64 protein-coding genes and 6 pseudogenes (1 of these 70 cut by a window edge) are annotated in these 52,942 nt (G+C 60.5%); 25 read left to right on the plus strand and 45 right to left on the minus strand.

The window, feature by feature from the left end:
* Positions 1-261: pseudogene (locus P9254_RS24755) on the plus strand (integrase core domain-containing protein); the annotation flags it as partial.
* Positions 262-1,652: 1,391 nt separating this feature from the next.
* On the opposite strand, the gene P9254_RS24760 reads toward P9254_RS24755, so the two are convergent.
* Positions 1,653-1,976 (minus strand): hypothetical protein, encoded by a 324-nt coding sequence (locus P9254_RS24760; RefSeq protein ID WP_278055425.1) that lies wholly within the window; start codon positions 1,974-1,976, stop codon positions 1,653-1,655.
* 20 nt (positions 1,977-1,996) lie between these two features.
* Positions 1,997-2,161 carry a hypothetical protein gene (locus tag P9254_RS24765; RefSeq protein ID WP_278055426.1) on the minus strand — a complete coding sequence of 55 codons (165 nt, stop codon included), beginning with the start codon at positions 2,159-2,161 and terminating at the stop codon, positions 1,997-1,999.
* Positions 2,162-2,238: 77 nt separating this feature from the next.
* Here P9254_RS24765 and P9254_RS24770 point away from each other — a divergent pair, with 77 nt between their 5' ends.
* Both P9254_RS24770 and P9254_RS24775 read left to right on the plus strand, forming a co-directional pair.
* Positions 2,239-3,807 carry a hypothetical protein gene (locus P9254_RS24770; RefSeq protein WP_278055427.1) on the plus strand — a complete coding sequence of 523 codons (1,569 nt, stop codon included), beginning with the start codon at positions 2,239-2,241 and terminating at the stop codon, positions 3,805-3,807.
* A gap of 627 nt (positions 3,808-4,434) precedes the next feature.
* Positions 4,435-4,686, plus strand: a complete 252-nt coding sequence (locus tag P9254_RS24775) for a hypothetical protein (protein ID WP_127239571.1) — start codon at positions 4,435-4,437, stop codon at positions 4,684-4,686.
* 210 nt (positions 4,687-4,896) lie between these two features.
* On the opposite strand, the gene P9254_RS24780 is transcribed toward P9254_RS24775, so the two are convergent.
* From P9254_RS24780 to P9254_RS24795, 4 genes are all read right to left on the minus strand, one after another.
* Positions 4,897-5,082, minus strand: a complete 186-nt coding sequence (locus P9254_RS24780; RefSeq protein WP_278055428.1) for a hypothetical protein — start codon at positions 5,080-5,082, stop codon at positions 4,897-4,899.
* Positions 5,083-5,508: 426 nt separating this feature from the next.
* Entirely contained in the window at positions 5,509-5,913 is a 405-nt protein-coding gene (locus P9254_RS24785) for an Hsp20/alpha crystallin family protein (RefSeq protein ID WP_095802941.1), read from the minus strand.
* Positions 5,914-5,925: 12 nt separating this feature from the next.
* Complete coding sequence (locus tag P9254_RS24790; RefSeq protein ID WP_176477801.1) at positions 5,926-6,360, minus strand: Hsp20/alpha crystallin family protein; 435 nt, start codon at positions 6,358-6,360, stop codon at positions 5,926-5,928.
* 624 nt (positions 6,361-6,984) lie between these two features.
* On the minus strand, positions 6,985-7,203 hold the full coding sequence (locus P9254_RS24795; protein ID WP_127215396.1) for a hypothetical protein: 219 nt from the start codon (positions 7,201-7,203) through the stop codon (positions 6,985-6,987).
* 470 nt (positions 7,204-7,673) lie between these two features.
* Here P9254_RS24795 and P9254_RS24800 point away from each other — a divergent pair, with 470 nt between their 5' ends.
* The 5 genes and pseudogenes from P9254_RS24800 (at position 7,674) to P9254_RS24815 (ending at position 10,563) form a co-directional block, all read left to right on the plus strand.
* Complete coding sequence (locus P9254_RS24800) at positions 7,674-9,005, plus strand: PQQ-dependent sugar dehydrogenase (protein ID WP_278055430.1); 1,332 nt, start codon at positions 7,674-7,676, stop codon at positions 9,003-9,005.
* Between the two features lie 34 nt (positions 9,006-9,039).
* A pseudogene (locus P9254_RS24805) lies at positions 9,040-9,262 on the plus strand (aldehyde dehydrogenase family protein); the annotation flags it as partial.
* Between the two features lie 114 nt (positions 9,263-9,376).
* On the plus strand, positions 9,377-9,577 hold the full coding sequence (locus tag P9254_RS29010) for a hypothetical protein (protein WP_336619670.1): 201 nt from the start codon (positions 9,377-9,379) through the stop codon (positions 9,575-9,577).
* Positions 9,577-10,122 (plus strand): alpha/beta hydrolase, encoded by a 546-nt coding sequence (locus P9254_RS29015; RefSeq protein WP_336619671.1) that lies wholly within the window; start codon positions 9,577-9,579, stop codon positions 10,120-10,122. Before P9254_RS29010 ends, P9254_RS29015 begins: the two co-directional genes overlap by 1 nt.
* A 198-nt stretch (positions 10,123-10,320) precedes the next feature.
* Entirely contained in the window at positions 10,321-10,563 is a 243-nt protein-coding gene (locus tag P9254_RS24815) for a hypothetical protein (protein ID WP_278055432.1), read from the plus strand.
* A gap of 304 nt (positions 10,564-10,867) precedes the next feature.
* Here P9254_RS24815 and P9254_RS24820 read toward each other — a convergent pair whose 3' ends face one another.
* The gene (locus P9254_RS24820; protein ID WP_278055433.1) at positions 10,868-11,161 is read right to left on the minus strand and encodes a DUF6894 family protein; all 294 of its coding nucleotides are present in this window, start codon (positions 11,159-11,161) and stop codon (positions 10,868-10,870) included.
* Between the two features lie 732 nt (positions 11,162-11,893).
* Between P9254_RS24820 and P9254_RS24825 the strand changes: the two genes are divergently transcribed.
* Together P9254_RS24825 and P9254_RS24830 are read left to right on the plus strand one after the other, a co-directional pair.
* Positions 11,894-12,121: a polymerase gene (locus P9254_RS24825; protein ID WP_095802947.1), complete on the plus strand. Its 228-nt coding sequence runs from the start codon at positions 11,894-11,896 to the stop codon at positions 12,119-12,121.
* Between the two features lie 280 nt (positions 12,122-12,401).
* On the plus strand, positions 12,402-12,596 hold the full coding sequence (locus P9254_RS24830; protein ID WP_095802948.1) for a hypothetical protein: 195 nt from the start codon (positions 12,402-12,404) through the stop codon (positions 12,594-12,596).
* A gap of 538 nt (positions 12,597-13,134) precedes the next feature.
* Here the strand turns inward: P9254_RS24830 and P9254_RS24835 are convergent.
* Positions 13,135-13,536 (minus strand): hypothetical protein, encoded by a 402-nt coding sequence (locus P9254_RS24835; protein ID WP_278055436.1) that lies wholly within the window; start codon positions 13,534-13,536, stop codon positions 13,135-13,137.
* On the minus strand, positions 13,533-13,934 hold the full coding sequence (locus tag P9254_RS24840; protein ID WP_278055437.1) for a hypothetical protein: 402 nt from the start codon (positions 13,932-13,934) through the stop codon (positions 13,533-13,535). The genes P9254_RS24835 and P9254_RS24840 overlap by 4 nt, the downstream gene beginning before the upstream one ends.
* Positions 13,935-14,174: 240 nt before the next feature.
* On the opposite strand from P9254_RS24840, the gene P9254_RS24845 reads away from it, so the two are divergent.
* Complete coding sequence (locus P9254_RS24845; protein WP_164747403.1) at positions 14,175-14,333, plus strand: hypothetical protein; 159 nt, start codon at positions 14,175-14,177, stop codon at positions 14,331-14,333.
* Between the two features lie 385 nt (positions 14,334-14,718).
* On the opposite strand, the gene P9254_RS24850 is transcribed toward P9254_RS24845, so the two are convergent.
* From P9254_RS24850 to P9254_RS24870, 5 genes and pseudogenes are all read right to left on the minus strand, one after another.
* A complete protein-coding gene (locus P9254_RS24850) occupies positions 14,719-14,949 on the minus strand; it encodes a DUF6894 family protein (protein ID WP_095802951.1) in 231 nt (76 codons plus the stop codon).
* A 276-nt stretch (positions 14,950-15,225) separates the two neighbouring features.
* Positions 15,226-15,444, minus strand: coding sequence for a DUF768 domain-containing protein (locus tag P9254_RS24855; protein WP_127213878.1), 219 nt, complete (start codon positions 15,442-15,444; stop codon positions 15,226-15,228).
* A gap of 94 nt (positions 15,445-15,538) precedes the next feature.
* Complete coding sequence (locus P9254_RS24860; protein ID WP_095802953.1) at positions 15,539-16,048, minus strand: ferritin-like domain-containing protein; 510 nt, start codon at positions 16,046-16,048, stop codon at positions 15,539-15,541.
* A gap of 771 nt (positions 16,049-16,819) precedes the next feature.
* A pseudogene (locus tag P9254_RS24865) lies at positions 16,820-17,390 on the minus strand (SOS response-associated peptidase).
* A 927-nt stretch (positions 17,391-18,317) separates the two neighbouring features.
* Positions 18,318-18,929, minus strand: coding sequence for an ATP-dependent Clp protease proteolytic subunit (locus P9254_RS24870; RefSeq protein ID WP_127334679.1), 612 nt, complete (start codon positions 18,927-18,929; stop codon positions 18,318-18,320).
* A gap of 208 nt (positions 18,930-19,137) precedes the next feature.
* On the opposite strand from P9254_RS24870, the pseudogene P9254_RS24875 reads away from it, so the two are divergent.
* Positions 19,138-20,320: pseudogene (locus P9254_RS24875) on the plus strand (NADH-quinone oxidoreductase subunit D).
* A 149-nt stretch (positions 20,321-20,469) separates the two neighbouring features.
* Here P9254_RS24875 and P9254_RS24880 read toward each other — a convergent pair.
* Positions 20,470-21,222 (minus strand): Crp/Fnr family transcriptional regulator, encoded by a 753-nt coding sequence (locus tag P9254_RS24880; protein WP_164746644.1) that lies wholly within the window; start codon positions 21,220-21,222, stop codon positions 20,470-20,472.
* Positions 21,223-21,694: 472 nt separating this feature from the next.
* On the opposite strand from P9254_RS24880, the gene P9254_RS24885 reads away from it, so the two are divergent.
* Complete coding sequence (locus P9254_RS24885) at positions 21,695-21,898, plus strand: hypothetical protein (RefSeq protein WP_245322467.1); 204 nt, start codon at positions 21,695-21,697, stop codon at positions 21,896-21,898.
* A gap of 146 nt (positions 21,899-22,044) precedes the next feature.
* Here the strand turns inward: P9254_RS24885 and P9254_RS24890 are convergent.
* The 4 genes and pseudogenes from P9254_RS24890 to ctaD all read right to left on the minus strand — a co-directional run.
* Positions 22,045-22,677, minus strand: a pseudogene (locus tag P9254_RS24890) (MBL fold metallo-hydrolase); the annotation flags it as partial.
* A gap of 135 nt (positions 22,678-22,812) precedes the next feature.
* Complete coding sequence (locus P9254_RS24895) at positions 22,813-23,478, minus strand: manganese catalase family protein (protein ID WP_278055719.1); 666 nt, start codon at positions 23,476-23,478, stop codon at positions 22,813-22,815.
* A 10-nt stretch (positions 23,479-23,488) separates the two neighbouring features.
* Complete coding sequence (locus P9254_RS24900) at positions 23,489-23,776, minus strand: manganese catalase family protein (RefSeq protein WP_278055443.1); 288 nt, start codon at positions 23,774-23,776, stop codon at positions 23,489-23,491.
* Between the two features lie 266 nt (positions 23,777-24,042).
* Positions 24,043-25,701 (minus strand): annotated as a pseudogene (gene ctaD, locus P9254_RS24905) (cytochrome c oxidase subunit I).
* Positions 25,702-26,035: 334 nt separating this feature from the next.
* Here ctaD and P9254_RS24910 point away from each other — a divergent pair.
* Positions 26,036-26,818 (plus strand): DUF2243 domain-containing protein, encoded by a 783-nt coding sequence (locus P9254_RS24910; RefSeq protein ID WP_127325730.1) that lies wholly within the window; start codon positions 26,036-26,038, stop codon positions 26,816-26,818.
* Between the two features lie 833 nt (positions 26,819-27,651).
* Here the strand turns inward: P9254_RS24910 and P9254_RS24915 are convergent.
* From P9254_RS24915 to P9254_RS24935, 5 genes are all read right to left on the minus strand, one after another.
* Positions 27,652-29,019 (minus strand): DegQ family serine endoprotease, encoded by a 1,368-nt coding sequence (locus tag P9254_RS24915; RefSeq protein WP_127239601.1) that lies wholly within the window; start codon positions 29,017-29,019, stop codon positions 27,652-27,654.
* A gap of 106 nt (positions 29,020-29,125) precedes the next feature.
* A complete protein-coding gene (locus P9254_RS24920) occupies positions 29,126-29,866 on the minus strand; it encodes an ETC complex I subunit (protein ID WP_127213883.1) in 741 nt (246 codons plus the stop codon).
* 72 nt (positions 29,867-29,938) lie between these two features.
* On the minus strand, positions 29,939-30,445 hold the full coding sequence (locus P9254_RS24925; protein WP_127213884.1) for an Hsp20/alpha crystallin family protein: 507 nt from the start codon (positions 30,443-30,445) through the stop codon (positions 29,939-29,941).
* Between the two features lie 91 nt (positions 30,446-30,536).
* Positions 30,537-31,016: an Hsp20 family protein gene (locus tag P9254_RS24930; protein WP_278055447.1), complete on the minus strand. Its 480-nt coding sequence runs from the start codon at positions 31,014-31,016 to the stop codon at positions 30,537-30,539.
* A gap of 748 nt (positions 31,017-31,764) precedes the next feature.
* Positions 31,765-31,986, minus strand: a complete 222-nt coding sequence (locus P9254_RS24935; RefSeq protein WP_095801819.1) for a hypothetical protein — start codon at positions 31,984-31,986, stop codon at positions 31,765-31,767.
* Between the two features lie 276 nt (positions 31,987-32,262).
* On the opposite strand from P9254_RS24935, the gene P9254_RS24940 reads away from it, so the two are divergent.
* The 3 genes from P9254_RS24940 (at position 32,263) to P9254_RS24950 (ending at position 34,211) form a co-directional block, all read left to right on the plus strand.
* Complete coding sequence (locus P9254_RS24940; protein ID WP_095801591.1) at positions 32,263-32,610, plus strand: hypothetical protein; 348 nt, start codon at positions 32,263-32,265, stop codon at positions 32,608-32,610.
* 235 nt (positions 32,611-32,845) lie between these two features.
* The gene (locus P9254_RS24945; protein WP_127213886.1) at positions 32,846-33,103 is read left to right on the plus strand and encodes a hypothetical protein; all 258 of its coding nucleotides are present in this window, start codon (positions 32,846-32,848) and stop codon (positions 33,101-33,103) included.
* A gap of 880 nt (positions 33,104-33,983) precedes the next feature.
* On the plus strand, positions 33,984-34,211 hold the full coding sequence (locus P9254_RS24950; protein ID WP_095801592.1) for a polymerase: 228 nt from the start codon (positions 33,984-33,986) through the stop codon (positions 34,209-34,211).
* Between the two features lie 108 nt (positions 34,212-34,319).
* Here the strand turns inward: P9254_RS24950 and msuE are convergent, their stop codons facing one another.
* The 5 genes from msuE to P9254_RS24975 form a co-directional block, all read right to left on the minus strand.
* Positions 34,320-34,880: an FMN reductase gene (msuE, locus tag P9254_RS24955; RefSeq protein ID WP_278055449.1), complete on the minus strand. Its 561-nt coding sequence runs from the start codon at positions 34,878-34,880 to the stop codon at positions 34,320-34,322.
* Positions 34,881-34,969: 89 nt separating this feature from the next.
* Positions 34,970-36,130, minus strand: a complete 1,161-nt coding sequence (ssuD, locus tag P9254_RS24960) for an FMNH2-dependent alkanesulfonate monooxygenase (RefSeq protein WP_095825924.1) — start codon at positions 36,128-36,130, stop codon at positions 34,970-34,972.
* 44 nt (positions 36,131-36,174) lie between these two features.
* Complete coding sequence (locus P9254_RS24965) at positions 36,175-37,023, minus strand: ABC transporter permease subunit (RefSeq protein WP_095825923.1); 849 nt, start codon at positions 37,021-37,023, stop codon at positions 36,175-36,177.
* The gene (locus P9254_RS24970) at positions 37,020-37,814 is read right to left on the minus strand and encodes a taurine ABC transporter ATP-binding protein (RefSeq protein ID WP_095825922.1); all 795 of its coding nucleotides are present in this window, start codon (positions 37,812-37,814) and stop codon (positions 37,020-37,022) included. Before P9254_RS24970 ends, P9254_RS24965 begins: the two co-directional genes overlap by 4 nt.
* Positions 37,815-37,874: 60 nt before the next feature.
* The gene (locus P9254_RS24975; RefSeq protein ID WP_127213887.1) at positions 37,875-38,882 is read right to left on the minus strand and encodes a taurine ABC transporter substrate-binding protein; all 1,008 of its coding nucleotides are present in this window, start codon (positions 38,880-38,882) and stop codon (positions 37,875-37,877) included.
* A 180-nt stretch (positions 38,883-39,062) separates the two neighbouring features.
* Here P9254_RS24975 and P9254_RS24980 point away from each other — a divergent pair, with 180 nt between their 5' ends.
* Together P9254_RS24980 and P9254_RS24985 are read left to right on the plus strand one after the other, a co-directional pair.
* On the plus strand, positions 39,063-39,338 hold the full coding sequence (locus P9254_RS24980; protein ID WP_127248618.1) for a PilZ domain-containing protein: 276 nt from the start codon (positions 39,063-39,065) through the stop codon (positions 39,336-39,338).
* A 535-nt stretch (positions 39,339-39,873) separates the two neighbouring features.
* The gene (locus P9254_RS24985; RefSeq protein WP_127248617.1) at positions 39,874-40,185 is read left to right on the plus strand and encodes a hypothetical protein; all 312 of its coding nucleotides are present in this window, start codon (positions 39,874-39,876) and stop codon (positions 40,183-40,185) included.
* Positions 40,186-40,409: 224 nt separating this feature from the next.
* Here P9254_RS24985 and P9254_RS24990 read toward each other — a convergent pair whose 3' ends face one another.
* Positions 40,410-40,655: a hypothetical protein gene (locus tag P9254_RS24990; RefSeq protein WP_245458904.1), complete on the minus strand. Its 246-nt coding sequence runs from the start codon at positions 40,653-40,655 to the stop codon at positions 40,410-40,412.
* 21 nt (positions 40,656-40,676) lie between these two features.
* On the opposite strand from P9254_RS24990, the gene P9254_RS24995 reads away from it, so the two are divergent.
* A complete protein-coding gene (locus P9254_RS24995) occupies positions 40,677-41,459 on the plus strand; it encodes a DUF7305 domain-containing protein (RefSeq protein WP_245458903.1) in 783 nt (260 codons plus the stop codon).
* 1,143 nt (positions 41,460-42,602) lie between these two features.
* On the opposite strand, the gene P9254_RS25000 is transcribed toward P9254_RS24995, so the two are convergent.
* Positions 42,603-42,812 carry a cold-shock protein gene (locus tag P9254_RS25000; RefSeq protein ID WP_095825918.1) on the minus strand — a complete coding sequence of 70 codons (210 nt, stop codon included), beginning with the start codon at positions 42,810-42,812 and terminating at the stop codon, positions 42,603-42,605.
* Positions 42,813-43,357: 545 nt separating this feature from the next.
* On the opposite strand from P9254_RS25000, the gene P9254_RS25005 reads away from it, so the two are divergent.
* Entirely contained in the window at positions 43,358-43,810 is a 453-nt protein-coding gene (locus P9254_RS25005; RefSeq protein WP_245322461.1) for a DUF982 domain-containing protein, read from the plus strand.
* A 127-nt stretch (positions 43,811-43,937) separates the two neighbouring features.
* Positions 43,938-44,195 (plus strand): hypothetical protein, encoded by a 258-nt coding sequence (locus P9254_RS25010; protein ID WP_066995590.1) that lies wholly within the window; start codon positions 43,938-43,940, stop codon positions 44,193-44,195.
* A gap of 41 nt (positions 44,196-44,236) precedes the next feature.
* On the opposite strand, the gene P9254_RS25015 is transcribed toward P9254_RS25010, so the two are convergent.
* The 7 genes from P9254_RS25015 to P9254_RS25045 form a co-directional block, all read right to left on the minus strand.
* Positions 44,237-44,989: an NYN domain-containing protein gene (locus tag P9254_RS25015; RefSeq protein ID WP_066999207.1), complete on the minus strand. Its 753-nt coding sequence runs from the start codon at positions 44,987-44,989 to the stop codon at positions 44,237-44,239.
* Between the two features lie 195 nt (positions 44,990-45,184).
* Entirely contained in the window at positions 45,185-45,340 is a 156-nt protein-coding gene (locus P9254_RS25020; RefSeq protein WP_164747239.1) for a hypothetical protein, read from the minus strand.
* Positions 45,267-45,623, minus strand: a complete 357-nt coding sequence (locus tag P9254_RS25025; protein ID WP_336619672.1) for a DUF982 domain-containing protein — start codon at positions 45,621-45,623, stop codon at positions 45,267-45,269. The genes P9254_RS25020 and P9254_RS25025 overlap by 74 nt, the downstream gene beginning before the upstream one ends.
* A gap of 58 nt (positions 45,624-45,681) precedes the next feature.
* Positions 45,682-45,957, minus strand: a complete 276-nt coding sequence (locus tag P9254_RS25030; protein ID WP_095825916.1) for a DUF1488 domain-containing protein — start codon at positions 45,955-45,957, stop codon at positions 45,682-45,684.
* The gene (locus tag P9254_RS25035; RefSeq protein ID WP_179293666.1) at positions 45,954-46,280 is read right to left on the minus strand and encodes a hypothetical protein; all 327 of its coding nucleotides are present in this window, start codon (positions 46,278-46,280) and stop codon (positions 45,954-45,956) included. The genes P9254_RS25030 and P9254_RS25035 overlap by 4 nt, the downstream gene beginning before the upstream one ends.
* The gene (locus P9254_RS25040; RefSeq protein ID WP_095825915.1) at positions 46,277-46,519 is read right to left on the minus strand and encodes a hypothetical protein; all 243 of its coding nucleotides are present in this window, start codon (positions 46,517-46,519) and stop codon (positions 46,277-46,279) included. The genes P9254_RS25035 and P9254_RS25040 overlap by 4 nt, the downstream gene beginning before the upstream one ends.
* 101 nt (positions 46,520-46,620) lie before the next feature.
* Complete coding sequence (locus P9254_RS25045) at positions 46,621-46,971, minus strand: hypothetical protein (RefSeq protein ID WP_278055457.1); 351 nt, start codon at positions 46,969-46,971, stop codon at positions 46,621-46,623.
* 947 nt (positions 46,972-47,918) lie between these two features.
* On the opposite strand from P9254_RS25045, the gene P9254_RS25050 reads away from it, so the two are divergent.
* The 3 genes from P9254_RS25050 to P9254_RS25060 all read left to right on the plus strand — a co-directional run bounded on the left by P9254_RS25050 (position 47,919) and on the right by P9254_RS25060 (position 48,731).
* A complete protein-coding gene (locus P9254_RS25050) occupies positions 47,919-48,110 on the plus strand; it encodes a hypothetical protein (RefSeq protein WP_067003253.1) in 192 nt (63 codons plus the stop codon).
* Between the two features lie 102 nt (positions 48,111-48,212).
* A complete protein-coding gene (locus P9254_RS25055; RefSeq protein WP_095825914.1) occupies positions 48,213-48,395 on the plus strand; it encodes a hypothetical protein in 183 nt (60 codons plus the stop codon).
* Positions 48,396-48,512: 117 nt separating this feature from the next.
* Positions 48,513-48,731 carry a hypothetical protein gene (locus tag P9254_RS25060; RefSeq protein ID WP_095825913.1) on the plus strand — a complete coding sequence of 73 codons (219 nt, stop codon included), beginning with the start codon at positions 48,513-48,515 and terminating at the stop codon, positions 48,729-48,731.
* Positions 48,732-49,366: 635 nt separating this feature from the next.
* On the opposite strand, the gene P9254_RS25070 is transcribed toward P9254_RS25060, so the two are convergent.
* The 7 genes from P9254_RS25070 to P9254_RS25100 form a co-directional block, all read right to left on the minus strand.
* Positions 49,367-49,585 (minus strand): hypothetical protein, encoded by a 219-nt coding sequence (locus tag P9254_RS25070; RefSeq protein WP_095825912.1) that lies wholly within the window; start codon positions 49,583-49,585, stop codon positions 49,367-49,369.
* Complete coding sequence (locus P9254_RS25075) at positions 49,582-49,983, minus strand: hypothetical protein (RefSeq protein WP_127847692.1); 402 nt, start codon at positions 49,981-49,983, stop codon at positions 49,582-49,584. Before P9254_RS25075 ends, P9254_RS25070 begins: the two co-directional genes overlap by 4 nt.
* A 742-nt stretch (positions 49,984-50,725) precedes the next feature.
* Positions 50,726-51,328 carry a hypothetical protein gene (locus tag P9254_RS25080; protein ID WP_095825910.1) on the minus strand — a complete coding sequence of 201 codons (603 nt, stop codon included), beginning with the start codon at positions 51,326-51,328 and terminating at the stop codon, positions 50,726-50,728.
* A gap of 493 nt (positions 51,329-51,821) precedes the next feature.
* The gene (locus P9254_RS25085; protein WP_095825909.1) at positions 51,822-52,130 is read right to left on the minus strand and encodes a hypothetical protein; all 309 of its coding nucleotides are present in this window, start codon (positions 52,128-52,130) and stop codon (positions 51,822-51,824) included.
* Positions 52,127-52,315, minus strand: coding sequence for a hypothetical protein (locus P9254_RS25090; protein WP_127847690.1), 189 nt, complete (start codon positions 52,313-52,315; stop codon positions 52,127-52,129). Before P9254_RS25090 ends, P9254_RS25085 begins: the two co-directional genes overlap by 4 nt.
* Before the next feature lie 4 nt (positions 52,316-52,319).
* Positions 52,320-52,823, minus strand: coding sequence for a hypothetical protein (locus P9254_RS25095; RefSeq protein ID WP_127847689.1), 504 nt, complete (start codon positions 52,821-52,823; stop codon positions 52,320-52,322).
* A protein-coding gene (locus P9254_RS25100; RefSeq protein WP_095825907.1) for a lysozyme crosses the window boundary here: on the minus strand, positions 52,799-52,942 show its end. Its footprint extends 627 nt past the window's final position; only the last 144 of its 771 coding nucleotides appear in the window; its start codon lies beyond the right edge, outside the window — the gene reads right to left on this strand; it ends in the stop codon at positions 52,799-52,801. The genes P9254_RS25095 and P9254_RS25100 overlap by 25 nt, the downstream gene beginning before the upstream one ends.

Consider the following 52,942-nt stretch of genomic DNA (forward strand, 5'->3'; position numbering starts at 1 on the left):
GCGCCCGGCAAGCCGATGCAGAATGGCTTCATCGAGAGCTTCAACGGCCGACTGCGCGATGAACTGCTCAACGAGACACTGTTTACCTCGCTGGCTCAGGCGCGCGTAGCCATCGCCCTGTGGCGCGCCGACTACAACACCGCGCGGCCGCACTCCCAAATCGCCTGGCAGACACCGGCCGAGTTCGCCATCACCTTCAATCCGCGACGGTCGCTCGCGCTGCGCTATGCCAAAGGCTCCGCGCCAGCGACTGCTAGGCCGCATGACGCGATCCTCAATGCTCATCATCCTGCTAGTAATCGCAATTTTCGTGAGTATTCTCACGTCGGCTTGGCTCTTGGAGCCGCCAGCTTGGGGCGGCTTCTGAAAGAGGAGCGCCGGGTGCATGTCGGCCAGCTACGGGGACAGGCAGAGCCGGCGCTCGACGGCGCGGGGTGTGTGACCGCACCAGCCGCTAGCTTACCACGGTCGAACTAAGGAGGCTATTAAGCCTCGGAACTATCCCGCCGGGGAGCCCGCTTGCCTGTACGCCGCGAGACAGCATAACAGGTTGCATCCTGGCGACGTGAGGTTCATTTAGATAGCTGTGCGGGGCTAGCCGACCACCTCGCTTCGCACAAGCTTTGGCCCGGCCGCTCTGGCATCCCCCTGATGCTTTGGCGGCCGGACCTCTCTTATCTTGCCGCCTATTCGTCCTCGATCGGAACTTTGCGGCGTCTAAAGGGGCTTGGGTGGGAGGTGACCCTCGAAGAACACGCAACGCGCCCTCCGAGGCGGAGGTGATACCGCGAGCGGTATGGATGCGGTGAGAGCGCTCCACCACGATTGGTGTCGCCGCGTAGCGTGTAGTCGCCCTGGAGCATAGGCGGGGCGGTCATCCATTCCAGCGAGTGGCGGCCGTCGCCTGCGCGGAAAGCTTTCTCGAGGTCCCAGCTTTCGAAGCACAGATTAGCGCCGACATCAGCAGCTTTGGCCCAGTTCGGCGAGGCGCCGGCTCGCCCCGACCGAAGGCGGCCGGGACTGATGGCGTCCGTGAGGCGCAGAAGGCATCTCGCCAAAAGAGTTTCACGACGAGGTCGACAGCGTTTTCGAAGTCGTCTTTGACCGCAATTTAAGCCATTTGTCTGACAAGTTGGCCGTTGTGATGTGGCAGAATTGCCTGAAATAATATTAGAAATAGCTTCCGCACCATTCTGTTCGGGTCATCGTGAAGCGCCAGCGCGCGGTCGAATACGACGGTCCGAGGCTGCTGCGATGCTGGCCTAGAGGCGTTTTCGTCAGGTGCGGTGAAGGAGACAAGATATGTCCAAACTACTTTGGACCCCGGGCATTGGCGGGAGCCTTGGAATCGACATGACTTGGTTCGGCTCCTGGTCCTCCCTCAAAGGCCTTCAGACGATCGGTGACGGGCCGGTCCCATCGGCCCGAACTGGCGCTCCGAGTGCCGATAATGACAGCACGCCAAGGGCCACGGCGATTGAGGAAGCTCCCGGCCCCGGCAGCCTTGGTATCGGAATCGACAAAAGCGTTTACAGCGATGGGACGGATCAAGCCGCGACCAGGATCGATGCCCTCATTGCCGCCTGCACTTCGACAGGCGGGATCAATGCCGGCCTGAACGGCCTTGCGGAAGCTGCAGCCAGAATTGGTATTCATCTCGACGGCACCTTTCCTGAGAGCGCGACAGGATATGCCTCGGGCTTATGGCATCGTGCGGGCCTCCCAGATGCCACCCACGAAAACACCAGTGCCGGTGCCGCATCCACGACCGGCACCGCAACGGCGAGCGCATTGACCGCCACCAGTGCCCTGGGGCCGACCCGGTGTTCGAAACGAGGATCGCGACCGCAGGGGACGACGTCGAGGAGAAAGGCTCCGGCTCGATTTCGACCAACATCAACGATCTGGAGTTGGGTTTTGACAGCAGCACCCGCCAGACGGTCGGTCTCCGCTTCACCGGTATCGATATCCCGCAAGGCGCGATCATCACCAGCGCCTACATCCAGTTCCAGGCCAATGAAGTGAAGACAGGCGCGGCCTCGCTGCTGATCAAGGGCCAGGACACCGACGACGCAAGCGTCTTCACCAGCACCAGCTTCAATGTATCGTCACGGGCAACGACCGACGCGTCGACGGCTTGGACGCCGGCCCCGTGGACCACGGTGGGCGAACACGCCAGACCTTACGGCTATCGTCCAGGAGATCGTCAGCCGCTCGGGCTGGGCGGCGCTCAACGACATGGCCTTCCTGATCACCGGCACCGGCACGCGCACCGCCGATTCCTACGAATACAATCCCGCCAGTGCGCCGCTGCTGCACATCGAATATGTTTTTCCCGGATCCGGAAGTCCGGTGGCCTTCAACACTCCGCCCGACTCCAACCCCGGCGCCAACCAGATCGCCGAGCTCGCCGCGGCGGGAGCACCCACCGGGATCACCGCTTCGGCCACGGATCCCGACGCGGGCTCGACCGTCACCTACAGCCTCAACGATGCACGCTTCGCTATCTCCAATACCGGCGTCATCACGCGTTCGGCCCTCGGCACGCTCGACTTCGAAACCCAGTCGTCGATCAACCTGACGGTGACGGCAACCTCCTCCGACGGCAGCACCGCCGCCAAGAGCTTCACCCTCGCTGTCCTCGACAGCCCGGAGCCTGTAAAGTTCAACGCGCCGCCCGATGCCAACACCGCGGCCAATCAGATCGGCCAGAACGCTGCCGCCGGTACTGCCGTCGGCATCACCGCCTCGGCCAAGGATCCCGATGCCGGTTCGACGGTCATCTACACAATCGACGACACGCGCTTTGCCATCAATTCCAGCACCGGCGTCATCACGCGATCGAGCAGCGGCACGCTCAACGCTCAGTCCGAGCCGACGATCGATCTCCACGTCACAGCCACCTCGTCGGACGGCAGCATCGCCACGCACACCTTCACCGTTGACGTCACCGGCGGCAGCCAGTTGCCGACATCGGTGACCTTGGCGCATACCATTCTGACTTCGCAGTGGTCGCCGCCGAGTCCCGATCCAACCGATATCGTCTATATTTCCCACCTCGGCACGCTGCTGGTGGCCGATAGTGAGGTGGAGGAGATGTCGATTTTCACTGGCAAGAATCTCTTCCAGATGAATCTCAACGGCACCCTGACGGGCACGCTCACCACCATCAATTTCTCCGATGAGCCGGCCGGGGTCACCTACAATCCGGCGAACCACCATCTCTTCTTCTCGGACGATACCGGCACGAAGAGCGTCTACGAGTTGAACCCGGGCAACGATAGGCTTTACAACACGTCCGACGATATCGTGACCTCATTCAGGACCGCTGCGTTCGGCAGTACGGATTCGGAGAGTCTTGCCTACGACACAAACCGCGGAGTGCTCTATCTCGAGGATGGCACCACCCATAGCATTTACACCATCGCTCCGGGCCCGAACGGCAAATTCGACGGCGTCCCAAGCACGGGCGGCGATGATGTCGTGACGAGTTTTTCTACACAATCGCTCGGCACACCCTCCGACGGCGGCCTCGCGTATGATCCGGTCCACGACCTGCTTTATGTCATCGTGTCACGCACCTCCGTGGCAATGGTGACGCCAACCGGGGATCTGCTGGGCACACTCGACATCTCCGCCGCCAACGCGAAAAAGCCGGCGGGACTTGCGCTGGCGCCGAGCAGCGACGATCCGAGCCACCAAATGAGCCTCTATGTCGTCGATCGTGGCGTGGACAACGACTCGAATCCGACCGAGAACGACGGCAAGATCTATGAATTCCATTTGAACGATTGGCTGCTCGCCTGATCTGACTTCTCAGCCTTTTGGCTCACCGGGCTAATAGATCAGCGGCCGGCGACAGTCGAGGCATCCGCCCGGGACCGAGATGCTGACGTGCCGTTGTAACGTCCACCCGCCATGTTGGAGGTTCAAGCGGGTTCGACCTTTTAGCTTAATTTCCAAATATTAGCAGATGCGCATATAGTGGCTCGCCGGCTCTTACCCCTGCCGGCTAAGGCCCGGTGGGCCGGCCCCCCAAGCCACACCCAAAGGCTACCGGGCCACCCATCCGTCATATGGCGCGAAATGTGAGACCGCCAAGAGCCCGCTGGCTTGAGTGGACGAGCGGGCTCCGGGTCTGTGCAACCCAGCGAGGCGGGTCTCTGCAATCGCCGCGAGCCCAACCGGGACGGCTGGTAGAATGTTCCCGGCCTCCCCGTAGGCGCGATTGAGAAGTAAGCCGCTTGAAGTAGAACAGATCCGGCGACTGAGTCACTTGACGCGCGCGCTCCCCCGAAATGCTGATGCAGGGATGCCGCGACTGAATTGCCTTTGAATATTAGTTATGTCTAAACTCAACGTTTCGGCGCGGCATTAGGAGGCCCGTGCCGCGTTCCAATGATGCGGCGTGCGTAGCATGTCAGGAGGAACGAAATGAAAACGATCCTTATCGTCACGACAGCGCTTGCATTCGCAGTCTCCGCTCCCGCGTTTGCTGACCCTAAAGGCATCTCGACGACAACCACCAGTGAACAGGGACACAGCGGAAACCCACCCAACAACGATAATGGGACGACAACGACAACGACATCGACCGGACCGAGCGGGCAGATCAATAACGGCAAGACCGACTGCAATAACTGCTCAACGTCGACCACGACGACCGGACCGGGGAATAGTAACTGATTACGACCTGTCATGCGGGGAACCGCGGACATGTGAAGACCATCTGGTGAAGGGAGTGGGATATTCTATTGGGATACCCCACCCTCTTTCGGTTCAAAAGCGCCCCTTAAGCCGAACCTGATGCTGGCGAGGAAACCGCGGCGGCTGGTTGCCACCTAGGCCACCCCTAGCTGCCACCTCGCGCGTGCGTGAGTGACCGGTACCTGTCTCTCAACCCGCCAAGCCGCCCCCACGGTGCTGCATCGCTTCGCTCACGAACTGAAACACGCTATCGACCTCCTCGTATATCTCTTTGGGCGCGATGCCCTGCCGCCCGGCAGTAGCCAGGAGTTCAAGGACAAGATCGGCAATGGCCCCTGGGTCTTCGGTGCTCACGTTTTGCAGATGTTCTGCCATCCACCGGTCCAGAAATTTCAAAGCCCGCGCGCTCATGCGAAGGAAAACCTAGCCGCTGCTTAGGATCTTTCTCGAAATCGTCGCATGCAAGAACCCGCTCGTTTGAGGGGGACGAGCGGGCTCCGTGCTTTCAGACGGTCACGGGTAAATGCGAGGACGACCCGTGCCGCCGCGACCATGATCGCATGCCCGTTGAGATGTTCTATTCGGACAGAAGTCGTAGAGACTCACACTTTGGTCCCTATGCTGAAACCTTCGCCCTGCTGCATCATTTGGTAGAGCCGGCGAGCGTGCGAGTTCCCTTCATCGTCGGCAATGGAGAGTGAATAGATGGCCCGCCATTCCGTGCGTGGAGTGACGGGCATCGGTTGCTTCAAGGGATCGGGTCTCTGATTCGCATCGTCAACCTCATCTAGCCTCTAAGGGCTAAGCCATCTTGAGTTGGATTTTGCGGGCCTTGGCCGGCGCCGCCTTGGGCAGCACCAGACGCAGGACGCCGTTCTTCTGGGACGCCTCGATGCCGTCGCGGTCGATGTCCTCGGATAGCGTGAAGACGCGCTCATAATCGCCGGCGCTGTATTCGGCATAGACCTGACGATAATTTTCATGCTGTTGATCGGCCGCGTAGCCGCGGATCGCCAGTGTTCGTTTCTCAAGCGTGATATCCACTCCATCCGGGACGACGCCGGGCATATCGACGAGAAGGACGACATTGTCCTGCGTCTCATAGATATCGGCGCGCGGCACGAATACGGGCCGAGAGCGGGTCCGTTCGCCGCTGTCAGGCTTGCTGATGACCTGGCGATCGGTGGTCTTTAGTTCCTGAGCCATGTTTCCCTCCTCTCATCCCTTGATCTGGATCTTCTTCGGCCGATCCGCCTCCGGTCGATGCAGTTCGACCTCGAGCACCCCGTTGCCGAAACGTGCCTCGACCTGTTCCGGATCGACGCGGAACGGCAGTTGCACCGTCCGGGAGAAGCTTCCGTAGGGGCGCTCGCGACGATGCCAGACGGATTTCTCGTCCTCCGCTCGAGATTCGCATTCGCCCTTCAATGTTAGTGTATTGTCGCGCACCGTAAGTTCGACCTCGTCGGGCGCGATCCCAGGCAGTTCGGCGGTCAGCGCTACGCTATCGTTGCCGACCCAAAGATTGACCGGGGGAAACTCCTGGGCGGCACTGGCCGTCACGCCGGCCAGACGCTGATTCACTTCCTGTTGCATGCGCCGCATTTCCAGAAACGGATCGAATCCGACGCGGCCCAAATCCGAAAACAGCATAGGGATCCTCCTTCGATTGACGACCAGACGCCGCAACGCGCGAAGCACGCGTGCGCCGGAAGCGAACTGGATCGAAGGCAATCGGGCGGCGATCAGGCAGAGACCGAGACGGCCAGGAGCCAGCTCGCAACCGCGAGGAGGGAAGTTCGAGCAAACGCCGGAACATATCCTCCATGCGAGCGACATGAACCGAACTCGGTCCCTGATAGGACCGTTGTTCCCGTGCCAGGACCCGATAGCGGCATCCGGCAAAAACGAGTTAGGGAGGGCCAAATTGCGTTTCAAGAGGTGGTCTTTGAGACGCTCTGCGATCCCCCACCGGGCCGCTTCGGCCGTGACCGTTAGCCTCACGGCGCCTTAGTAACGGAGCGCCACCCAAAGCTCGACGGCCCTGCATCGATTGCAGAGAGGCCGTCGGGAACCGTCAAACCGGCAAAGAGCAAGGCGGCATCGGGCTATCGAGTTCTAGGCCCGCTTAGCGCGGAAGGCATAGCGGCCCGGGCGTGACCAACTTTCGGATCTAGGCCTCGCCTACCGTTGGTCACCGGCAGGGCAGCGCCTACCTTCGCGACGAGCACAGGATCGCCAATTGCATAGGTGGTGCTGGGGCGAGATTTCGCGGTGCTAGCGATTATCAAGCAAGACGGCCAACTGTCTGGTGCCGGCGCTTTCTACAATCAGTTCTTCCAGCCATAGCTCGCTGGCACGAGTAGCGGGTGCGCGACGTCTGACGACACGTATCGCGTCTGATATGGAAACTGCTGTGGTCTTCGCATGATCATCCAGGTATCGGCCCACTTCAATCACGACATCCGCATCGACGTTGGGCGGCAATTCTCGCATGGCACCCTCCTGGAAGCACGAGCCCCAAGTATCGCGCTGAGGAGTCGGAGAGTCGACACGGACCAAAGGCCGTAACGAGACGAGATGTTTTATCGATACAACATGAAGCCGCTAAACGCTCGCTTCGGCTTCTCTGATTTTTGGCTCTTGCGGTGTGCCCACGCTTGCCACCTTCCCAACGAAGGCGCCGGGCTGATCTGGGCGAGATAGATCATGCCGGCGAGCGTATTTGCTTGCGACAGGCCAACCAGGCGAGGTGTCCTCCAACCAGCTCGCTCGAGTTTGGGCCGCCGGCGTTGCCGGAATCTCCTCGCGGCATATCTATGGCAGAGAGCAGAGCGTCGCGAACTCCTGGCTCTCAAGCGGATCGGCAACGGATCACGAGCTGCTGTTTTGACTTAATCGGAATACCAAGCCGCTGACTAGCGTTTAACCAAGAGCACGAGGCGAATCCGAACGGAGGACGTTCGATGCATGCCGGCTTCCCACAAAACTTCATCCTAGCTGGATTGGGAGCCCTCATAGTCAGCTGCGCTAGCGTTCCAGCTCAGAAAACGGTGGCAGTAACCGGCTATGGCCCCAACCCCACCCTGCCGAAACCGACACCCACACTGATCCCGACCGTCAACATCGCGGAGGCAACAGGCTGGCAGAAAGGTGGTATGCCAATCCCGGCGAAGGGACTGAGGGTGACAGCGTTCGCCGCCGGCCTCGACCATCCGCGTTGGCTGCATGTGCTCCCGAACGGCGACGTGCTTGTGGCCGAAACCAATGCCCCTGCCAAACATGACGCTGGCTTCAGCCTGAGAAAGCTGATCATGAACCAGGCCATGAAGCGAGCCGGCGCTGCGACCATCAGCGCTAACCGCATCACGCTCCTGCGCGACACCAATGGCGACGGCGTTGCGGATGTGCGCAGAATTTTCGTGGAAGGCCTCAATTCGCCCTTCGGCATGACGCTTTCCAAAGGCAAGCTCTATGTCGCCAACACCGACGCGCTCGTCGCTTTCCCCTACTCCAACGGCCAGACCCGAATAACCGCGCCGCCGGAAAAGATCGTCGACTTGCCGGCCGGAGACATCAACCATCATTGGACCAAGGACGTGATCGCAAGTCCGGACGGACGCAAACTCTATGTCACGGTTGGCTCCAACAGCAACGCTGGAGAAAATGGCATCGCTGCGGAGAAAAGCCGCGCCGCCGTCCTTGAGGTGGATCGGTCCAGCCGCAGCACCCGGGTTTTCGCGTCCGGGCTGCGCAACCCAAACGGGCTCTCCTGGAATCCTGAAACCGGCGAGCTTTGGGTCGCCGTAAACGAGCGTGACGAGATTGGGGACGATCTCGTGCCTGATTACATCACTTCAGTTCGCAACGGCGCTTTCTATGGCTGGCCCTACAGCTATTATGGGCAGAACGTCGACGAACGCGTCAAGCCGCAGCGCCCTGATCTTGTGGCGGAGGCAGTCAAGCCCGACTATGCGGTCGGCTCCCATACCGCCTCTCTGGGTCTTGCCTTCTCCAGACGCGCGTCGCTCGGCACGGCCTATGGCAACGGCGCTTTCGTTGGCCAGCACGGCTCATGGAACAGAAGCGTGCACAGCGGTTATAAGGTGATCTTCGTGCCGTTCCGCGGTGGTAGACCGAGCGGGCCCCCGAAGGACGTGCTCACCGGCTTCCTCGGACATGATGGCAAGGCGATGGGCCGTCCGGTCGGCGTTGCTGTCGATCGGGCCGGCGCGCTGCTCGTCGCCGACGATGTTGGTAATGTCATCTGGCGGGTCAGCCGAGCGAAGGTGCGTTAACGTCAGTGCCTTTCTGGCCGCTTTTTCCGCAACCGCGATCTCCAGCGCCGAGTATGGCGTTGCCGCCTATATCTACGCACGCGTCTTGCAAGGCACCCGCATGGCATCGAAGATCGAGTCCGTTATGATCGCTCTCAATCGCGATCTGATGTCCGACCCTGCCGACCCTCCGCAAGCGTCAAGCAGAGCGGGCTTGGGCGCGAGGGCGGCCAGAAGCATTACAAGCCGAGTTCATGGAGGCGAAATACTCGCCGTGATGATCTGATGAGAGAGATGGCGAAAGACCCATTCCGCACGCGCGATCCCCCGAGTTCGACGACATCGTCGCCGGGATCCGCCGCAGAAGTGCGGAGACCAGGGCGAAAATCCCCATGATCGCTGATGTCGCTTATGGAGCCGGCCACGCTGAAACTCTGGACCTCTTTTTCCCGGAAGGCAGACGCGATCGACTGCCGGTGCATATCTTCATCCATGGCGGCTACTGGCGCATGTTCTCCAAGACAGATTTTTCCTATGTCGCGGGGTGTGTAATCAAAGCAGGAGCGATCGCGTCATCCTGGGCTATGCGCTGATGCCGGCGGTGAGGATGGCCCCGATCGTCGACCAGATACGCCGCGCCAAGCGGTGGGTGGATGAACACATCGAAAGCCACGGCCGCGACCCCGGCAAGTTGACCGTGAGCGGGCATTCCGCCGGCGCGCACCTCGCGACGATGCTTTTCGACGACGACAGCCGACCATCGGGTATCAAAGGAGCGCTCCTGCTCGGTGGCATCTACGATTTAAGGCCGTTGCAAGAGTCGTTCCTCGCGCCTGAAATCGCCATCACCGATGAAGAGGTTGAGCGGTTTTCGCCGATCGACCATCGTTTCGATCCGTCGGTGACAGTCCAGATCTCGGTCGGAGCGGATGAAACCCCGCCTTTCCATAGCCAGGCTGCGGCTTTTGCGGAGCATCTGAAAAACCAAGGACTGGTTGTTTCACGAATGAGTCTCGCGAGCGTGAACCATATGAGCAGCGTCCGCGATCTGGGCGTACCCGACACAGATGCTGCCCGGTCTCTGGTGCATCTGCTGCGACTGAAGTCCCGTCGCTGCGCGCATTGGTCCATACCGTGAAACAATAGCCCCGCTGTCGCATTGGCTTCCGGACTGGCGATCGTTACTCCCTTTCTCGCCAGTCATTGTTGCCAAATTCGACACCCGCTGCCGTCTGCATGCAGCGGGTGTTTTTTCCTGGGCGCGATGTATACGCCTTTTGGGGGACTACTTGTTGTGCATGCAGCGACTAAGTCATCTCTGGGAAGGAGTGCTAACGTGCCAAACGAGAGCACAAGACCAACGGAAACGAACGCCGAAAAGCTTGTTTCAGAGGGCGAGGCGCGCCGGGATTTTTTGAAGAAGGCGGGGCGTTTTGCGGCGGTGACGCCGCCAGCCATAACCGTTTTGCTCGGCACGAGCCTGAGTTCCAAGGCGATTGCCAAATCGGGAGGAACACGCCCCGGCAACGGATGGGGTGACAAGAACCATGTTCATCTCGGTCCTCCCGGCTCTAAATAACGATGGGTCCCCCCGCGGCGGCAGAACGAAACGCGTGTCTCAAAAGAGTGACGTGCGCATGTGGGAAACTTGCCGCATCGGGCGACTGTGAAGGGTGGCAAGCCATTGAACGGGAGCTTCGTAGCAAAGGTTTCCCGCGCGCCAAGCTACTGCTTGATAATGATCGGATCCGCGACAAATTAGATCATCTCTGCAAGAGCGCGCAGGAGAAACGTGCTGATACCAACCGGGCCTAAGGCCAGAAGCGCCCAGCCGATGTGATCGGCAACGCCGTCCGCGTCTTGCGCATCGGTCGCTAATTCAGTCAGTGCTGGGGTTTCTCTTCGCTGACAACCGGCGCGCCCGATTCAACCCTGATCTTCATAATCGGATGCCCGCCGACGTCGCGGATTGTGCAGAGCAGATCGCGGCTCTCGTCCTTGGGATGGTGCGTCCCGACAACGAGTCTGGTCACGATTTCGCAGCCTCGAAGCTTGGCCGCGTCCTCGTTCGGGAGGATCACTCCACGCGCATCGTGGTAGACTTCGCCACCGTCGGATACATCGAAAAAAATTTGGGCATAGCGGGCTATAACCTCGCATATGCGAGGAAGGTCCACTCACATTTCATACGGTTTGGTAAAACGCGGCTTATCGTGGACCGCCGGCCACATCCGCAGAAGAGCCCGCCGCATCTCCTGCGCGAGCGCGCTCTTCACGTCGGTTCCGACCCGACAGGGACGCTCTCGGATCGTCTCCCAGGAACCTGCCTTCGGCAACCGAACTTCAGCGGCGCCGACCAACCGGCATTCACTGCATCGCCGTAGCGGCGACCACGATCAGGCCCATCGCAGCGCAAACGATGACGACGACCATAGCGATCTCAAAGCCGCTTCCTCCATTGCCTATTTGTTTGTCGGCCATGATCTAATGCTTTCTGCTAACAATCTGGGCACCTCCAAACGACGACAAGCCGTCAAATTCAAGTCGGGATGCTGCCCAGAAGACGGACCGGCTGACGCTTTGGTTCCTACGCTGCAACCTAATCCTCGCCAGAGCATTTTATGAAGTCGGCGAGGACGCGTCACCTTTCTCGTCGGAAACAGCTTCCCGCCAGGCCCCAATGAGTTACTGATGGGCGCCCCGTCGTGCTCAGAGCTTTTTAGCTCTGCCGTCAGACTAACGTCCCGCCTTCCAACTCAAAGGTCGCATCGACGAAACATATTGCCAGCTATGCCATTGCAGTCGGGACTGGCGAGTAACGTGTCCCTTCATCGTCAGTCAGTTGTTGTGATCGACCACCCGCCGCGACCTGCGAAGCGGCGGGTGTCTCATTGCCGGGAGAAAGCGTCGTGCAACTGGGCGAGATGATTGCCAACCTCTGCGCCGCCATCCTCCTGACGTGCCTTGTCGCCACCGTGTTCGTGCTGGCAGGAAAGCCTCTCTGGCCCGATCAAGAGGCGAAGATGGTCATCCTTCTGCCGCCGGACGCGATGACAACCGCATCAGTCGCGAGGCCCACCCACCCACGTTTACCCGATCACGTCGATGCCGGCCTGGTAGAGCCAAGGCCTGATTAGCGCCCCTGGCGAGCGCAGCCTCGGGAGAAGCCCGCGCCGCCGTGTCAGAGATCTGATACACCTTTCGCTGCTACGCTCTCCGTGCGACGCTGCATTGCTGCGCGCAAGCGCGACAAGTGCAGTTCGTAAAGGACGAGCGGATCAGCTGCTGGCGGTTCGCGCCGTTCTAAGCTCAGCCGCCGACGACAGAGACCAGTTGCTGGGGAGCTAGCCATTGCGCGTAGGAACAACCTTCCTCGATCTCTGTTCAGATACGGGATGAATAGAGCAAAGGTCGCACATGAAGGTCTATCGGGTAGAAGAGATGGATGGGGACAGCGTTGTGACTAGTCATACCATCAACGCCAATACTCCATGGGTGGCAGCGGAAACGGCCACCAGCAGTGAGGTCACCAATTTCCGCGGTGACGAACAGCGCTGGATCCGGGTCACGAATGAGGCAGACGGGGTTGTTAACAGATACGCGTTCAAGTGACCTGTTGTAACCGGCTGTTGACCCTGCGAGCCGCTCCGTTTTGCAGTTTACGCAGGTGAAGGTGAGGCGGCCCGGCCTGCGTGCGGGGAAAGTCGGGGGGCGACTTGAGCGGGACAGGCCGGGCCTCTTACCCCGTTACGAGCCGGGGCAGATACGCATTATGCGCCGCCTTTTCAGCGCCTGACATGCCCCCCGCTACGCTCTCCGTCTTTTCGAAAGCGCGCTCCATAGGTCCATCTCATCGGTGATGCCGTCATCAAAAGCTTGGAGGACTTCCTTAGCCAGATGGTCCCGCTGTTCCCGGTCTTTCCTTGCTAGGCGTCGCTCGTCGCACAACCGGTTAAACACCCGCTGGAGCATGTCCAGATCAGCAGGCCCGTAGACGCGACTGCTACGCGACAACGACATAAGCGCCGCCCCTTCAGCGCGGCATCTGCGACTATCTCACAGAACGGTCCATTGTGGAACGAATTCACGGGTCAGTGATTAACGAGAAGGCGGTCGGTTCCTTCGGGAATGCAGCCGTCTCAGTGGCAACCTAAAAAGCCCGTCGCTTACGCTCATTGGCTGCGGCGGGCTTTTTATTAGTTACGCCTAAAGTTCTGATGTCGGTCGCCGAACGGTGGCGTACAATCCAGACTTGCCCCTCGGGCAAAGGCTCGGCCTGTGCGCCCATGGTCCCCTCGATACCCTCGCAGGCCGGGCCCCCGATATCTAGGCTGCATCGTGCCCCGCTGCCTTTTCCCTTTTCCAGCAAGCGCGACAAGTGCAGTTCGTGAAGCTCCTGCATGCTTTCAACGAGTTCGAGGAATTCAATCGCCTTGGCAGCTGGCAGTTCGAGGCGTTGTAGTTTGGCTATCCGTTCCCGCTGCAGGGCAAGGTGCCGTCTGCCGAGCCTGACGTGCCCTCGCACCATCTCAATGTCATCAGCGAGCGTCATGAGCTGGAACGGCGGGGGACAGGCCTGACGTTCCCCTCGGGACCAACAGAAATGCAAGACGCATCGCTGACACCGTGGACTGAGCTGATCTTGTCGAGACCAAGCCGCATCACCTGACATTGGGCAAAGTTGAAGGCCGGCAGGCGATGCCTGAAGGAACGAATGACGGTGCCTATACCGGCCTCCTCGACAATGACGCGCCATTCGTGCCCCGTCTCGGCGATGGACACAAAGTTCCGGGTCAGATGCGGGCTTAGCCGGTGGGGGTCGGTCAATGGCCTGGTGTCCCGCAATCTCTGCTGGGAGCGGTCAATCGCCTTCCTCGCTTCAGCAATCAGCCTAACGTCATCCGCGGATAGGCGCGCGCGTGAAAAATACTTGACGGAATGGTCGGACATGACTCGCTCCGGTCTTGATGCAGACGGGAGCGCTAGGTCGCTGTCTCTCAGCCGCCGGCGTCCTTTGGTAGTTGCCGACGATAATGGTTAACATACACGATGTCGGTTCTGTTCCCACGAAATACCAAAAGACCTTAGCCCTCTCTCCGAGTGGCGACGGGCCGAAGCCTGCCACGTTCATTCGTAGGCCCGCGGCGGGCTCGAAGAGCGCGTCCAGGTCTCTTCCAGCAAGCGCTCCCAGTGGGCGACGTGCTCGGCCTGCACCCGCATGAACTTGCGCAAGAATTCTTGCGCCTCGTCTATCGGGTGACCGTCTCGCGCCAGCTTGTCGATGAGTTCACGCTGGCGAGCGATTATCGCCTCGCCCTCGCGGACGTGGCGCTCTGCCTTTTCCAGTAGGCTCTCCCGGCGTCGCATTGCGGGCTCGCTTTAGGTTCTTCTCAAGTTCTTCCAACAGCTGGTCAGCATCGGTTATCCCGCGTCCGAAAAGGCTCATCACCTTGAGCGCGACGTTCTCGCGCTCATCAACGCTTTCGATCTTGTGACTTGAGCAGTAGTCGCTCACTGCCTTCGCTAGAATGTTGATTTCGGCAGGCTCAATTATGCCGTACGCCAGCATGCCCACGTTCCTGAGCGGGACAGCACTATGAAGGCTCTCACACATTCGTTCACCCTCTACCCCGAGACGCCACACCCGCAAGACAATACACCCCGAAAAAGTCGGGCACGAGTCGATTAGATTGGATTGACCGCTGCGAAACGTCACTTGCTGCTCTGAGAGACATCAGTGCGACTGCGACAGCGTCAGAGTTGCGGAATAGACACTCAAGCCAGCTTCGTCCTGTACCGACACGACTAGCCTGCGGTCCTGCTCGGCGACCACCGTTTCCTCGCCCGCAATGTCGTGTAGCGCCCTTAGCGCTTCCTTCCGCGCATCGCTGATGGTGGCCAGGTCCACCCAGGCGTCTCCAAGGCTCTCCCCATTCCAAACGACTTCGAACCGATAATGCGGCATACCCTATCGTGATCTGCGCCAGACCAGCCCGCATTCAAATTTGAGGGTCAGGAGAAGTCCGGCGGTTCCATTTTTGGTGGCCGGCTACGTCCTTTGCGGGGAGGGTCTTTCGGGCTGGTGTCGGGCGAATAGGTCAGCGTGATCGGCTTGCCGCCGCACATCGTGCGTTTCATCTTCAGCTGCAGATCCTACTCCGTGCGGGAGCGTCAGGGCCGAACCGATCGGAGCGCCGGCAGATCTCTGATGCCGATCGCAGTTCTCGGGCACCTCTTGGTCTCAGTCGGCCAAACCGCCCCTCCGGTGTTGCATGGCTGTAAGGATCACCCTCAACAGGCTACCGACATCCTCAATCTCCTCGGGCGAGATGCCTTCGCGCCCTGCAGCTTCCATGGCCGCGTCGGACAGATAGATGATTGCGAGCGGATCGTCGGTCGTCGCATTTGGCACATGCTCCGCCATCCATTTATCGAGGAAATTTTTCCCACGCGTGCTCATAGCAGCTTAGGTTCCTTCTCGAGCTCCCGGTCGGATGCCGATTGTGCTCGATGCTGGCGGTCGAACAGCTTTCGCGTCCCTGACCGCCGTCCACTCAGCGTTTCGCACTGTCGCGATCGGCTTCTGCCCGCGTTAGGAATTTTTCCGTAACTTGTGACAGGTTGCTCTTCAACCACTCAGCCATCGCTTCCTCTTCCCGCAGATTCTGCTCACAGACGCGGGCGATCTCGGCTTCGCCCTCTGCATTCGCGGCGGCGATGAGGATGGTGTAAGATGCGATTTCCATGTGCTCGAAGGTGTAGCTGGCCAGGGACCCCTTCATGACCTCGTCGCCAGCAAATACGCCGCTGAGCGACTGCGCCGTCGCGGTCAGCTTGCCGCCTGCGTCCTTCAGCATGGAAGAGCCCTCGTCAAGGCCGTCCAGGCAGGTCTTCAACCGCTTGGCCTGTTCCCTTGTCTCTTCCAGGTGGATGCGGATTCTATCGCTGAGTTCGGGGTAGCTCTCGATCCGGTTCAATTGGCCGGATAGCATCGTTTCGGCTTGTTCTTCCATGGCGTGGGCATCCCTCAGCCATTGGATCAGCCATTCGCGCGACTCAGACATTGCTCTTCTCCGTAGTTGGTCGAGCCGAACCTCTGCTGATGCGATTTGTTCCTCGAAAGACGTTAGGTGCCTAATTGAGCTAGAACCCGTTTTGCCCCTTCGTCCTGCACCTCCCCGAAGTGAGATCTGAGATCATCGCCGGCACCAGCATAACGCCCTGAGGGCTTTGCCAACCGGTAGTCACTGGCGGCGAGCCTCAGTACAATCACGATCCGGGCACCCACGTGCCGTATCGAGAGTGACGGTTCACTGTAGGACGGGGAGCGTAATTGAGGCACTCCCCCCGTAACCTATGGACGCAGGCACATGACGCGGGCCCGCCAAAAATGATGGCGGCCGAAGTTTTCAAGTTCCGCGACAGTATGCATCGGCCGCCGGATTCCGCCAGTTCGGAAGAAGGCCGGCCGCGCCAAGTTGGAAAGTCCTGTTGGAGCGAGTGCTGCATGCAGAGCTACATGGTTGAAGTAATGTCCGGTCACGTGGTCACATCCCACTAAGTTGCGGTTGCAGAAACACCGTCGAAAGCAGCTATTGCGGTCACGGGTCGGGCGGTTCATGATTGGCGCCAGGAATGTGCTGTGGATCCGCGTGACAACCAAGCCGACTGGACAGTCTACAAATTCGCTCAAGTGAGCCCGAGCTGGGAAGGACCAGCTCGCAACCTCGACGTTGTCGGATTGATGACACTGGCCGACGATGCCGCATGCTGGAAATGTTCGTGCTTGGGGGAGTCATGCCATGATGCATGACCAGCCGGGCTGTTCAGCCTCTTCACTCTCGAACCGTCTCAACTGACAAAGACCCGGCTGGAAGCGGTCGCAACAGATCGCCCTCCGATTCCGTCAGGTTGAGCCAGGCGGACCAGTTCTCCGGCTCAAGGACCACGACCTGACGGGCGCAATGTCGGGACTGGGATCCGTCGTCAGCATGGTGAAGGTGGGCGGCTTGTTGCCGGCCGCTTCGCGCCAGAGCCCCGCGATCGCCATGAACGGGGCGCCGTCGACGTGAACCGGTGCTTCGCCTTCGGGTACTTCGTTCCGGTGAACTCGAAGAAGGCCGATACCGGCACAAGACAGCGCCTGCTGTTTGCGAACTGTCGCCCCTCCGACCGAAAATTGAACACCGGCCCGCCCTTTGGACCGGAGGGCGGGAAGCCGAATGTCATCGAGGCTAGCTCGATTGCATCGCCGGCAGCGCGCATTACCGGAGCCGGGTCGTTGATGCGGATGTCAGCTTGCGGCAGGTCAAGTTCACTCTGATGGCTGGAGATCTGCAAGGCGAGCGACTCCATGATGCGGCAGTATTCGGCCCAAGCGATATGCTGCTCGTAGTCGTTGCACATGGGTTTGAGCCTTAGCGTTGTCGCGCGTCTATCTTTCTCGCCAGAAGACGCGCCTCTCGAAGTCGAGAGTTCGCGTCGTTGCCGATCAGGTCGATGAGCTCGCGCGCCTGGGCCTCGGTGATACCGGTTTCGCGCATGAGAAACCGCACTCGAAAATCCCTTCACCGCCTGAATGCGTTCGTCGCGCTCTTTCTTGCTCTCGGTCATGGAGGGTCCCTCTGGCCGTGAATCCGGATCCGGGCGAGAGGTTCCATACGGCGGCTAGCTATCGCGGAGACGCCTCAGGTGTTCGGTGTGTTGGCGTTGGGCCGCCTCAAACTCCCGCAACAGGTGTTCGGCTTCACCTATGGGTTGGCCACGCACTTCCATTCTGGCGATCAACGCCCGCTGGCGCGCTACGCGTTCCGTGCGCTACCGAACGTGGCGCTGCGCCATTTCCAACGGGGTTTCGCGGCGGGATTGCAGGCGGATCATAGCAGGATTCAGCCGTCCCGTTTGCTGGTTCTCCTTGCCAACCCCGGACGGCAAGAGCCCGCTAGCCTGGGAGGCCGAACGGGCTCCGGGGAATGCAGCACAGATCCCCAAACGGCGCCTCGCCTGGCAACGCGCGCCGCGAGACCGAACCCACTATCCGTCGGTAGGTTCCATTAGAGAAGGCTTGAGAACCTATTCGCCGCGTCTAAGTTGCGGGCCGTATCGCGATCGGCTTGAGCTAAGCGAAGCAAACACGCTGTACGCGGTGCCGCTGGTTCGCTTGCAGTCCCTGGCAATGGCACAAACCGACGTACAAGGGCTCGCCGGTGACAACGTCACTCACGGCATCGCAAAGGCATCCGCCGCTTCGCGCTACCAAGTCTGCGTTATCAGTCATGGCCGTCGTCCGTTTTTATTCGGCAAAGCCGGACAAGTCCGTTCAGAGGCCTAATTCTATCGGGCGATGTCCGCAACAAGACCCAACTCCAACGCTCTTTCGGCCATCAGGTAGCAGTTGTTTAAGGCGTGATCACGAAGCTGCTCCAGAGATATCTTCGAACCCTCCACAAGATCCTCAAAGCCTTCGTTTTCGAGCCGCTCAGCAGTCTGCAGCAAGGCAAGTTGTTCCCGGACGATCTGGAGGCAACTGCGGATTGGCCCATTCAGGACCAGTTCCTTTTCGAGCCGACGTTCGTGGACCAGCAAGACTGCCCGCGGACATAAAAACCGGGAACTCTTCGGGAAAGCTGCGAGGACGGTGATCCCGGCAGAATAGACCGTGTTCTTGCCAAGGACGAAGCCGTTGCGGCCAGAGTGTTTCAGGAACAGCTTGATCTCTAGGGCAATTCGTCGGGCGCCATCTGCGTCGCCGTCAGGCGTATCAATTTCAACGTACAGATCATTCCCGCCGTCACGAACCGCTTTCAGGTCATGGAGAACATTCGAAACGACGGTCTGGTCTATCAGGCCATGGACTCGTAGGTTTGGTTCGAACAGCAGCCGACTAAGGTCGGGAGCGGCACGCGACGTGCCGGCTTCTTCGCTGATGTGGGACGCTCTGTCCATGGGCAGTCCTTGTTTGCGTGCAGCCGGAACCAAGTGACAGCCTATTTGTTCCCGCTCGCCCCCGCGTCTATAGCCGGCACACAACCAATTGCAGGAGGAACGCGTGCACAATGCAAAGCAGTCGGAATTTGCTTCGTGACGCAATGCGTGGGTGGAACATCCGGTTCGCCTCCCAGTTGGGTGCGTTCCCGCGCTGAGGAACGGCCGCTTGGCAGAGAATTCCGTCCGAAGCTTCAATATCAATTTCGGCCCTCAGCACCCGGCCGCTCACGGTGTGCTGCGGCTAGTGCTGGAGCTCGACGGCGAAGTAGTCGACCGGGTTGATCCGCATATCGGACTGCTTCATCGTGGCACCGAAAAGCTGATTGAGACGAAGACCTACCTGCAGGCCCTGCCGTATTTCGACCGGCTCGACTACGTGGCGCCGATGAACCAGGAACATGCCTGGTGTCTGGCGATCGAGAAGCTCACGGGTTTGACGGTGCCGAGGCGTGGGCAACTGATCCGGGTCCTGTATAGCGAAATTTCGCGCATCCTTTCGCATCTGCTCAACGTCACCACCCAAGCCATGGATGTCGGGGCGCTTACGCCGCCGCTCTGGGGCTTCATCGAGCGCGAGAAGCTGATGGTCTTCTATGAGCGCGCAAGCGGCTCACGGATGCATGCAGCTTTTTTCCGACCAGGCGGCGTACACCAGGATCTGCCCGACGAGCTTATCTCGGATATCGGCAAGTGGATCGATCCGTTTCTGAAATCAGTGGATGACCTAGACAGGCTGCTGACGGACAATCGGATCTTCAAGCTCCGCAACGTGGATATCGGGCAGATTTCGGAATCGGATGCTTGGGGTTGGGGGTTCTCCGGGGTAATGGTGCGTGGCTCCGGTGCTGCTTGGGACCTGCGCAAGGCCCAGCCCTACGAGTGCTATTCCGAAATGGATTTCGATATTCCGATTGGTAAGAACGGCGACTGCTACGATCGATACCTCGTGCGCATGGAGGAGATGCGTCAGTCAGCGAGGATAATGCGCCAGTGCGTGGATCTGCTGGCTAGGGCCGGGTCCGGTTTCCAACGCGGACGGTAAGATCGTGCCGCCGAAACGTGCGGCCATGAAGCGGTCGATGGAGGCGCTGATACACCATTTCAAGCTCTACACCGAGGGATTTCGGGTCCCGACCGGAGAAGTGTATGCTGCTGTGGAAGCTCCGAAAGGAGAGTTCGGCGTCTACCTGGTATCTGACGGGACTAACAAACCTTACCGGTGCAAGCTGAGAGCCCCGAGCTTCGCGCATCTTCAGGCTATGGATCTGCTTTGCCGCGGCCATATGCTGGCTGACGTTACCGCCATCCTGGGCTCTCTGGACATAGTACTGGGGGACGTAGATCGTTAGCCCCCAAGGTCGGCCGGTCAAGTTGCCCGCGCTCTCACGGGAAACCAGGTAGACTACAGAATCCATAAGCCCCTCGAGGCAGCTCTCCGTCGCAAAGATCACCATGCTCTCGAGATGCTTAGCACCTCGGTCAATCCCCTCGCGGGGACTCATAGCGGCGTCACGTTCTTTTCGTGCAGGTAGGTGGTGTAAAAGTCCCCTGCACGCACGAGTTCATTCCAGTCGACAACTTTGAGCCTTGAGCCCGAGGTGGATATCAGGCCATCGCGGCGAAGTTCCTGAAGCACTCGGTTGACGTGAACGGTGGACAGACCCAGTGCGTCGCCAAGCACGGCCTGGCTGACCGGAAATTCCGCCACGTGGTCCTGAATTTGGCCGACTGCATGGAGACGGACGATGAGCTCACACAGGAGGTGAGCCATGCGAACATAGGCCTCCCGCCTTCCGACATTGGTGACCCACTCTCTATATATCGCTGCATCGATCAGCGTTGAGCGCCAGAACACGTTGGCGATGGACGGGTGTTTGGTGCAGATGGCACGCAGCGCATCGTGGCGCATGAACCCCACTCGGGCCGGCGTTAGTGGCGCGAAGGTGCAATCCATAACCGAAAGATGAATTCCGTGGAGATCCGGGAGGTCTCCCGGAACAAAGATCGATGTGATCTGCCGCTTCCCCTCGCCGGTGAACTTCGCAGATGACACCAGGCCGTCCAGAACAGCGAAGGAATGAGAGGGTCGGTCGCCCTCGCGCACGATATCGTCTCCTGCCCGGTAGTCGCGCTCCTGAACCGCGATATCTCTCAAAGTAGCAATATCGGCTGAGGCAAGATCAGAGATGATCTGGAGCTTGCGAATAATCAGGTCAGAGCAAGAAGCTGGCAACACTGAGCTGATCGACATAAGCCCCAACCTCTATCGGGCCCCAATGTTCCCGTGCGTGAGCATGGCTCTTTGTTCCCCAAGTTTATTGCGCCTCAAGACCCTGGGCCGCCGATGGAGTCTGGTCCGTTGACGCCTTTGTGTCGGCTTCCCAGCCCGAAAAGACGACCGCCCAACGGGCCGGGGGTGTGGGTCGATGGTCGTCGGATCGCGAGGGACGATAGAGTCAGCAAACTGCGTTGCGATAGGCCCTTACACATGTGTCAATGGTTCGGGCTCCGAAGAAAATAGTGCATGTTCTGTGGCCCCCAACGTGGCCCAACGCCATGGCCGAGTCCGACCTCTTGGAATGATTTTTGCTGATAACGAAGGAACAGCTTTTAGGATCGCAGGTTCGGAGCCCGGCGGCCCCTCTGCTTCCAAGGTGCCGTCGTGTCGAAGGCACCGCCTGCCCGGCGTGGTCGGGCGGCCCGCTTGGGAGGAGGAGAAGGCCATGGCTTCAGCAAGACTGGCGAAAGGCGCGTTCACACCTGTCGATGTTGAATTTCTTTGCCAGATTCTCGAGCGCGGTTCGGTGGCAAAGGAAACTGCCGCGGAGCGAGAGCGCCGCGCTTTGCGGATAATTGCCAGCTACATGGCCGGCGTCACCGATGAGCGGCAGTTGATTGAGCTGTCTCACAAGCCGTTAGGACGGTAGCGCGAGCACCACCTGGCGACGCATCCTTTCAGCCGACAGCGCGAATACTCGAAGGACAGTGCTGTACAACAATTGTTGCCCGCTCCGACGGACAGGTTTTCTATCGCTCGCGATAAACCCTACCATTTTTCGCGGTTGCGGACTCGCTGCTGCGTCGCTACCTCATAGGCGGACTCCTGCCCGGTTGTGATGAACGCATCACCTACGATCAGTGAGCGGTCCGTCTTGCGCCAAAGGGAAATATGTCCCGGCGCGTGCCCTGGAGTGTGGAGCCACTGCCAATCTGGCATTCCCGGAACCGAGCCATCGTCAGGGAGCGCGTTCAAACGGTCCCCGAGATCGACCGGCCCGCATGGGAAAAGCGGTGAGAGCAACGCCATCAGACCTCCGCCCGCCCACGGGTCAGGCGGGGGTAGGACGCTGTTCCGTTCAGATAGGGATGTTCGAGCGTGTGCGCATAGACCGGAGCCCCCCACATCCGCGACAGTTCAACGACCGTTCCCACGTGTCGAACTGACCATGCGTCAGGAGGATTGCCGCCGGTCAGGCGTTTTTGCCGAAACGCGCCTCCGCGACCGCGACAATGGCGCCTCGAGAGGTTGGCAGACCGGTATCAATCAGCACCCAACTGGAGTCGCGGGGCCGGGCATACCAAAGAACACCGCATTCACGATCGAAAGGCGAAGGTAGGCAAGATCGGGCGCGATACTCCAGGCCCCATCGCCGCGGTCCTCACGTCCGGCGCGATCGATCTTGGAGAGGGGTATTTGAATTGTCATTAGGCCGCGTTGCCTTGTCACTTTGTCTCAGAGTCGTCGCCCCGACGGCGCAGGGAACCGCCGTGTTCGGTCGCGACAGGTAGTTTCGCTTTGCGCACGCGAATACTGTCTTGAGGGCGCCCAAACCTGCAGAGACTACCTGGTTTTGCGAGTAGCGGCCGCTGCCTGCGCCGGCGCCTCCTGGATGTTGGCGGCGCCGCCCATGTCACCGTTCTTGGTGCGGCCCGCCCCCGGTCCTGCTCCAAGATCGGCGCCGGTCATCGGATCGGAAGCCGGGTCCGAGAGCGTCCGCTCCGCCAGATTGGCCGCGACCTTCTTGTCCTTGGCATTTAGCTTGACAGTCGCCATCCCGTCGCCCCCGTCGGCGGGCATCACCTCTTCGAGATTGTCGATGCGGTCCCATTCGCCTCCCGAGTTCCAGGGTCCCGTGGCGTCTCCTTCGCCCTGCGAGGTGTTGACGTACATGCTGGCATATTTCTCGATGCCCGGGAGTTTGCCCGTCGGGAAGTTGTTCTCTATCGCGTACAGCGCTTTCTCGAAGGACTTCTGGTGGGCGACTTCGCGCGTCATCAGAAAACCGAGGGCATCCTTGACGCCGGGATCATCGGTGATGTTGATCAGTCGCTCGTACACGATCTTGGCACGAGCTTCGGCCGCGATGTTGGAGCGCAGGTCCACCGTTGGTTCGCCGCGAGAATCGATATAGGCGGCGGTCCAAGGCACTCCGGCCGAGTCGCACAATGCGGGTCCGCCGCCAAACAGGATTGACTCCTTGGCCGTTGTGCCGCTGGCGCCAACCATCAAATACAGCTCAGCTTTCCTTCATCTGTCCCTCGGCAAGGTGTGCCTTGAGTCCCTTGTTCAGCATTGTGACAATTGACCCGACCACCTCGAGGTGGCTTAGTTCTTCGGTTGCGATGTCGAGCAACATGTCTTTTCGACCGACATCATCCTCGCCCAGCCCTTGGACGAAATAGCGCATAGCGGCGGCCAACTCGCCATCGGCTCCGCCGAACTGCTCCATTATCATGCATGCCAGTTTCGGATTCGGCTCCGACACACGGACGGTGTATTGCAGTCGCTTATTGTGCATGAACATGAGGTTTCTCCAGGGTTGGGGTTCCCCGAACATCCTTGGATCAGAAATGTTCCTTGGCGCTGGTCGTTCTGTTTGGCTATCAAGTTCGTGCATGGCGATGAATTATCCGCGAGCCCGACCGGGGATCAGGAACGGCTCGCTAGGGGCCCGGTACTCTCCCGGGCCAACACCAACCCCGTCGTGTTGGATGCTGATTGAGGGCCACGAGAGCCAGGGCATTGGCTGCAGGGACCGTCACGCATGGGCGCCGAAATCGCCGACCCGGGCTATTTAATGATCGGGAGCCTGTCCCATTGATGGAACGGCGGTGGCGAAGGCAACATCCACTCCAGGGACGTGGCTCCCGGACCCCAAGGATTATCGCCGGCCTCCCTTCCTCTGTAGAAGGCGTCGACCACTCCGGCCAGGAAGAACAGTACGCTCGCGGCAGATATGTAGGCCCCATAGGAAGAGACCATATTCCAGCCTGCAAATGCATCGGGATAGTCTATGTAGCGGCGCGGCATGCCCGCCAAACCTAGAAAGTGATGCGGGAAGAAGACCAGATTGACGCCGACAAAAGTCGTCCAGAAATGCACTCCCGCCAGTAGAGTGTTATACATATACCCGGTCATCTTCGGGAACCAGTAATACCAGCCCGCGAAGATCCCAAAGAGAGCTCCCAGTGAGAGTATGTAGTGGAAATGCGCGACGACGAAGTAAGTGTCGTGCAATTCACGGTCGAGCGCAGCATTGGCCAGCTGAACGCCTGTTACCCCACCGATTGTGAACAGAAAAATGAATCCCAACGCCCAGAGCATGGGCGTTTGCAGGCGAATCGATCCGCCCCACATCGTGGCGATCCAGGAGAAGACCTTAATACCTGTCGGCACCGCAATCACCATTGTCGCGAAGGTAAAATAGCGCTGCGTGTCCAGGCCAATGCCGCTGGTGTACATGTGGTGCGCCCAGACGACAAACCCTATCGCGCCGATCGCCACGATCGCCTAGACCATGCCGAGATAGCCGAAGATCGGTTTGCGCGAAAAGGTGGATATTACCTGGCTCACAATGCCGAATGCCGGGAGGATCATGATGTAGACTTCCGGATGACCGAAGAACCAGAAAAGATGCTGGTAGAGGAGCAAATCGCCGCCCTGGTCCGGGAGGAAGAAGGCAGTGCCGAAGTTCCGGTCAGTCAGCAACATCGTGATCGCGCCTGCCAGAACGGGGAGCGCGAGGAGAAGAAGGAATGCTGTAATCAGAACCGACCACGCGAAGAGAGGCATCTTGTGGAGCGTCATGCCGGGCGCACGCATGTTGAAGATCGTGGTGATGAAATTGATCGCCCCGAGGATGGATGAGGCCCCGGCAATGTGCAGCGACAGAATGACCAGGTCAACGGCAGGCCCAGGATGGCCCGACGTCGACAGCGTTGGGTAGAGGAACCATCCCGTTCCTGCACCATAGCCTCCTGGTACGCTGGGCATGAACAGCGACATCAAGAGCAAAATGAAGGCAGGCGGCAGCAGCCAGAAAGAAATGTTGTTCATCCGCGGGAAAGCCATATCAGGAGCCCCGATCATGAGCGGTATCATCCAGTTGGCAAAGCCGCCGATCAGACCGGGCATCACCGCGAAGAAGATCATGATAAGGGCGTGTGCTGTCGTGAATACGTTGTAGAGCTGCTTGCCTGCATCAATGGCCGTGGCACCCTCGAAGCCGTATACAAACGAGGCCAAGCCAGGAAAGATCTGTATACCCGGTTCCTGAAGTTCGATGCGCATAGCGACTGACAGGAGCATGCCAATGATGCCCGCAAGGATCGCGAAAATCAGATAAAGTGTCCCGATGTCCTTGTGATTAGTTGAGAACACCCATCGGGTGACTCCTGCCGGCTTGTGCGCCGGAGCCGGAGTATCGGCTTTCGCCGATGAGGCTGGCATAGTGATCTCCTTTGAGCAGGCAAGCGCGTCCCAACCTCGCATTGACGGTATTGTTCCTGATGATCAGCCGTAATCTCCAAGCCAAGGGAACAACTCCAACCCCGGGATGTTCGGGCAAACGGGCTGAACAGGGAGCGACGTCTGATGCTCGAAACTATTGCGGCAGTGCTAGTACTCCTGGCTGTGGTCGGAGGCCTAATCTGTGCGTTCTGGATTGAGGCGAGCTATGGCGTCCACGGGCTGACCGAAGACATTCCGGCTGCGCCAGTCGACGACCTCAGACCGAGGTTGCCGGTCACCCCTCGTCCGGCCACTTTGAGGTAGGGCGCCAGTCATGCGCTTGAACTGGCCAGCAATCAATCGGAAGGCCGTTGTCGGGTGGCTGCTCGTTGGCTTTGCGCTGGCCGGCTTTTTCGACGGCATCGTTCTGCATCAGATCCTGCAGTGGCACCACCTCCTGTCCGGCCTTCGCGAACCGGCAGGATCAGACTTGCGCTTCCAAATTCTGGCGGACGGCCTCTTTCACCTGCTCATGTATCTGTTGTGCATTTTGGGCACGGTGTTGCTCGTGGCGGCTCGTGCATCTGGCGCGCGCCCCGGCACGACGAGCGAAATTCTACGGCTCGCCTTGGCCGGGTTCGGCATCTGGCACATCGTTGACGCGGTCATCATTCATTGGCTGCTCGGCCTTCACCGGATCAGGATGGCGAGCGAAGTGCCCCTGGCATGGGACATCGGATGGCTGGTTATTTTTGGCATCTTGCCTTTGGTGCTCGTTCTCCTGATGCCCAATCGGGGAGGACCAGCACGGGGCGCGGCGGCTGCTTTGATGAGCGTTGCCATGCTAGCTGGGCTGACTGCGGGCGCAGGCCAGCGCTTCGAGGGTGCAACCCACACGATCGTCGTCTTCCGGGAAGGTCTAAGCCCGGCCCAAATGATGCGAGCCGTACTCGAGGCGCGGACGAACCTAAAATCGACAGATAAAGGTGGGACAATCTGGGTGGTCGACGAGGTCTCTTGGGCCGGCCTCATAACGCTTCACGCGGAAGGAGCCGTTCTCGTCAGCACAACGCCGGTCGCCGCGGGCTGCCTGGCCTGGTCTGCCGTCAAGGTCTGATGCGGGGCGCAGCTCGGCGAGTAGAAAAGGATGAGGCGCCAATCATTTCGTGGCGGTCGAGAAAGAGGCGGTAAGCATGCGCCCGCCCCCGTAAAAAACAAGGATTCCATCGCATACTCGAACTAAGGCGCCATTCGCAATCGCGTGACGAAGAAGCTATTTGCCGCCGCCGCTGCCTAGACTACATGCTGGGAATGCGACTCGAACCGCTGGGCGTCAAGCGAGAGCCCGGGAAGCCCGGTGCAGCAATCATGGCGCGGATAGCCGGCACGACGTTCCCAACGCTGCCCGGCGGCCTGTGCCGAGCGTCTTCGCGATGATGTGTGCTGCCTGAGACATTACCGGCCAGGTGAAGTTGGCGAGCACACGCTACGCCATGCGACCTCAAACGGGGGCGGTCCTGCCCGAGAAACCGGATCACAAAGAAAATGTTCCGACGCCGAGGAACACCTCGCATTCGGGTAAGTTTGGGGCCCGGCGGCGCTATGCCCTCCGCTGTTTGCCGTGCGCTGCCGCGCGGAGCCCCTATCCTCCGCAGGCCCGCTCCTGCATGGCATCAGGGGTGGGCCGTTCTTTTGGTTGCCTTCGACATGATCGCTGCGCTCGATCAGGGGAATCGAGCAGGAGAACGGCGTCAAGCGTTCCGTTAGCGGGGGATCGCTGATGGCGAACGCCTACTTGCCGGTTCCCAACGCGCTTGATGGCGAGAGCGTTGGTCGAAGGGACTCGCCGTCCGTCATCACCCCATGCTCGGTGATGTAGGCAGCGAACATCCCGACGGCCAGAAATTGGAAGAGCCCGCTCTCGAGGGAAGGTCGAGCGGGCTCCGGAGTTTATCGCACAACCAGCAGAAGACGCCCCCCGTCACGGACCAGCTCCAAGGCCAGTATTGCGCGCTGGCCAGCGATCGCACTGCGCAAATCGGACACGGAAGAGACCGGCTTGCGGTTGACCGCCACGATCATGTCGCCGGTCCGCAACCCCGCTCTCGCCGCCGGGCTAGCGGGTTCGATGCTCTCGATGACGACCCCGTCCGCGCCTGCCCGCTGGGCTTCCTCGGCCGAAGCGTCACTCATCTTGGCGCCCTGCAGGAGGGTGCCTGCCAGCGTCTCCGACGCGCTTTCCTGTGCAGCGATCGTCACGTCGATCGTGACTTCGCCATTAGCGCGTTTGACGGCAAATTTGACAGTGCTTCCGGCAGGGGTGAGGCCGATCCGGTTTCTGAGGTCGGTCGTGCCTTGCACGGGATGTCCGTCGATCGCGGTGACGACATCGCCGACCTGCAATCCAGCCTTCTCTGCCGACGAGCCGGGTTCGACATTGGCGATCACCGCGCCGCGGAGGTCTCCGAGTTGCAGCGCCTTTGCGAGGTCCGGCGTCAAATCCTGGATGCCGATCCCCACCTTTCCGCGCCGCACCTCGCCGTGGGCGATCAACTGCTTCATCACGGAAACAACCATGTTACTCGGCACGGCGAAGCCGATGCCGACATTGCCGCCGGCTGGACTGAGGATAGCCGTGTTGATGCCGATCAGCTTGCCGTCCAGAGTAACCAGGGCGCCGCCGGAATTGCCCGGATTGATCGAGGCGTCGGTCTGGATGAAATCCTCGTAACCCTCGATGTTGAGTCCACTGCGGCCAAGCGCGCTGACGATGCCGGAGGTCACGGTCTGGCCGAGACCGAAGGGATTGCCAATTGCCACGACATAGTCGCCGACCTTCAGGGCGTCTGAATCGCCTGTCTGTATCGCCGTGAGGTTTTTAGCGTCAATCTGAAGCAGCGCGATATCGGTGTCCTTGTCGCTGCCGATCAGCTTCGCCGGGAATTGCCGGCCGTCCTTGAGGGTGACCGAGATTTCGCTGCCGTCCCCAGCGACGTGATTGTTGGTCAGGACATAGCCCTTCGCCGGATCGACGATCACGCCAGAGCCGGCGCTCATCCTGGCCTGCGGCAGCTGCTCCGGCCCGAAGAAGCGCCGGTAATTAGGGTCGCTGTAAAGCGGATTGTCTTCCTTGGGGGCTTTGGAAACGACCGCGATATTGACGACGGCCGGTGTGACGCGCTCCAGCATGGGCGCAAGCGTCGGCAGGCTGGATGCTTCAGCCGGTGCCGCCGTTTGCGCAGCAACGGGAGCGAGGCTGAAGAAAATGGCCCCCATCGCAACGGCGACGACGCGGAGGTTCGATGTGAGAGCGAGCATTGTTTGCCTCCCTGACCTGGTGTTGTCACTCCTGTCTGCGGGGCTACGCCCGCGGGGTTGAAAAAGCGGGCCCGGAACTTGCTCCAGACCCGCTCGTAGGCACACCTCATGCCGCCTTGCGCATGCCTGAATTGGCTTGGTCAGCCGCAACCTCCCGTTCGAGCGCGAGCAGCGCCTGCTGGACCTCGTCGAGGCGCGAGGGGCGGTCGTTTTCAGGCATGCCCTCATTGGTCGCCAGATCGATCAGATACTCCGTCCAAGCCCAGTTCATCAGGATCGAGCGCTTGGCCTCCAGCGTCAGCTTCGGATCGCGGGCCACGCCCATCGGCGACGTCCAGCTTTCCGGACCGGATGGATCGTTGCGGTTTGCAGCGCCGTCGAGGGCGCACCCGTAGCTCTCCTGAAGCGCGCCAAGTCCGAGCCGGTCGAGTGTCATGTTGGAAAAGCCGTAGGTCGACCTTCCGGGCTTGGCAGGCCTGGTCGCCCCATCATCAGCCTGCTCCGTCGCATTCTGAACGACATAGGACAACCCCTGTCGCTCGGCGTAGCGAACGGCCGACTCCAGCGTCGGGAAGTTCAACTCGACCTGGGTCAGCGTATCGCGGCTCCCGGTGTAGCCCATTAGCGGCTCGACAAAGGGCGCGGTGCGCCGCTCGAAAACGAGACGCCAGCCGCGCGTGCGGGCCGTGCCGGAAGTCGTCGCCGCGCGGGACGGCTTGTAGATCCGTGCGACGGCGTCGCCCGGGAAGGTCGAGCGTCCCATCGAAAGGGGCTTCTGCCGGTTGTCGTTCGACGACCACCCCCGCGGGATTGGTGCTCTGGTGGATCTGTCAACCTGTCTCTCCATCGTTCATCCTCCCTGTCTGGCATGGATGCTGCCGGCGGGGCCCTACAGCCGGCCGCCGGCGCCTGCCACGCGTCAGCTCTTGATGGCGATGCGCTTTCCCTGCGACTGCGCCTTCTCGCTCTTGGGCAAGGTCACGGTCAGCACACCATTGCTGAAGCGGGCATCGACCTTGTCTTTCTTGACCTCGTAGCCGAGCGGGAGACGGCGCTCGAAGCGGCCATAGAAGCGCTCGGAGAACTGCCTGTCCCTGTCCTCCGTTTCGGAACGCTTCTCGCCCTTCAGCGTGAGTACGCCGTCGTCGAGCAGGACTTCGATGTCCTTCTCCTCAAGACCGGGCACCTCGGCCGTCACCTTGACCTCCGTCTCGCCGTCGGAAATCTCGACGCTTGGCCAACCGCCGCCGAAGGCGGAAGCGCCACTGAAGGCAGGTAGGGTCGAACCGAAGCCGCGGAAGACATCATCGAACAGCCGGTTCACCTCACGATGCAGCGCCAGCAACGGATCACGGTCGCCAGCGCGGAATAAGGTCGCCTGATTGCCGTTGTCGCGGCCCCAAGGGATCAGATCTCGAACGCTCATTTTTCTTCTCCTTTCGTTCGTTGTGACAATGCACCATTCGGCGCCGGGCTCATGACCCGGCGCCCGCGCGCGAGTGCGCTCGCGGAATGCCTTAGGCGGCCGGCTTCTCAGCCTCGATCTGCTTCGGCGAGGAGTTCGGCGTCGCCTTGCCGCTCGTCGCGATTTCGATCTGGCGCGGCTTCATCTCTTCAGGAACTTCGCGCTTGAGATCGATCGTCAGCAGACCGTTGACCAGGCTGGCGTTCACCACCTTCACGTGGTCGGCCAGCTCGAAACGGCGCTGGAACGCGCGACTGGCAATGCCTCGATGAAGATACTGGCCATTCTCCTCGCCCGCCTTGTGACCGGACGCCATGAGCGTGTTCTGCTCCTGGGTTGGGGTCAGATCGTCCTGGCTGAAGCCAGCTACCGCCATGGTGATGCGGTAATCGTCCTCGCCGAGCTTGGCGATGTCATATGGAGGCCAGCTGTCGATGGTTTCGCCGCGGCTCGCGGCCTCAAGCGCGTTCAGCATTCGGTCGAAGCCGATGCCCGACCGGAAAAGTGGGGTGAAATCGAGAGTGGTTCTCATAGCCACATCCTCCTCTGAGCAACATGGGTACAAGACTGACGTCGGCGGATGCTGTTGCATCCGCCCGACACGCCGGCCCCCAAGATGGGCCTCCGGCGGAGTACGATTTAGTTCGGCGGTGTCCGTGTTCAAGAGGCCTGGCAGAAGGTGCCAATCCGGAGGGGCGCCGACATCAATAGGAGACGCGCCTTTCCGGTTTGGCTTTCCGCGTATGGTGAGGTCGTAGCCTGCGCGGCTCGGTCGCTTTGGGGCCACCGTTTGCTCCCGTCCAGGGAAGCCGAATAGCCTTTTGCCCGCTTCCTATGAAACCAGCGCACAAGCTTGAGCTCTGCGAGAATCAGGCTGCAAGCAGGCCGCCGATAGCGCTGCAACGCGGCGCTGCTTTTCTCCTCGATCATGCTGTTGGCCAGTTGTCGCGGCGGCAACGGCCTCGGGGCGAGCCGCGGGCGGCGCGGAACCGGTCGGCGCTGACACTTCGGTCCGGCTCAGGCTCGCCGGCGGAAGCGCCTTGTGGGCTTTGACCAACGCCTCCAGGCGGCAACGGCAAGCGGCACCGGGGCGCGACCGTTGAGCCAGTGCGCCACATCGGCCGGGGCAAGACTGAGTTCCTCAGCCAGGTCGGCTGCATCCCACCACCTTCATGCATTCTCGCAATCGCCCCGCAATCACACGACCCTCATCTGCATCGGCGGCTCGTCGATGCAGCGCGGGATCTGAAATGATTTCGCCTGCTTGGCGAGCTTTCGGTTCAGCCCTTGGCCGGCGTAGCCGCTGCCGATACCTGCTGCGCCGCCAGGAACATCAGTGTTGAGGCGGCGGTGCGGCGTCTCCAGCCGGCGGTTTCGGCCGCGTCGAGCAGTCCAGCAAGCAGCGGCTGCAGCGCTTCTCGGCACTCCGCCTCATATGCGAGGAACTCGCTCGGCACATGTGTCGGCGTCGGGACTGGACCGGTGCCGCTCATCACATCCATGATGGCCTCCCAATCTTTCCTGAGACCCACTCCCGGAGCGGGGCTCGCGATCTTGCGCATCTCGAGCTAATTTTGCCTTCTTCCAATTTCAAGAGGGTGCCGCAAATTTTGGCGCTCTCGATCGTAGAGTGCTAGTGCGCTGAAAACATGCGGTAATTCGATCGCGAGGGCCTTGAATTCGCGATTGAGCTTAACAAAATTAACGGCTGTCGGCGCCGCCGGGACAGTTGAGAAATTGGCACCCGAAACAAGGAGTTTTTGATACGGAGGACAGAAATGGACCGACAGACACTTTCGCCGATCATTCCTTCCCTTGCTCCCGAAATATCAGACCTTTCGCTCGACCGGTTGCTGTCGCCGGCCAGGCATTTTCAGCACCCGCAGGATGTGCTGGAGGACGGCTCACTAGATATATGGGAAAAGCGGGCGATCCTGTCGTCGTGGGCATCCGACGCTTGCGCCGTGGAATCCATGCCGGCGCTGCGCCAGCCGCCGGGCACCGAGCGGCCGGTCTCCTTCGACGACATCATGGATGCGCTGCGCCGGCTCGACGCGGCTGCCCCGCTGCCTGACGGCTCCGGCGATGAGGACCACCGGCAGCTGGTCGACCGGCTGAGCGCGTGAGGCGATCGCGTGCTGCCGTCAGCGGGAACCCGCTATAGGCAAGAAGGGCTCCGAGTCGGGCGACCGCACCGTATCCGGCTCGGACTGCCCCGCTCGCGTTCGTCCTCATCTTTAAGAGCATTGCAACAATTGTGAGCGACGAGGGCATGGGAGCGGATATAAGGCTTCTGTTGTCGCCCGCAGTATCGACCGGACACGGGCGCTGAAGTCAATTCAACTCCACAGGGAGAGAGCCATGACCAGGCGCTCTGCTAATTTCATTTCCGCTTTTGAATTTGAGATCATCCGAGAAGTCTTCCGGCGTTCGGTCGTAGAGGATTGTCTTCCGAGACAAGACTGGGAAAGCCGTGCAAATGGGCTTGTCCGCAGCTTCATAGGCGTTCAACCTCCGGCCGAGGTCATCGCCGCATTGCTCAATTCCATGGGTCGACAAGATGCCCGCCGACCGGAGCCGGCGGGCTACTCAAGCTGGCTCAATTCCCCGCAGCCCTGAGCTACAAACTGCCCAGCTCCGTCTCGTTGCCCGCTCGTCAGCCGACCTGCCCTCGCCGACGGCGTAGGCGTCTGAGGTCATTTGTTGAGGTTTTTTCGGGCTGGGGCCGGGCGAATAGGTCAGCGTGATCCGCTTGCCGCCGCAGACCGCGCATTTCATTTTCGGCCTCAAGTCCCACGTCATTGCGGGAGCGTCAGGGCCGAAGCGGTCGCGCAGCGCCGGCGGATCGAGCCTCTGATGGCGATGGCAATCGAGGCAGCCACCGGTAACAGCCATGCCCACGTCGATGCGTCCTTGCAGCGTCCGGCCGTCATGTTGGTGGTTCAAGGCAGGTTCGACCTTTCGGCTGAATTTCCATGTATTAGCAGATGCGCATGTATTCGCGCGCCGGCCATCTATGTCTCCTGCCGGCCAAGGCCCGGTGGCCGCACCCAAACGCCGCACCCAAAGGCTACCGGGCCGCAACTCGTCTGATCGACGTTGGAAGGTTCCAGCCTTGCACGGCACAGCTACGGCGGCGGAGCCCACGGCGGTTCGAGGGCTGGTGATCCTAAATAGTGCTGGCGAGGAACAACCTGTCTTCTTTCGCCGTGGCGATAGCTCTGGCGATAGCCGCGCGATGCGCCTACGCGCTCACTTGGTCTCCAGGCGCCAATGAGTTGCTGGTGCGCGCCCCGTGGGGCTTAGAGGTTTAGCTCCGCCGTGTAAGACCAACGTCCAACCTTCCAACTCAAAGGTCGCATCGACGAAACATATTGCCAGCTATGCCATTGGAGTCGGGACTGGCGAGTAACATGTCCCTTCATCGTCAGTCAGTTGTTGTGATCAACCACCCGCCGCGACCTGCGAAGCGGCGGGTGTTTCATTGGGAGAAACCGCTGTGCAACTGGGCGAGATGATTGCCAACCTCTGCGCCGCCATCCTCCTGATGTGCCTTGTCGCCACTGTGTTCCTGCTGGCAGGCAAGCCTCTCTGGCCTGATGAAGGGGCGAAGATGGTAATCCTCCTGCCGCCGGACGCCATGACGACCGCGTCAGTCGCGAGGCCAACGCACGCGCGTCTACCTGATCACGTCGATGCCGGTCTGGTAGAGCCAAGGCCCGATTAGCGCCCCTGGGCGAGCGCAGTCTCGGGAGAAGCCCGCGCCGCCGCGCCCGCTTGCCGCGACCCGGAAGGCGAGACGCTACACTTCCCGCTGAAGCACCGCGGCATGGATCTATTCGGCGGCTATTCTGAGACCGGATTTGGTGGCTAGCAGAACCGCGGTTTCATCAACCGCCTGCGCCGCTCGCTTCAGGATCAGTTCGGACCGAAGCACACCATCGGTGAAGTCTTTGTCGGTCGCGTACACGGCTGTGGGCAGCGCGAAGGCCTCGAAGAAGCCAAATAGCGGCCTGAGTTGATGCTCAACGACAAGGGCATGGCGCTCGCCGCCCCCGGTGGCTGTGAGAAGCACGGGCTTACCTCTCAAGGCCGTTGGATCGAGCAAGTCGAAAAAATGCTTGAACAGCCCGGTATAGCTACCCTTGTATGTCGGAGAGCCGACGACGAGCATGTCCGCGGCGACAACATCTGCAACTACGGTTTGGGCTTGCGCGTCGAGGTCGCGCTGCGATTTGGCGGCCCCCAGCGAGGGACCGACATCCTCGACATCATAGGTTCGATGGGAAAGGTGGTGGCGGCCTGCGATGTTCTGAACGACGAGGTCGACGAAAGCGCGGGTCTTCGAGGGTCGGCTGAAGTTCCCCGAAAAACCGACGATTGATGGATTTGACATAAGCCGAACTCCGATGGTCAAACTCAGATGTAAGCGGGCCTGGCACGGCACCAGCGATGCTGCGCGCACCACTTCTCTCCTCGACCTGCCTAAGACGCCGCTACTCGGACGCCCGCGCCCCGGCCGCGCCCAAACTCCAGATCCCAGCCGCGCTCCTTAAGGGGCAATTCACCCTGCAGTCCGAGCCGTGGAAACAGCAGCTCGGCAACATTGAAAGCTTCCTCCAGATGCGGATAGGCCGAGGCAATAACCGTCTCCACCCCTATCTCTTGATATTCGCGAATGCGGGCAGCAACGCTTTCCGCACTCCCGACAAGCGCGGTGCCGGCACCCCCTCGGACGAGACCCAATCCGGCCCATAGATTGGGAGCTATAACCAGCTTGTCGCGGCGTCCCTGGTGCAGAGCGGAGATGCGCTTTTGCCCGACCGACTCCGAAACCTTGGTGAATTGATGCTGGGCTTCAGCGATCACGTCGTCGGTGACGCGGCTGATCAGTCGATCCGCCGCCGCCCAGGCCTCCTCCTCCGTTTCACGCACGATCAGGTTTATGCGCAATCCGAAGCGGATTTTGCGACCTTGAGCCGCCGCTCGTGCCCTGACTCTATCGAACTTCTCCTTCACCTGCTCGACGGGTTCACCCCAACTCAGATAGACGTCCGTGTGTTTGGCGGCGACCTCGATGCCCGCCTCCGAAGACCCGCCGAACCAAAGTGGCGGATAGGGTTGCTGGACCGGCGGGAAAGATATGTCGATGCCGTGAGCAGATAGATACTTGCCCTCGAAGTCCGCCGGCTCTCCGGACAGGATACGGCGCCAGATCGTGAGGAATTCATCAGTCTGGGCATAGCGCTCGTCATGACCGAGCTTGTTGCCGTCGCCGGCAAGGTCGGCAGGATCCGCCCCGGTAACGACGTTGAGCAGCACCCGGCCGCCGGAGATGCGGTCCAGCGTGGCCGCATGGCGCGCGAACAGGGCCGGCGTCCCGCTGCCCGGCCGCAGCGCCACCAGGAACTTCAGCCGTTCGGTCAGCGGGATCAGCCCGGCGGCCACGATCCAGGCGTCCTCACACCGTGTACCCGTGGGCAGGAGCACGCCCTGGAAGCCAAGCCGATCGGCGGCTTGCGCAATTTCCTTGAGATAGCCGAAGGTTGCCGGCCGGTGCCGCTCGTCGGTGCCGAGATAGGGGCCGTCGCCATGGGTCGGCAGGTACCAGTAGATATCGAGCGGGCGGGTGCTGTTGCCGGACATCGGATTGTCTCCTTCAATGATTGCGGAATCTATGGGAGCAAGCCTCAGAGCTTGCCCTTCCAGGGGATGAGGCGATGTTCCAGCCAGCGCATGCCGCTGGTGAAGGCGAAGGCGAGCACGGCGATGACGATGAGGCCAACGAACACGACGTCAGTCGCCAGGAAATTGGCCGCCGACATGATCATGTAGCCGAGCCCGGACTGGGCTGCGATCAGCTCGGCCGCGACCAGCGTCGACAGTCCGGCGCCGATGGCGATCTTCAGGCCGGTCAGGATTTCCGGCAGAGCGGACGGCAGGATGATGCTGGTAAAGAGTTGCAGCCGGCTGGCGCCGAGCGACAGCGCGGCGTTGATGCGTTCGACGGGCACCGACCGCACACCCGCCTGTGCCGCGAAGCAGATCGGCGCGAAGGTCGACAGCGAGAGCAGAACGATCTTGGAGGTTTCGCCGATACCGAGCCATATGATCAGCAGCGGCAGGTAGGCCAGCGGCGGCAAACCCCAGTAGAGATCAATCGGCACGCTGAAGATGCCCTTTACCCAACGATTGAGCCCCATGAGCAGGCCAAGCGGAATGCCGACGAAAATGCCGATGCCGAGGGCCGCGGCAATGCGGCCAAGGCTTGCCAGCGTGTGGTCGAGCAGCGTGCCATTGGCATAGCCATCGGCCGCGACGGCGTTGAACTGGGTCAATACGTCGGCCGGCGATGGCAGGAAGAGCGACGATGCCCAGCCGAGTTGCGCTGCGAGTGCCCACAATGCGATCAGCCCCGCCACCGTCACCAGGCTGATGCCGAACGTGCTTGCCGATGCTGAGCTGCGCGGCCGGGGAGACGGCCTCAGCTGAGCCGTGGCGGGAGGGAACGGGGTTCGGGAATTGGCGGCGAGCGTCATTGCAAGGTTCCTCTGCGGGCGCCTTCCGGCTGGTGGATGAGCGAGCGGATTTCCTGCCGCAGCTCGATGAAGCGCGGGCGGGACAGGATCGGCCCGATATCGCCGCTTTCGGCGAAATCGCGCACGAAATCGGCATCGAAGCGCGCGATGATGCGGCCCGGCCGGGGTGACATCACGACGATGGTCGTGCCGAGTGTGAGGGCTTCCTCGATCGAATGGGTGATGAACAGGATCTGCTTGCCGGTCTTGGCCCAGACGGAAGCCAGAAGCTGCTGCATCGTCTCGCGGGTCAGGCTGTCGAGGGCGCCGAATGGCTCGTCCATCAAAAGGATTTTCGGATCGGTGGCCAGCGCCCGGGCGATGCCGACGCGCTGGCGCATGCCGCCCGACAGTTCGTAGGGCGGCTTTTCGGCGAAATCGGCGAGCCCGACCAGTTCAAGAAGGTGCCTCGACCGCTCATGGCGTTCGCCGCGCGAGACGCTCCGGTACTTCAGGCCGAGCGCGACGTTGTCCAGCACATTAGCCCAGGGCAGCAGGGTGTCTTTCTGGAACACGACGCCGCGATCGCCGCCCGGCGCCGCGATTTCGCGTCCGTCCAACGTGATCGTGCCTTCGGTGAGCGGCAGGAAGCCGGCGATCGCGTTCAGCAATGTCGACTTGCCGCACCCGGAAGCGCCGACCGCGACAACAATGGAAGCGGGAGCGATATCGAGCGACACGTGATCGAGCGCGTGTACGTGCTGGCCGTCGGAACCCGGAAAGGTGACGCTGGCATCGCGGATTCGAAGCATGGTGGCCTCCAGGCGATCTGGCTGGCGTGCCAGCCAGATCGGCGTTTCCTTCAGGGATTGCTAGTTCGAGGCCTTGGCCACTGCCGCATATTGCGGATCGGCGAAGGCCGCGTAGCTGTCCTTGATCGAGGTGATCTTGTGCTGGTCCTTCAGGAAGCCCGCGGTGTCCTTGAGGATTTTCGCCACCGCGCTCTTCTCGCCGCCGCCCAGCCATTTGTCTGAGACCTGTTCGTCGAGCGGCGGGACGACCGTCGTCTTCAACTGCTCCGAATTCTCGGCCGCTGTGCCGCCCTGCAATTTCGCGATCAGCTTGGCGCTCTCGGAGTCTGGCCCCCAGGCGGCCGGGTTGCTCAGATAGGCCTGGTTGTAGCCGTCGATCAGCCTGACATACTGGCCGAGGAACTCCGGATTGGCCTTGGCGAATGCGCCGGTGACGACCAGCGCGCTGAAGGTGGGCGCGCCGCGATCAGCGACTTGGCCGGCCGTGAGCAGGACCTTGCCGTTCTTCTTCAGCTCGGAAAGCGCTGGATCCCAGACGAAGCCGCCGTCGATGTCGCCGCGCTTCCAGGCCGCGACGATCTCGGGCTGCGGAATAGCGATAACCTGGGTTTCCTTCTCGGAGATGCCTTCCTGCTTGAGCACCGCGAGAAGCTGGTAATGGTCGGTCGAGACCGGCGCCGCAGCAAGCTTCTTGCCGCGCAGGTCCGCCGGCGACTTGATTTCCGGCCGCACCACCAGGGCCTCGCCGTCGCGCGAGACGGACGAGATGTAGAACGCCTTCACGTCGAGGCCCTTGCTGACGGCAGCCGAAAACGGGCTCGATCCGACATCGCCGATCTGGACATCGCCGGATACGATGGCGGCGAAGATGTCGGCGCCGGAATTGAAGCGGCGGAATTCGATGTTCCATCCGGTCTTCCTGGCAAGGTCGCCATTGGCGATGCCAAGGTTATAGGGATTAGCCCCGGTTTGGTAGGCAATGACGACCTTCTTCTCGTCGGCATGAGCCATTCCAGAAGTGGCCGCCGCTGCGAGCGCGACCAGGGCGGCGGAAATCAGTTTTCGCATGAGATCGATCCTTTGAGCGGAGGGTTCACCCCTCGATTGCCCGCTCCATCTGAGCGTCGGCTCAAAATCTACTTAGTTTATAGAATTAGACAGGAACGATTTTCCGAATGACAAGGGGAGAGCGGAAAATTGGCTCTCATCTGGGTCGTCAGCCGGTCCGACGCGTGATCGTGCGGAGAAATGGAAAATCGCCGAGAACGGCGACAGCGCGTCCTAAAAGGCGCGGCGATCATCAACGGAATCACGAACTCCGAAATCAGTTGCACGATCCGAAACCAGAACAATGGCGGCGCTGAACTTAAGGTGGCCGTCGAAGCGCGTGTGCCTGAACGTTTCGTCTTATATGTGCCGACCGACGGCGTCGCCTACCAGTCCGTTTTGCGGTGGCGCAGGAACGACCGGGTTGGTGTCCAATTCACCGGGACATTGCCAAAACCCCGTCTTCACTATGGCTGAAGCAAGCATCGTCAGAACTCACAGCTAGCTCAAGCCCGGTGAGCCAAATTGCTGACGGCTTCCTCAGCGGAATTCTACTAAAATCCTAACTGGCGGCATTAACGCCGGGCTGGGAGCTTCGGTCGGATCGAGCGGTGGCAGCGCAGGTCTCGGGGCCACGGTAGGCGACCCGACTGTGATCGACTCCGGCGCTGGCGCGACGGTAGGCAAGACCAAGATTTTGAAGGCCAGGATTGGTGCAAAGGTAGGCGGTCCTAATACCTTGAGGGCCGGAGCTGCCGCAACTGCCGGAGGCTCAGATGGGATCGCGACCGGTCTGGGTGCCACGGTGGGCGGTCCTAATACCTTGAGGGCCGGAGCTGGCGCAACTGTCGGAGGTTCAGATGGGATCACGACCGGTCTGGGTGCCACGGTGGGCGGTCCTAATACCTTGAGGCCCGGAGCTGCCGCAACTGTCGGAGGTTCAGATGGGATCACGACCGGACTGGGTGCCACGGTGGACGGTCCTAAAACCCTGAGGGCCGGAGCTGATGCAATGCTGGGTGGTACAAAGGGCGTAACACAAGGGCTCGCGGCGACGACCGGTGACGCGAACGTGTTTGGCTCTGCAGCCGATGTCGGAATAAGCGGTGTCACAGCAGGTGCCGGGACCGCAAGGCGTCTGAGCAGCCTGTCCAATCCCACCAATCCCCCTGATCCGAGCAACGCGAGAATGGTCAGTGTCGTCGGCGACATGTCCGGCGCACAACTGGTCCGGATGAAAAAACGCTGCGTGGACGTGCTCAGCAGTCAGGATACTTATGACCGCGACTTACGACAGCTCTGTCAGCTGATCGCGCATCGCTAAGGCATACGCCGAAACGGAAGTGAACTAGCCGCTAGGCGGTATAACACTCTCCCGCCCGGCAGGTCAGAAGGCTCGTTGCCAAGCGACGGGCCTTTTGCTTGTTCCCACAGGCTTCGGACCCCTCCTGGGCCAATAAGCATTCGTTCAACGCTTGTTCTTAAGCGGCGATGCACGAGCCTCCTGAACCCCATGCTCGAAACCGGCACAGATGAGGACGCCGCCGCCTATGCAGGCGCGCTGGAAAAGATCGCTGGATCCGACACGGCGACGATCACTGCTGCCGCTACCCAGTCGGCGACCGACAACGGCCTCGGCAATGGTACTATCACCGTCCACGCGCCGCCGACCTCGGGGCCGAACACGGCCAAGAAGGCGGTGGAGGTCATCCTCAACCAGAACCTTGATCGCATCTTCACTTCGATCTTCTCCGAGAGCAAAGTGCCGGAGCGCGCCAGAGCGGTAGCGCTCATCACCGACGCTCCAAGGCCTGTGTGCTGGCGCTCAATCCGTCGGCCTACCAGGCGGCGCTCTTCTCGGGCAACACCAGCGTCAAGCTGACTGGGTGCTCGGTCATGTCGAATTCGGCTCAGTCCGATGCCGTCAAGGTGCAGGGTTCGGCGGCGCTTCAGGCCGACTGCCTGATCGCGGTCGGCGGCGTTTCGCTCAGCAACCCGGTGACCACCGTCTGCAAGTCTCCGATCACCCAGGCCCTGCCGGCGTCGGACCCCTTCTCCAGCCTGCCGGCACCGGCGGCTGGCAACCCGTGCAAGACCGTCAACGGCAGCAAGTCGTCGCAAACACTCCAGCCCGGAACTTACTGCAGCGGCATGGACCTCAAGGGCAATGTCACGCTGCAGCCCGGCACCTATGTCGTCCAGGGTAGCCTGAAAGTGAACGCCGGCGCGGTCGTATCCGGAACCGGTGTGACAATGTTCATGTCCGGCAGCAACACCGTCAGCATGAACGGCAACGCCACGGTGACGCTGAGCGCGCCGACCTCGGGCACCTATTCGGGCGTGCTGTTCTATGGCGACAGGACTGGCACCAGCACATCAAGCACCTTCAACGGCACCGCGAGCTCGCTTCTGACCGGTGCCATCTATTTCCCCAAGCAGCAGGTCAACTACCTGGGCAACTTCTCGGGGAGCGGCGGCTGCACCCAGGTCGTTGCCGACAAGATCCAGTGGTCCGGCAGCACGACCATCAAACAGAACTGCTCGAGCCTAGGGATGAAGGACATCCCGTCGGCCCAGTCGGTTGCAATCGTCGAGTAAGGCTGTGGTGGCGGCAGGTTCCAGCCGAGGCCATAGCCCTGGCTATGTAAGTTGCCTGCCATTCAGCGGCCAGAACGGAAAGAGTACGAGAGCGTGGTGACGCTCCATAAGCCGTCGACGAGAAGGCGCCTCTGGCGACCAGCCGAGTTGAGGGCTCTCGACGTTGATCTGAAACCTTATCGACGGTCCCGCGTTGGCTCCTCACGATTTCGGGACCAGGAAATAAAATGCAAGGTTTGAAGCGGTCGTGCTGGACGGGAGCCGACATAGACGAGTTTGCGGCAAAGCACGGCCTGACAACCAGGCAGGCCGAAATTGTGATCCAGAGCAACGGTCCGTCCAAGCGCAAATGCGACCTGGCAGCCGAGGCGTTTATGGCCGCGCTCAGACAGTGCAGTTGTTCGCGCGAAAAAGGCGCGAGAAGATCCCCTCTAAGGTCGGGAAGCAATGATAGCCGTAGGGTTTGAACTATGTCCGGTGAAGCCGCGACCTCTCACAAGGTCGCGAGCGAGGACAGACCGGAGGCCGCAGCTACCAAGATGACTGGCCGGGCCGTTGGAGACCGGCGCCCGAAAGTCCATGGGTTGGGTGACTGACGAGGCCACGTAGCTCGCCTTCAAGTGGAGCTGGGGCGACCCGGCCTGGGCGGGGAAGTCAGCGGGACTTGGGCGTATCAGGCCGGGCCTCTTACCCCGTTCAGCGAGAGGGCAGATGCGCACTTTGCGCCGCCTTTGTAGCGAAAATTTCTAAGACTTTGCCCCGGCAAACGGCTCGTCCCAGGGTGCCCGGATCGTTTCGCTGATACAGCTTAGCCGTGCTTACGCCCGTTCGTTCGCTTCTTCGCCGTCGGCGTGGATATATTTGTTGCCTCACTGGCAAGCCTCGCCAGCCTTAACCGCTCGGTCTTCTGTTCTCGGGCGGCGGCTTCACCGTTGACAATTTGGCGGGCTGCCCTGGTTGTGGCGTCCTGCTTCGTTTCGATCGCGGTCGGTTTGGGTTTGAATATTCCTTGCGGTATTTCAGGGTGTCGCACGATGCGGTCTCCAACCAGGAAAAGAAAAAAGGTCGGGCTTGCCCGACCTCTCTCATCTGCGCTCTGTGGCCAATGCCAGTACATCCGTGGTCAACGGCCCGCGCAACAATTTATGCGGCTTGCAGGTTCTCGGCCGCGAGTTTGCCGTTGCGGTTGTCCTTCACGAGATCGAAGCTGAGTTTCTGGCCCTCGACAAGTGAGCGCATACCCGCCCGCTCGACAGCGGAGATGTGGACGAAGACGTCCGGCTGGCCGCCACCCTGCTCGATGAAGCCGAAGCCTTTGGTCGCGTTGAAGAACTTAACGGTTCCCGTATTCATGGCGATTTCCTTTCAATCATCCATAGAAAATTGCCTGCCGTGCAAGACACACGGCAAACAGTTCAGATCGATTTTGAGAGGAGAAGATCGCCGAAGACGCGTATCGCGTCAGAAACAAAGTTCGACAGACAAGATCGATATTTGCAACATAGGCCCACTCTGTCTTCTAAGCAAGGCGCGGCCGGAAATAATTCTTCACTGACGGACGAGCTTCCAACTGGCGAGGCGGTTCTGGAATGACACTCGGCAGCTGATTGCGTAATCCACCATCCGACCTGGATGGCGGGACGATCACCGCGAGTGGCGGATAGACGCCAGGCGTTGAACAGAACCAATCGTTGCGTCCGCTCGTTCTCCATGCCAATTCCCCCGCGGAGGACTACCTTAAGGAAAGGAAGGGTCACCTCAGGAAAATCGAACAGGTGTTCAAGTCGACCGGCAAGAAGACTTGGAAATGCACTTCATCGAAGGGCCTCGCTTGGAAGTCGGCGGCCTCATGCTCTCAAGTCCGGCTTGCTGGCGGCCTGCCAGGCGGTTGAGCACCCATGACATTGCCCGGCCGGCTCTTTGGGGAATGGGCGCAGGAGCTCGAGCACGATAAGACGCATAAGCTGCTCAGCAGATCCTCGACCAGGAGAAACACCTCGCGTCAAGAAAACGGCTTGACGGCGAACTGGGAGGTCCCGCGCGAATTGGGGCGGAACGTGGAATTGCCTCGCTATCCAGGCGTCGATGCCCTAAGGACAGCGATGCAAAATCCCAAATTCACTCAGCCGGTGACTGTTCGGGCCAGTGCTCAAGGCGCCGAGACGATCATCACTGACGTTTACGAATGCTCGTCATTTCTGCTTCGGAAGTGGCCGGGCAAGCGTGGACCGTCACATCGCGCCGCGCTCCAGGCTTGCCACGATGCCAGCGCGGACAAAAAGCCCATATCGAGCGTTCGGCGGGCGTTCGCTTTGGCTGCGCGCGAGGCTGGTATCCTGGTGGGGCAATAACGGAGCGGGCTTGCCGAGGGACACGCGGGATATATCTATCCGCACGCCGAGGGTAGTTACCTGGCCAACCGACATGAACAGACGACCAGCGTGATGCCGTTTGCAGACAGGTCAAAGGAGGTCCGCCATGTCAAACCCGTCACGGGCATTCTACACAAGTTCCAACGGCGACCGCTGGCTGGTCGTTAAGGTCGGCGAGCGCGATGAGATTTTCGTGAGGCATGAGCCAAACCGGGCCTCGGGCGGTCAACCCTCCGAGGTTGACATCGAGACGTTCATGGCCCGCGGGCCTGGCTCGCCCGAAGGCGAAGCCTTGATCGATCTGCTCGACCAGCTGCGCACCGAACAGGACCGGGCGAGCATGGAAAAGCCAGACGGTCGATAAATAGCCAACCTGCAAGGACTCGGATAGCTGCGCCGTACCGGTCACGTCTTCCGCCCTCCCCTCCGCGCTGCCTGCGGTTTGATTCTGATGCGCAACGTTCCGCCCTCCGGGCGGTCGATTTCGAACGCGTTCGTCTTGCGGACGAGATCGCTCAGCTTGCGAAAACCAAAGGTGCGGGGATCGAAGTCGGAGGCCAGATTGGCAAGCTGCGTGCCGACCGCACCGAGCGGAACCCAGCCATCCTCGCTTTCCATCTGCGCGATGATCTTCCGAATGATCGGCACGGCCGCTGAGGGCGGTTGCAATGGCTTCACGCTCGATACCGCCTCAGGTTCGTTGCCCGGCGCAGACGGAAGCAGATTCTCGGTATAGACAAATCGCCTGCATGCCTGTCGGAAACTCTCGGGCGTTTTCTGTTCGCCGAAGCCGAAGACGTCGATGCCCTGCTCGCGGATGCGGGCGGCCAGCCGGGTAAAATCACTGTCGGAGGAAACCAGGCAGAAACCGTCAAACCGACCGCTATGGAGGAGGTCCATCGCGTCGATGACGAGCGTGATGTCCGAGGCGTTCTTGCCTGTGGTGTAGGCGAACTGCTGCTGGGGTATGATTGCGTGCTTCGAAAGAACGTCGGCCCACGCTTTCGAGCGCGAGCTTGAAAAATCGCCGTAGATGCGACGCACGCTGGCCTCGCCAATCTTGGCGATCTCCTCGAACAGCCCATCGGCGATCTTGGCCGACGCATTGTCGGCATCGATCAGGACGGCAAGGCGCGGCGACCGCAGCTCGGACGGTATCATAGAGCTTCCCTAGCGCTGTTCATGCGACCTGAAGTTTTTGCTCTCAATGTCAATGATGTCGCCGCAGTTGGAGCATTCCATCTGGGTGTGAGTACGAATCCAGCCGACGAGGGTCTTTGCCTGATAATGGCAACGGGGACACTCCACGTCGATTTCGAAGGTATCCGTCTCGCGCTTTGTCATCGCCATGCCTCAGCTTTCGTCAGCAGCGGGCTCTCGCGCTTCTTTCTGCTCTTTGGATGAAGGTTTCTCCTTCGCAGCTTTACCCGCAAGCTTAGCTTCTTTCTTGGCCGCCTTTGCCTTGTCTCGTTGACTCCGCTCGTATTGATAGTTTGGCTTCATCGCCATTCGAACTCTCCGTATGCAGGTATGGTAGTCTCCCTAGGCAAAAATGGCCCGCAGCCTCAAGCGCGGTGAGAAATGCGACAATCGCGTCCTCGGCAGCAGCATCTCCGGCGCAGCACTTCATCGCGTCCCTCCAAGCTAGGCTGTCGTTTCCAGGCCAATGGTCAAACAGGAAATCGGATGCCTGTGCGACAGGCTCAAAGAGAGTGAAGCCGATCGGACCGGCCATAGACAACCACGGAACCGGAATCTTGGCTGCCATCGTGCACCCTACGCCCGATTGCATGCAAAGACGAGCGTGGCAGGGGCGTATTGTTTACCCGCTTTGATCGCACCGGACGCTGCTACCGGAAATCCGCGGCGGTCAAAGTATAGGAATCGCGGCGGTTGCGGGCATAAACTTTCCCGGCGAGGTCCTGGATGGAGGGCCGCAACGCGTCAAATGCCGAAAGACAGGCCTTCTCGGCGCTTCCGTTTCCGCCCAGGGCAACGCCGGATTTTGCCAGCGCCTCGGCCTCGATGAAGAAACGGACTTGAAACATGCCGTCATAGCCGATGAAGCAGACGGCATTGCGTGCTTCATCGAAGCTTCGGCTCGGGTTCGGGAAGGCGAGCGTCATGACTGGCCTGCCGGTGTTTCGGGAGCGCCGGCGGTGAATGACCGCGCGGCGGTCCTCGCCTTGCGGCGCTCGCTGTTGCGAAGGTTGAGGGACAGCATGCTTTTGGTCGCTTCCGAACGGCTGAGCCCGATCATGAAGGCGCCGTCCACATATGCCGGGATGCCAGTGAAGACGTGATAAACCGTCCAGGAACGATCGGGTTCGACCCGGCGGCCATATTGGCGGTCTCTAAAGGCGCATGCCTGCGCGCCGGCTGCATTTTCCTCGCCTGGACGAGCCGAGGGTTCGCGAGCGGCATCGGTGCGCTGGTTACTCGCCTTCATGGTGGCGGCCCTTTGTCTGTCCCCGCCTGCGCGGGAATGACGCCGGAGTAGATCGTCGTCCCGTCGGCGTCGGCAATTGCGACCGCATCTGGCCACTGCGGCATGTTCAGCGTCCTTGCCAGAAGCAGCGCGATCTCAATCGCCGCGTCGAGGTCGGCCGCCTCTACGGTCTCACGGCCGACGACGGCGTGCGCGTCGTCGGCAACGCGCGTGCGATAGAATTCCATCACGACCTTCATCCGAGCCCGTCGCGCGCAAACATCCTGCCGTCAGCCCTTGCTCTTGCTTTGGGTGTGGATGCCGCTCGCGCCTTTGATTTGGCCGAACGCGCTCTCAGGCTTCAGCGGAAGCTTTTCTGCTTCGGCTTCCTGATCTCTCTGTTCGAGCGTTTCTGTCCCTTGGCCATGTCGAATGTCCTTTCGATGAGCCTTATGCCGCCGTGCGATACCTCGGCGACCGGTTCCAGCCTGTCCTCCGTGACCACCCGCTCGTGCGGTTCGGCGTCGCTGCGGATGCGATATTGCGGCGAGTTTCCCCTCGGAGGCAGGGTACGAGTGACATGGTAGATTTCGCCGGTCTTTGGACCGACGCCGAGACCGCCCTTCAACCGGACCGCCTGTCCGATGTCAAAAAGGCGCGCCGGGGCTCCGTGCTGGATGGGTCGTGCGTTGCGTTGCATGAGGGTGGTCATGGTTGTCTCCGGTCCTTGTCGAGCGCCGCCTCGAGTAAGGCCGGCTCAATCTGCACCAATTTTCCTTGGACCCCCGCGCGGAGATGGCTGGTGAACGCGGCCACGCGGCGCCATGCCGTGCGCGAAGCGCCTTCGAGAGACTCCTCAGCGAGGCGTATGAAGGTCGGCGTGGTGCGAGTGGTCACTTGCGGCTTTCTGCGGAAACGCGCACATGCGCCTTCCGCTTCAAATTCAGCCCAACCGCGAAACAATGTTCGAACGAAGCGACATGCCGCGCCGGGAGCGACGCAATGCATTCACTATCGACAATTCGGAGGCACGTGGCGAGGATTGAATGCCACTTCGACCAAATCAACGAATTTTATATATGCGCCCCCATTGCGCCGTTAACAAGGTGGTCGCTGCGTTTTATTTCTCGTGGCCAAATAACAAAGCGAAATACAGGGTCAAGAAAATCGGCCGGAATTCACGTCATCCGGCGCGATATTTTCCGAGTCTCGCAATTATTCCGGCCGATAATTTAGCGGGCCCGACAAATAATTTCGGTGATCCTATCTATCGCGAGGCAATCTGTTTATAGAGGGGTATGCGCACCCGTTCCGCGACAAGAAAGAAGTGCCCTTGGAGGATGATCGCCCGACAGCCGCGCCAACCGAGGAGCCTGGCATTTTGAGCACCGCCAGGGTCTTGTCCATGCGTGAACCGCCTCGCAGGTTTGGCAAGCTTGGCATCAAGGGGTCGTTACCTGTCCCGACGGGGCGGGCTAGTGCGAATGGCATGGAGACTGCGGCGAAACGCATGGGTGTGGCGCTCTCTTCATTCGGTCCACTCGCCTTGAGGCGTGTGTCGCGCTCTGGATTGTCGCTGTTGCTGGCCTCGGTTTTTATTATCTTAAAGCCTGAACTGGTCGGCATCTGGCGAGAGGCGAAAACGAGAAGGATGCGAGCATGGCAAACCGCTACGCGCTCAGGATGGACGAGCCGAACAGCTGGACCGTTTTCGATATCTTCACCGGCCAACCTGCCGAGTTCGAGAAGAAGATGATGGTCGGCATCAAGACGCGCCGGGCGGAAAAGATTGTTGGTGAACTGAATATTCAGGACGCCAAGCGGCGGGAAGAGGCCGGCCGGGAATCCTGATTGGCAAGCCCATAATGCGGTTCAGGGCTCCTGGCCCGGCCATGCGGATAATCGCGAATGTCGACTGCCCCTGCAGTCATTTCACGTGAAAGGATAAGACCCATGAGAACCATGAAAACACCGGATGCACGGCCGCTCGTGATCGTCGCGGTCGCGAAGTCACCCAAGATTATCTCAGCTCGGCTGACGATCAGAACCGACGAAGCAGCAAGGCGCAGGATTGCTGACACTGACGGCACTCTGAGGCGGGCACGCGAACTCGCGGAACGCAATCGCCTGATTTGAACCAGCCCTTCATTGGCCCAAGATGTCTACCGCAACAGCCGCCCTGGTGATTAGCGCCTCAAACTGCAATCCCGGCGAGGCAAGGTTGGGGTTTGGGTAACCGGTGGGATAGTGACAATGGCAACTCTCGAATTGATAACCGTTGAGGAGCGGCCCGGTGGCCAGCTTCTATTTAATGTTCGCGTGACCTCCACCGGCGGCAAAATAGAACTGCCGATCGCCATTGAGGGCCAAGGATCTGTCGCTTCGAATGAAACGACGGTTCTTCAGTTCGCACTTGGTTTTGCCAAAGACCTAGAGGCTTCGGTCCGGCTTCGCCTTGGAGTGGAAAAATAGCGGTCTCTAGCAGCGACGAGTCACTGTGCCAATGCATCATCGGCGAGACCGTGGCCGTCCAGTAACGCCGCCTGTGGCTTTTCTGTCCCCAGCAGCGGCTTCCACGACTAACGCCGACCGAAGCGACCTTGCTTTAATTCCCACGCCAGTATGGCAGGCCAGCCCACAGTGCCGAGACGCCGATCGCCACGAAAGTCACAGATGCACATTTGGTCCAGATCGGATGATGGTAACGAGCAACCAGCATTTCGATCGCTCGAGCTCCTACCTGCGCAGGACCGACGACAGCTCCGAGGGCGACCGCGGCAGCAAGCGTCATGCCCCCTCTCTGCAAAACCGTCAGCATGTGGACCGATAATGTGGAGGAGATCACGGCTGCGAGTGTGAGGGTGGTTGCGAGAACAACCATGATGCCGAGATTGGAATTGCTTTCACGAACCGGAGCCTCCGGCTCCGTCGGAGCAGATCTGGCAACTTGGTCTGGCGCGTGCGGCGGGCTTTTTATTAGTTACGCCTAAAGTTCTGACGTCAGTCGCCGAACGGTAGTCCAGACTTGCCTCGCTGCCAACGGGGCAAAGGCCAGGCCTGTGCGCCCATGGTCCCCTCGATGCCCTCGAAGGCCGGGCCCCCGATATCTAGGCTGCATCGTGCCCCGCTTCCTTTTCCAGCAAACGCGACAAGTGCAGTTCGTGAAGCTCCTGCATGCTTTCAACGAGTTCGAGGAATTCAATCGCCTCGGCAGCTGGCAGTTCGAGGCGTTGTAGTTTGGCTATCCGTTCCCGCTGCAGGGCAAGGTGCTGTCTGCCGAGCCTGACGTGCCCTCGCACCATCTCAATGTCATCAGCAAGCGTCATGAGCTGGAACGGCGGGGGACAGGCCTGACGTTCCCCTCGGGACCAACAGCAATGCAAGACGCATCGCTGACACCGTAGACCGAGCTGATCTTGTCGAGACCAAGCCGCATCACCTGACATTGGGCAAAGTTGAAGGCCGGCAGGCGATGCCTGAAGGAACGAATGACGGTGCCTATACCGGCCTCCTCGACAATGACGCGCCATTCGTGCCCCGTCTCGGCGATGGACACAAAGTTCCGGGTCAGATGCGGGCTTAGCCGGTGGGGGTCGGTCAATGGCCTGGTGTCCCGCAATCTCTGCTGGGAGCGGTCAATCGCCTTCCTCGCTTCAGCAATCAGCCTAACGTCATCCGCGGATAGGCGCGCGCGTGAAAAATACTTGACGGAATGGTCGGACATGACTCGCTCCGGTCTTGATGCAGACGGGAGCGCTAGGTCGCTGTCTCTCAGCCGCCGGCGTCCTTTGGCAGTTGCCGACGATAATGGTTAACATACACGAAGTCGGTTCTGTTCCCAACGAAATACGAAAAGACCTTACCCCGTCTCCGGGTGCAGACGGCCTGAAAGCTGCCACCTAGGCACGGGGCGGGCTCGAAGAGCGCGTCCAGGGGACGGTGCCAATGTCACCCGCATCTTGCACTATACACTTAGCTAAGGTGACCTGCGATGGAAGAGCTAAAGCTGCCCAAAGATGCTAACCTGGCCGGGAAAGTAATAGAAGGTCACTACCAGAGAGAGCAAAGCAAGATTGATCGGGGCTTGATAGGTGGAATATTTGGCACTCGGGATAGTGTTGCCGCAAACGTCGCAGCGTGATCACCCTCGTGGCATCTGCCGTCCTGATAATCTTCTCGGTAAGATGGGCTGGGGGCGACAGTTTTTCCTACAAGGATGCAGCGACAGCCCTTTCGGGCCTAATCTCATTGACCGTGGGCTATCTTTTCGGGCGATCGTCGAAGGATCGATCGGTGACAACAAAGCTGACCTCGGACGTCACTCGCGCCCGCCACGCTCGAACCCGCGGCTTCGGCCAGCACGCTTAACCGGCGATGTGCCAGTGGCGCGGCTGGCTTATTCGACGTTCGCCGGCGGGACAATGACGCTCGAGTCGTTGGACAACCTCTAATCCGCCAGGGTCCCGTCATGGTGAGTTTGGGACTAGCTCTGGGGCGGGAACAGGCGGGGTAAGACTCTCCTCAGGCGGCGGCGTCTGCGCCAGTTCACAAAGTTTCTGCTGTGCGCTGATCATCGCGTTGCCGGTGTTTACCAAAGACCGTATCTGGCCCTGAGACGTCGCCGCAATCTCGAAGAGCTCCTTTTGCGGCAGTCGCCTCAGTTTGTCCAACCCCTCTTTCGAAGCAATATAATTCTCTTTGAGGATACCATATTTTTCCAGGCTCTCTTTGTACATTTCCACGAGCTTGGGTGGGGGTGCGTAACAGTAAAGCTTCCGGAAATCTGCGTCGGTCATCAAAGTCGACAGTGCGATGCGTCTATCGACGCCATCAGAATTGACGTCACGATGGTCAGCCACATATCGGACAACCCGGTCGGTGGCCCAATCCCGGAGCTCCTTCGGCGCCTTGTCATTCAAAAGGATGGTGTAGGCGTTGTTGAACTCTTGGAGTTCAACACTTTGTCGTGTCTGCCAGTTGGCGAAAACAGCGTTCAAACAGACCGTGAGCACCGGGATGATGATCACGGAAAAACTGGTAAGCCAAAGCCCGGATTTACTCACTTCCATAACGCCTCACAGACCGCGCCTCGTCCAATGGCACTAGAAGTCAGTGTGACATATACGAAATTGGAAGGGTCCGAGGCCGCTTATTAACCGAATTCTTCAAAGAACGCCCGCGAGCACGAGGGCCCAACCGGCGATCTCAGCAAGCTGCCGCTTCACCGTTCTGATTTTGATCGTTGAGACGTGCTTCAGGTAGAGCTTCAGCGGATCGCTCACGTTGCGAAGCCGCCCTTGATTATGAAGGTCACGATCGCCGTGAGGATGCCGGCGATGATGATCCACATGACGCGGGTGAAGGGACTTTGCCTGTCCGACCTTCCTGTCGCCTAACGCAAAAGAGCCCCCACCGGCCGAAGCCGATGGGGAGACTGGAGGTGATGTGCAAGGAATTACAGGGGGAGCGCCTGCGCTATCTGAAGGTAGAGCAGCACCCCGAGAGCGCCGGCCAAGAGGAAAATCAGACCGGTCAGAACTTCGGAAGCGGTGCGCGGCAGCCTCACGGCTTCGGTCCTTTCAGCTGGTCGACTATCTGCGTCAGTGCCAGTAACAACCCCGCAACCGTCAAAATGATCCACATCGATGTGGAGCCCAGCCAGCGCAAGCGCGTCCAGAGTTGAACGACGGCGAACCCGGCTTCGAAATGGTCCTCGTTCAGATCGAGAAATTTGTCGAGCCGTTCGCGCCGCAGAGGATCCAGCCGGCCAGCCCAGATAAGGGCCTCGCGCTGTTTGCTGTCGAGGCGATCGAGCCAGAGGATCGTTTCCGGGTCGAGTTCGCGAAGACGCTGGGGCACTGCTGCGCTCATTTCACGAGCGCCTGGATGGTATCGCCCTTGGCGTGGTTGAGGCGAACGCAGTCCCCAAGCCGGCGGCGATCTTCCGCGTGCAACCGGGTCTCCTCCTCCGTCGAGACGAAGCGATGAGGGATATCGACCACGCCGACGCAATCCTGCATCACGCTTGGATCGACGTGAGCGGTCGGCTTCGGCACAAGGCTATCGACCGATGGCGTCGAGGCGCTCTGACACCCCTGCAGAGATGCCATCACGCTTGCAGCCAGAAGGATTGGTCGAAAGGGGCGGTGCATTGTCTTGGTCCTTCTGCGCGCGCACCAGGTCGGCCATGCGGCCGGCGTCGCTATGCTGCTTGTCGATGTAGGCTTGTGCGGCGGCGTCGACGTCCTGCTGGCGTGTCTTGTTGTCGGCCGCCTTCGCGATGGTGGCGAGCTTTATTTTTTCCTGCCACAGTGCGTCCTCGGCCTTTTGGCCGGCGCCATATGCCCGATCGACGCGCCCGCCGACGAGGCCGGTCAGCTGCGGACCGACAAAGGGGATGTCGCGCAGCGGGCCGAGCGGCAGGCCCTCGTAAAATAGGATGATGCCGCCGCCGACGATCAGCGGCAGCCCGACGCGGCTGATGCAGAAAGTCCAGACCGGGCCGAGGACGGCCAGAACCGGCGCGATGAAGGCAAGCATCATCGGCTCGCACTTATCATGCAAAGCGCCTCCTCACGCTTGCGACGTTCGAAGAGGCCGCGCAGGACCCTACGGCCGGCCCTATCGAACCAGGTCAGGGCTTGGCAGCCGCCCGAGACATCACCAGCGTTGAGGCGGCGCGT

This window comes from Mesorhizobium sp. WSM4983 (assembly GCF_029625765.1).
Classification (GTDB): Bacteria; Pseudomonadota; Alphaproteobacteria; order Rhizobiales; family Rhizobiaceae; genus Mesorhizobium.

What these genes read in the sequence shown, in the direction of transcription:
- P9254_RS24780 (WP_278055428.1), bottom strand. Translation starts at nt 5,082, where the DNA reads ATGGCAGAACATCTGCAAAACGTGAGCACCGAAGACCCAGGGGCCATT.
- P9254_RS24860 (WP_095802953.1), bottom strand. Translation starts at nt 16,048, where the DNA reads ATGTCTGAGTCGCGCGAATGGCTGATCCAATGGCTGAGGGATGCCCAC.
- P9254_RS24945 (WP_127213886.1), top strand. Translation starts at nt 32,846, where the DNA reads ATGACCAGGCGCTCTGCTAATTTCATTTCCGCTTTTGAATTTGAGATC.
- P9254_RS24785 (WP_095802941.1), bottom strand. Translation starts at nt 5,913, where the DNA reads ATGGCTCAGGAACTAAAGACCACCGATCGCCAGGTCATCAGCAAGCCT.
- P9254_RS24770 (WP_278055427.1), top strand. Translation starts at nt 2,239, where the DNA reads ATGGCCTTCCTGATCACCGGCACCGGCACGCGCACCGCCGATTCCTAC.
- P9254_RS24920 (WP_127213883.1), bottom strand. Translation starts at nt 29,866, where the DNA reads ATGGAGAGACAGGTTGACAGATCCACCAGAGCACCAATCCCGCGGGGG.
- P9254_RS24775 (WP_127239571.1), top strand. Translation starts at nt 4,435, where the DNA reads ATGAAAACGATCCTTATCGTCACGACAGCGCTTGCATTCGCAGTCTCC.
- P9254_RS24930 (WP_278055447.1), bottom strand. Translation starts at nt 31,016, where the DNA reads ATGAGAACCACTCTCGATTTCACCCCACTTTTCCGGTCGGGCATCGGC.
- P9254_RS24790 (WP_176477801.1), bottom strand. Translation starts at nt 6,360, where the DNA reads ATGCTGTTTTCGGATTTGGGCCGCGTCGGATTCGATCCGTTTCTGGAA.
- P9254_RS25085 (WP_095825909.1), bottom strand. Translation starts at nt 52,130, where the DNA reads ATGAGCGCAGCAGTGCCCCAGCGTCTTCGCGAACTCGACCCGGAAACG.
- P9254_RS24970 (WP_095825922.1), bottom strand. Translation starts at nt 37,814, where the DNA reads ATGCTTCGAATCCGCGATGCCAGCGTCACCTTTCCGGGTTCCGACGGC.
- P9254_RS25030 (WP_095825916.1), bottom strand. Translation starts at nt 45,957, where the DNA reads ATGACGCTCGCCTTCCCGAACCCGAGCCGAAGCTTCGATGAAGCACGC.
- P9254_RS24975 (WP_127213887.1), bottom strand. Translation starts at nt 38,882, where the DNA reads ATGCGAAAACTGATTTCCGCCGCCCTGGTCGCGCTCGCAGCGGCGGCC.
- P9254_RS24830 (WP_095802948.1), top strand. Translation starts at nt 12,402, where the DNA reads ATGAAGGTCTATCGGGTAGAAGAGATGGATGGGGACAGCGTTGTGACT.
- P9254_RS24935 (WP_095801819.1), bottom strand. Translation starts at nt 31,986, where the DNA reads ATGGATGTGATGAGCGGCACCGGTCCAGTCCCGACGCCGACACATGTG.
- P9254_RS24870 (WP_127334679.1), bottom strand. Translation starts at nt 18,929, where the DNA reads ATGGACAGAGCGTCCCACATCAGCGAAGAAGCCGGCACGTCGCGTGCC.
- P9254_RS24895 (WP_278055719.1), bottom strand. Translation starts at nt 23,478, where the DNA reads ATGGTTGGCGCCAGCGGCACAACGGCCAAGGAGTCAATCCTGTTTGGC.
- ssuD (WP_095825924.1), bottom strand. Translation starts at nt 36,130, where the DNA reads ATGTCCGGCAACAGCACCCGCCCGCTCGATATCTACTGGTACCTGCCG.
- P9254_RS24795 (WP_127215396.1), bottom strand. Translation starts at nt 7,203, where the DNA reads ATGCGAGAATTGCCGCCCAACGTCGATGCGGATGTCGTGATTGAAGTG.
- P9254_RS24800 (WP_278055430.1), top strand. Translation starts at nt 7,674, where the DNA reads ATGCATGCCGGCTTCCCACAAAACTTCATCCTAGCTGGATTGGGAGCC.
- P9254_RS25060 (WP_095825913.1), top strand. Translation starts at nt 48,513, where the DNA reads ATGGCAACTCTCGAATTGATAACCGTTGAGGAGCGGCCCGGTGGCCAG.
- P9254_RS24885 (WP_245322467.1), top strand. Translation starts at nt 21,695, where the DNA reads ATGGCTTCAGCAAGACTGGCGAAAGGCGCGTTCACACCTGTCGATGTT.
- P9254_RS25080 (WP_095825910.1), bottom strand. Translation starts at nt 51,328, where the DNA reads ATGGAAGTGAGTAAATCCGGGCTTTGGCTTACCAGTTTTTCCGTGATC.
- P9254_RS24980 (WP_127248618.1), top strand. Translation starts at nt 39,063, where the DNA reads ATGGAAAATCGCCGAGAACGGCGACAGCGCGTCCTAAAAGGCGCGGCG.
- P9254_RS24990 (WP_245458904.1), bottom strand. Translation starts at nt 40,655, where the DNA reads ATGAGCGCTACCGCTCTGGCGCGCTCCGGCACTTTGCTCTCGGAGAAG.
- P9254_RS25070 (WP_095825912.1), bottom strand. Translation starts at nt 49,585, where the DNA reads ATGACGCTTGCTGATGACATTGAGATGGTGCGAGGGCACGTCAGGCTC.
- P9254_RS25005 (WP_245322461.1), top strand. Translation starts at nt 43,358, where the DNA reads ATGACATTGCCCGGCCGGCTCTTTGGGGAATGGGCGCAGGAGCTCGAG.
- P9254_RS24900 (WP_278055443.1), bottom strand. Translation starts at nt 23,776, where the DNA reads ATGTTCATGCACAATAAGCGACTGCAATACACCGTCCGTGTGTCGGAG.
- P9254_RS25075 (WP_127847692.1), bottom strand. Translation starts at nt 49,983, where the DNA reads ATGTCCGACCATTCCGTCAAGTATTTTTCACGCGCGCGCCTATCCGCG.
- P9254_RS24925 (WP_127213884.1), bottom strand. Translation starts at nt 30,445, where the DNA reads ATGAGCGTTCGAGATCTGATCCCTTGGGGCCGCGACAACGGCAATCAG.
- P9254_RS25000 (WP_095825918.1), bottom strand. Translation starts at nt 42,812, where the DNA reads ATGAATACGGGAACCGTTAAGTTCTTCAACGCGACCAAAGGCTTCGGC.
- P9254_RS25045 (WP_278055457.1), bottom strand. Translation starts at nt 46,971, where the DNA reads ATGACCACCCTCATGCAACGCAACGCACGACCCATCCAGCACGGAGCC.
- P9254_RS25055 (WP_095825914.1), top strand. Translation starts at nt 48,213, where the DNA reads ATGAGAACCATGAAAACACCGGATGCACGGCCGCTCGTGATCGTCGCG.
- P9254_RS25020 (WP_164747239.1), bottom strand. Translation starts at nt 45,340, where the DNA reads ATGGCGATGAAGCCAAACTATCAATACGAGCGGAGTCAACGAGACAAG.
- P9254_RS24850 (WP_095802951.1), bottom strand. Translation starts at nt 14,949, where the DNA reads ATGCCGCATTATCGGTTCGAAGTCGTTTGGAATGGGGAGAGCCTTGGA.
- P9254_RS25010 (WP_066995590.1), top strand. Translation starts at nt 43,938, where the DNA reads ATGTCAAACCCGTCACGGGCATTCTACACAAGTTCCAACGGCGACCGC.
- P9254_RS25050 (WP_067003253.1), top strand. Translation starts at nt 47,919, where the DNA reads ATGGCAAACCGCTACGCGCTCAGGATGGACGAGCCGAACAGCTGGACC.
- P9254_RS24985 (WP_127248617.1), top strand. Translation starts at nt 39,874, where the DNA reads ATGCTGGGTGGTACAAAGGGCGTAACACAAGGGCTCGCGGCGACGACC.
- P9254_RS25025 (WP_336619672.1), bottom strand. Translation starts at nt 45,623, where the DNA reads ATGCAATCGGGCGTAGGGTGCACGATGGCAGCCAAGATTCCGGTTCCG.
- P9254_RS24915 (WP_127239601.1), bottom strand. Translation starts at nt 29,019, where the DNA reads ATGCTCGCTCTCACATCGAACCTCCGCGTCGTCGCCGTTGCGATGGGG.
- P9254_RS24840 (WP_278055437.1), bottom strand. Translation starts at nt 13,934, where the DNA reads ATGTCCGACCATTCCGTCAAGTATTTTTCACGCGCGCGCCTATCCGCG.
- P9254_RS24855 (WP_127213878.1), bottom strand. Translation starts at nt 15,444, where the DNA reads ATGAGCACGCGTGGGAAAAATTTCCTCGATAAATGGATGGCGGAGCAT.
- P9254_RS25035 (WP_179293666.1), bottom strand. Translation starts at nt 46,280, where the DNA reads ATGAAGGCGAGTAACCAGCGCACCGATGCCGCTCGCGAACCCTCGGCT.
- P9254_RS24940 (WP_095801591.1), top strand. Translation starts at nt 32,263, where the DNA reads ATGGACCGACAGACACTTTCGCCGATCATTCCTTCCCTTGCTCCCGAA.
- P9254_RS24880 (WP_164746644.1), bottom strand. Translation starts at nt 21,222, where the DNA reads ATGTCGATCAGCTCAGTGTTGCCAGCTTCTTGCTCTGACCTGATTATT.
- msuE (WP_278055449.1), bottom strand. Translation starts at nt 34,880, where the DNA reads ATGTCAAATCCATCAATCGTCGGTTTTTCGGGGAACTTCAGCCGACCC.
- P9254_RS24910 (WP_127325730.1), top strand. Translation starts at nt 26,036, where the DNA reads ATGCGCTTGAACTGGCCAGCAATCAATCGGAAGGCCGTTGTCGGGTGG.
- P9254_RS24835 (WP_278055436.1), bottom strand. Translation starts at nt 13,536, where the DNA reads ATGACGCTCGCTGATGACATTGAGATGGTGCGAGGGCACGTCAGGCTC.
- P9254_RS25040 (WP_095825915.1), bottom strand. Translation starts at nt 46,519, where the DNA reads ATGAAGGTCGTGATGGAATTCTATCGCACGCGCGTTGCCGACGACGCG.
- P9254_RS29010 (WP_336619670.1), top strand. Translation starts at nt 9,377, where the DNA reads ATGATCGCTGATGTCGCTTATGGAGCCGGCCACGCTGAAACTCTGGAC.
- P9254_RS29015 (WP_336619671.1), top strand. Translation starts at nt 9,577, where the DNA reads ATGCCGGCGGTGAGGATGGCCCCGATCGTCGACCAGATACGCCGCGCC.
- P9254_RS24965 (WP_095825923.1), bottom strand. Translation starts at nt 37,023, where the DNA reads ATGACGCTCGCCGCCAATTCCCGAACCCCGTTCCCTCCCGCCACGGCT.